This is a genomic window from Streptomyces sp. MAR4 CNX-425, assembly GCF_048656465.1.
Taxonomy (GTDB): domain Bacteria; phylum Actinomycetota; class Actinomycetes; order Streptomycetales; family Streptomycetaceae; genus Streptomyces.
This window is the reverse complement of sequence record NZ_JBMDLF010000012.1, coordinates 111,006-167,624: the sequence shown is the minus strand read 5'-3', so window position 1 is coordinate 167,624 and position 56,619 is coordinate 111,006. Positions and strand designations below refer to the sequence as shown.

Here is a 56,619-nt window from a genome sequence, read left to right as displayed (position 1 = left end):
TCGGGGACGCCCGTGCGGCGCCGCCGGCCCAGGTCGAGCCGGGCGAAGTCGCCGACCTGCGCGACGCCGCCGTCCAGCGGTGCCGCCGCTCCCGGCGGGCCGCCGGCGGCGTCGGGTGCGCTGACGCGCGACTCGCTCATCGCGTCGGTGCTCCTTCGGGGGCGGCGGCGCGGGCGGCGGTGCTCACCGCGCCCGCGGCGTAGGCGGTGAGGCTGCCCTCGCCGAGCGGGCCGACGGCGGCGGCCTCGCGCAGCAGCGTGTCGCCGAGGCCGTGGGCGGCGGCCACCTCGCGGTGCGCGGGCGCGTCCAGCTCGATCCGGAAGCCGTGCTTCAGCAGTCGTACGCGGACGTCGCGGGCGCCCACCCGGTGCTCGTCCAGCGTGGCGCGGACCCGCTCCTCGGCCCGTTCGACCAGGTGCAGCCGGTCCTTCGAGACCGGGACGCCCACCGCGATCCGGGACGCCAGGCACGGCATGCCGGGCTTCTCCGCGACCGGCAGCCCCCACGCCCGCGCGACCGCGCGCACCGCGGCCTTGCCGAGGCCGGCGGCGGCCAGCGGCTCGGCGGCGTCGAGTTCCTTCGCGGCGCGCAGCCCGGGGCGGTGGGCGGCGCGCCGGTCGTCGCGGTGGGTGCCGGTGGCGACGTGCGCGAAGCCGTGCTCCGCGGCGTAGCCGGCGACCCGGCCGAGGACGGTCTGCTTGCAGAAGTAGCAGCGGTCGCCGGCGTTGGCGCGGTAGCCGGCGACGGACAGCTCGTCGGTGTCCAGCACGACGAGTTCGGCGCCGAGGCCGGCGGCCGTGTCGCGGGCGAGGGCGAGCTCGCCGCGGGCCAGGGCGGGCGAGTCGGCGATGACGGCGACGGCCCGGCCGGGGCCGAGGGCGCGTACGGCCGCGGCGAGGACGACCGTGGAATCCACGCCACCGGAGTATGCCACCGCGACGCTGCCGAGTCGTCCGACTTCGTCCAGCAGCGCCGCGGCCGCCGCGGCGGCGTCCGCGGCGCCGGTTTCGGTGGCGGCGGGGCCTGCGTCCGTCATGCCCGCGAGCCCGCCGATCGGCGTCGTACGGCGGCGATCCCGGCCGCGCCGGCGACCACCGCGGCGCCGGCGACCAGCCCGCGCGTACGGGAGCCGCGGCCGCCGGAGCCGACCGCCACCGGCACCCCGGCGCCGAAGTTCGCGACGCCCCGCTGGACCAGGTTGAGCCCGTCCATGCCGGGGAGTTTGTGCACCTTCTCGTCTATCTTGCGCACCGCCGCGGCGCCCGCGTCGTCGCCCAGCAGGTGCCGCAGCACGAAGCGGGTCTCCTCCACCGGCTGAATGGTGGAGCCGACGGGCTGCCAGAAGCGGTCGGTCACCCAGCGGGTCAGCGAGCGGGCCCGGGAGGAGCGCTCCAGGCGGTCCTTGGCCTGGCTGGCGTAGAACGCGAGGTGCCGGGACTCCTGGCGTTGCAGCCGGCCGAGCAGCTTGGTCAGCTCCGGGTGCTGCTCCTTCTCGATCAGGCTGCCGTACGCGGCGTGCGCGGACCACTCGTTGATGGCGCCCCACGTCATGTGCACGGCGACGAAGTCGTCGCCGATGGCGTTGGCCGCGACGGACTGGTAGATCGGCGCGAGCCGGTCCTTGAGCCCCTGTGCCTCGCGCACCTCGCGGATGTGGTCGTAGTCGGCCTTCTGCCCGTGGGCGCGCAGCACGGAGTCGATCGCCTCGCCGTGCCAGAATTCCTCGAAGGCCCACATCGACATGAACGCCGTCACGTCCGGGTCGCGGTGGGACGGGGTGACCAGCACGTCGCGCAGGTAGCAGATCGTGTGGCTCTCCACGTCCGACATGTAGCGCAGACAGCGCAGCGCCTCCTCGGACAGCGGGCGCTCCGCGAACGCGTCGAGGTCCAGGTCGTCGACCTGTACGCGTCCCGCGGTGTTGATGTAGCCCGGTATGTCGAAGGCCATTGCTCTCCCTCCGGCGGTGCGCCGATTACGCCGAGTCCATCACGGCACGAAGGTCTTTATCAACATCTGTTGAGTTAGCTCGGGATTCTAGATCGCCGCGGCTTCGGGACGCCACCGCCCCCACCCCTGACGCAGGGGCGGCCCGTGAGGTTGACTCGGCGCTAGGCGGTCGGCAGCGGCCCGAAGAGGTAGCCGTCGATGGTGCCGCCCACGATCTCGGCCAGCTCCGGCCGCGGCAGGTCCGCGAGTGGTCCGAATCTCACCACGTAGCGCACCAGCGCCGTGCCCACGAGGTGCGAGCCGGCGAGGCCCGCGCGCAGCTCGGCCCGGTCCGGGACCGCGCGGGCGGCGACGCGGGCGACCAGCTCACGGGTGATGAAGTCGCGCAGGACGGCGGCGGCCGGCTGGTACGAGGCGGCCGACAGCAGGATCGCCTGAAAGGGCCACCTGGTCTCGGCGTCGTCCCACAGATCGAAGTAGTACCCGGCGAGCCTGCGGCCCAGCCCGTCGGAGGTGTCCCCGACGATCCGGTCGAGTACGTCGTCGGGGCGCATGACGTCGGCGATGGCGGCCAGGTACAGACCTTCCTTGCTGCCGAAGTACTGGACGAGCAGCGACGGGTCGACGCCCGCCTCGCGCGCGACGGCGCGCAGGCTGCAGGAGCCGTAGCCGCGGGCGAACATGCGCTTCGCGGCGCGGATGATGTCCGCCCTGGTGTCGGGGCGGCCGGGGCGGGGCCCGAGCGGCCGCACCCGAGGGCTCAGCGTTCTCTTCCCGGTCACGTGGTCGCTCACGCTCCAACGCAGAGGTGGACTCTGCCGGTTGCGGACAGGTCTTCGGCGGGGGCGGGCGCCGGGCGGCCGCCCCGATTATCGGCTGATGCCCGGCGAAGTCGCACAACAGGGATTGAACGGCGCATCACCGGCGCGCAGTTGCACCTTGGCATGGACATGGGTGTCGAAGGGCAGGGTGTGGTTACCACTCGGTACACCTCACCCCCAGGGGGTTCCATGAGAACTGCCCGGCCCTTGCGGCTGCTGCTGGGCTTCCTCGTCGCCACCACAGTGGCGCTGCTCGGCACCGCGCCCGCCCAAGCCACCGACAGCGCCGCCACCGCCGCCGAGAGATACGTGGCCCTCGGCGACTCGTACTCCTCCGGCGTGGGCGCCGGTTCGTACGACGGCGACTGCAAGCGGAGCTCCAACGCCTACCCGGTGCTGTGGAAGAACGCGCACGACCCGGCGTCCTTCTCCTTCACCGCCTGCTCCGGCGCCCGCACCGGCGACGTCATCAACAACCAGCTCGGCCCGCTCGACTCCGCGACCACCCTCGTCTCCCTCAGCATCGGCGGCAACGACGCCGGCTTCGCCGACGCCATGATGACCTGCGTGCTCCAGGGCGAGTCGGCCTGCGTCGACCGGATCAACCAGGCGCGCACGTACATCCAGGGCACCCTGCCCGGGCGGCTGGACGCGGCGTACGACGCGATCAGCTCCCGCGCGCCCAACGCGGAGGTCGTCGTGCTCGGCTACCCGCGCATGTACCAGCTCAACGGCGGCTGCTGGTTCGGCATCAGCGAGCGCTCCCGGGCGGCCATCAACGGCGCCGCGGACCTGCTGAGCGACGTCACCGCCAAGCGCGCCGCCGACCACGGCTTCGCGTACGGCGACGTCCGGCCGGCGTTCGCCGGGCACGAGATCTGCTCGGACGACGAATGGCTGCACAGCGTTACCTTCCCCATCGGCGACTCCTACCACCCCACGGCCTCCGGTCAGTCCGGCGGCTACTACCCCGTGTTCAACGCCCTGAGCTGACCGCCCCGGACAGCGCGGACAGCACCTCGCGGGCGGCCGCCACCGCGGCCGCCCGCTCCGCCGCCACCAGCCCCAGCCGGGTGCGCCGGTCCAGCAGGTCGGCCTCGTCGAGGGCGCCCTCGTGGCGTACGGCCCAGGCCAGCTCGGCGCCGGTGACCGGGTGTCCCGGGACGACCGGCGCGGCGAGCGCGGGCTCGGCGGCGGCCAGCGCCTGCACCGCCGGCGCCTCCGTCCCGTAGCGCTGGACCAGCCGGCGCGGCGCGTCCAGCCGGGCCAGTTCGGCGGGCGGCGCGGCGCCGACCAGCGGCAGCCGGGCGGTACGGCACGGGCCCGCGGCGAGCCGCGCGCCGGCCACGGCCGCGTCGACGGCGTCCTCGGCCATCCGCCGGTACGTCGTCAGCTTGCCGCCGACGACGGTGACCACGCCGTCCGGCGAGGTGAGGACCGCGTGCCGGCGGGAGAGGTCGGCGCTGCGGCCGTCGCTCTCCAGCAGCGGGCGCAGCCCGGCGAACGCGCCGACGACGTCCGACCGGCGCACCGGCACGTCGAGCGCGGAGTCCAGCACGTCCAGCAGGAAGCCGACGTCGGTCTCCGGCACCGGCGGCTCGTCCGGCACGTCGCCGTCGACCGGCTCGTCGGTCAGGCCCACGTACACCCGGCCGTCGTCCTGCGGCAGCACCAGCGCGAACCGGGCCGGCGCCCCCGGGATCGGGATGTGCACCCCCGCCCCGCGCGTCTGCCGCCCCATTCCCAGCGCCTCGGCGCGCAGCACCAGGTGCGTGCCGCGCGAGGGGCGCAGCCGCACCCCGGGCACCAGCGAACCGGCCCACACCCCGGTCGCGTTGACCACCGCGCGGGCGCGGATACGCAGCCGCTCCCCCGTCGTCCCGTCGCGGACGACCGCGCCGGAGCCGGTCAGCTCCACCGCCCGGGCCCGGGTGAGCACCCGGGCGCCGTACCCCGCGGCGGTCCGCGCCACGGCCGTCACCAGCCGGGCGTCGTCGGACAGCTGCCCGTCCCAGGAGAGCAGGCCGCCGCGCAGCCCGTAGCGCCTGAGCCCGGGCACGAGCTGGTGGGTCTCCACCGCCGACAGCCGGCGCGGCGCGGGCAGCGCCGCGCGGGAGGTGCGCGCGGCGGCGCGCAGCAGGTCGCCGGAGCGCAGCCCGGCCCAGGCGACGGCGGCCTGGGCGCGGGTGGTCAGCGGGGTGAGGGGGATCACGAACGGCTGGGCGTGGACGAGGTGCGGCGCGATGCGCTCCAGCAGCGCGCCGCGCTCCACCGCGCACTCGTGGGCGATGCCGACCTGGCCGGAGGCCAGGTAGCGCAGTCCGCCGTGGACGAGCTTGCTGCTCCAGCGGGACGTGCCGAACGCGAGGTCGTGGGCGTCGATCGCGGCGACCGAGAGCCCGCGCGCCGCGGCGTCCAGCGCGACCCCGGCGCCGGTGGCGCCGAGCCCGACGACCAGCAGGTCGACCCGCTCGCCGGCGGCCAGCGCGGCCAGCTCGCGGGCGCGGCGGCGGGCGTTGAGGGAGAAGTCCCCGCCGGCGGCGGGGTCGCGGCCGGGGGCTTCCATGCTGTCCGCTTTCCGCACGGTCATGGCGCGAGCATCCTCTCCAGCACCTCCCGCAGTTCGCGCTCGAACGCGGCGGTGCCGAGGTCGGGGTCGTCCTCGTCGGTCATGGTGCGCATCGAGAAGGTGAAGGACTGCACGACGAGCAGCGTGGCCCGCGCCTGCCGCACCGCGTGCCCCTCGCGTACGGAACCGTCGGCGTGGCCCTTGCGCACGTCGTCGGCGATGAGGTCGAGCAGGACGTCCTGGCTGGCGCCGCGGCGGTCGAGCATGTACGGCAGGAGCAGCTCGGGGTCGACGTCGAGGATCTTGCGGAACAGCGGGTGCGCGCGCAGCGCCCGCGAGCCCTCCGTGAGCCCGGCGACCAGCACCTCGCGCGCGTTCGCCGCGCCGTCCGCGGCGGGGAGGGCGCCGCGCGCGACGTCGATCCACTCGCGCGTCATCAGGTCGCCCACCAGCGACTGCACGTCGGGCCAGCGGCGGTAGAGCGTCATCCGCGACACGCCGGCGCGGCGGGCCACGTCGGTGAGCGTGGTGCGGCGCACGCCCACGGCCAGGACGCAGTCGCGCAGCGCGTCCAGCGCGACGTCGTCCAGCGAGGGCTTGTGACGTTTCGACTTCACCTGTCACAGTGTAACGAGTATGGCGGCGGAGGAAAGCCCTCCGGCCGAGGTCGTACGCCCGTACGGGAGGACCGCGTTGGAGATGCTGTGGAACGGGTGGGGCGACCCCGGGCAGGCGGCGCCGCTCCCCGGCTCCGTCCGCGACCTGCTGCGCGACCTTCTGGGGGTGCGGCCGGCCGACACGCCGCCGGCGGCCCTGACGGACCTCGACGTGCCCGCGCCGCGCCTGGACGCGGAGGCCCTCGACGCGCTCGCGCGCGCGGCGGGCGGCGCCGCGCACGTCCTGACCGGCGCGGCGGACCGGGTGCGGCACACCCGCGGCAAGTCCACCCCCGACCTGCTGCGCATCCGCGCCGGCGAGGTCGCGGACGCGCCGGACGCGGTGGTGCTGCCCGGCGGGCACGACGAGGTGCTGGCGGTGCTGCGGGTGTGCGCAAAGCGGCGGGTGGCGGTGGTGCCGTTCGGCGGCGGCACGTCGGTGACCGGCGGGCTCGCGCCGTCCGCGCACGGGGCGGGCTTCGCCGGCGTGGTGGCGCTCGACCTGCGCCGCCTGGACCGGCTCACGGCCCTCGACGAGGTCGCGCGCACCGCCGTCCTCGACGCCGGGCTGCGCGCGCCGGAGGCCGAACGGTTGCTCGGCGAGCGCGGGTTCACCCTCGGCCACTTCCCGCAGTCCTTCGAGTGGGCGACGATCGGCGGCTTCGCCGCGACCCGCGGCAGCGGCCAGGCGTCCGCGGGCTACGGGCGGTTCGACGAGATGGTCGTCGGGCTGACCGTGGCGACGCCGGAGGGCACGCTGCGGCTGGGCCGGGCGCCGCGCTCGGCGGCCGGGCCGGACCTGCGGCAGCTGGTGCTGGGCTCGGAGGGCGCGTTCGGGGTGATCACCTCGGTGACCGTACGGGTGCGGCCGCGGCCGCGGGTGCGGGAGTACGAGGGCTGGCGCTTCGGCTCCTTCGACGCGGGCGCGGCGGCGCTGCGCGCGCTGGCGCAGGACGGGCCGCTGCCGACGGTGCTGCGGCTGTCCGACGAGACGGAGACGGTGGTGGGCCTGGCCCGCCCCGAGGACATCGGCGCGGCGGAAGCGGCGCCGCCGGCCGGGTGCCTGGTCGTCGCCGGGTACGAGGGCGCGGCGGGCGAGGCGGCGGACCGCCGGGCCGCGGCGCACGTGGTCCTGCGGGCGGCCGGCGGCGAGCCGCTGGGCGCCGAGCCGGGCGAGGCGTGGGCGGAGGGCCGCTACCGGGCCCCGTACCTGCGCGACGCGCTGCTGGACGCCGGGGCCTTCGCGGAGACGCTGGAGACCGCCGGCTTCTGGCCGGCGCTGCCGCGGCTGTACGAGGCGGTGCGCGCGGCGCTGACGGAGGCGCTGACCGCGGCGGGGACGCCGCCGCTGGTGATGTGCCACATCTCGCACGTGTACGAGACGGGCGCCTCGCTGTACTTCACGGTGGTTGCCGCCCGGGGCGACGACCCGCTGGGCGCGTGGGAGCGGGCCAAGCGGGCGGCGGGCGACGCGATCCTGGAGTGCGGCGGCACGATCAGCCACCACCACGGCGTCGGCACCGACCACCGGCCCTGGTACGCGCGCGAGATCGGCTCGCTGGGCGTGGCCGCGCTGCGCGCGGTGAAGGCGTCGCTGGACCCGGCGGGCGTCCTCAACCCGGGCGTGCTGCTGCCGCGGGCGGACGAGTGAGGGCGGCTCCGCTCCGCACCCGACCCGCACACCGCCCGCACGCCGAACCGGAGCCCGCCATGCGCCGCTTCACCGCCATCGTCAACCCCGCCGCCGGCCGGGCCGCCGGGGCCGCGGCGCTCATCCCGCTGGCCCGGGCGCTGCGCGGCGCCGGGGCGCAGGTGGAGGCGGAGTACAGCCGCGGCTTCGCGCACGCCGCCGCGCTCGCCGGGCGGGCCGCCGCGTCGGGCCGCACGGTGCTCGCGGTGGGCGGCGACGGCATGGCCGGCACGGTGGCCGGCGCCCTCGCGGGTACGGACGCGGTGTGCGGGCTGGTGCCCGGCGCGGTCGGGCAGGGCGCCGTCGCGCGGGCGCTGGGGCTGCCGCGGGCGTCCGAGGAACTGGCGGAGCTGCTGCTGGGCGGCGAGCCGCGGCCGGTGGACGTGCTGCGGGTGACGGGCCCCGAGGAGCCGGCCGCCTGGGCGCTCGGCGCGGTGTGGGCCGGCGCGGGCGCGGCCCGCACGGCGCCGGGACGGGCGCTGGCGTCGCGGCGGTCGGCGCTGTTCCGTATCACCGTGGACGACGCTGTTCACGAGAGGCGCGGCCACACCGCCGTCGTCGCCAACGCCCCCTGCCTCGACGGCGGTTCCGCCGGGGACTCCGCCGCCGGGGTCCGGCTCGACGACGGCGCGCTGGACGTCGTCGTGCTCGGCGGCGGCCCGGGGCGGCGGACGCGGACGCGCGGCGAGGCCCTGCGCGGGCGGCGGGTGCGGGTGGAGGCCGACCGGCCGCTGGCGTACGCGGCCGACGGCATCCCGGCGCCCGCCCTGCCGCTGACGGCGGAGGTGCTGCCGGCGGCGCTCCGCCTGCTGCGCTGACGGGCGGACGCCGGGCAGGCGCCGGGCCCCCGGCGCCGTGCGGTGCCGGGGGCCCGGGTCGTACGCCGTGCCTGGGGTGCGGGGCCGTGGGCCGCGCCGGTTACGGGATGGTCGCCCCGTACTCGTCGAGGGCCGCGACCACCGGCTCGAAGAACGTCTCGCCGCCGCTGGTGCAGTCGCCGCTGCCGCCCGAGGTCAGGCCGATCGCGTCGCTGCCCGCGAAGAGCGCGCCGCCGCTGTCGCCGGGCTCGGCGCAGACGTCGGTCTGGATCAGGCCGTCGACGGTGCCCTCGGGGTACGTCACCGACACGTCGAGCGCGACGACGGTGCCGTCGTGCAGCTGCGTCGTGCTGCCGCTGCGCTGCACGGTCTCGCCGACCGTGGCCTCACGCGCGCCGGTGATCTCCTGGGTGGTGCCGTCGTAGAGGTCGACCTCGCTCGGGTGCTCGGTGTCGGCGACGTACTTGACCAGCGCCCGGTCGTTGCCCGGGAAGGTCGCGCCCTCGGCCTCGCCGACGACGGGGCCGCCCGAGGTCTCGGACCAGGAGGTGCCGCCGAGTTCGACGCAGTGGCCGGCGGTCAGGAAGTACGGCTCCCCGCCCTTGGTCACGTTGAAGCCGAGCGAGCAGCGCGAGCCGCCGGTGTAGATGGCCTGGCCGCCGGCGATGTACGGCTGGAACCTGCCCTCGCTGCGCTTGAGCACCGCCTTGCCGTCCTGCGCCGCGACCTCCTTCTTCAGCGCGGCCAGTTCGGCGCCCTCGACCGTGCTGTCGGCGGTGACGACGACCTGGTTGGTGACCGGGTCGAGCGCCCGCGAGGTGCCGGCGGTGGCGCCCTGGGTCAGGTCCGCCTTGGCGGCCTGGAGCTGCTTGGTGGTGTGGTCGACGGTGCGGGCGCGGGCGCCCGCCGCCTCGGCCTGCTCGGCGGCCTCGTCGCTGACGACGTTGACGACGAGTTCCCTGGCCTCGGCGTCGTAGTACGCCCCGGCCGCCCCGCCGTCGAGGTCCTGGACGAGGGTGCCGGCGAGCTCGCTCGCGGCGGCCGACGAGAGGGTGTCGGCGACGGGCTCGCTCGTGCTGGCGTTGGCGGTCGCGAGCGTCAGGCTGCCGGCGATCAGCGCGGCGGCGCCGACGCCGGCGATGGCGTACCGGCTTTTGGATATGGCTCGATACTTCAACGTGCTGCCTCCTATGGGGGGTTGGATCCGCCCGGCGAGGGGGGATTCTGGAGGATTTGGTTGGACATGCGCATGCCAAGCGGCGAACAGATTTGTCACCGCTGGACAACTCGCCGAGTATGACCAACCCGTGAGTAACACACAAGGCCACGCCCCTTGTGTCCCGGATCACTTGAGGCCGGGTGCGCCCGCACGCGGCCGGCCGCCGCGGCCCGCGGGCCGCTTCGCGGCGCCGACCCGGGGCGGCGCGCGGCGCCCTCCCGCACGCCCCCGCGCCCCCCGAAGCCCCGGAGGCGACGGCCGGAGACAGCGCCCGAGTGGGCGCGCCCCCGGGCCGGGCCTGGGCACGCGCCCCCTCGCCCGCGCCCTGCGCGGTGTGCAAGCCTCGTGGTCATGAGGAAGCTGGTGGCAGGGGTGGACGGCTCGGAAGCGAGCCTCGCGGCGCTCGACTGGGCGGTGGCCGAGGCGGTACGGCACGGCGTCGGCGTGCGGATCGTGTACGCGCCGCTGTGGGAGCCGTACGAGCGCACGTGGCCGGAGTTCGGCACCGCCCGGCCGCGCGGCCGGAGCGTGGCGGAGCACATCCTGGTGACCGCCGGCGAACGGGCCCGCGAGCGGGGCCCGGAGGTGCCGGTGGAGGCCGAACCGCTGTCCGGCGACCCGGTGCCGGCGCTGCTGCGCGAGGCGGACGAGGGCACGGTGCTCGTCGTCGGCGACCGCGGGCGCGGCGGGCACGACGCCCTGCCGCTGGGGTCGGTGGCGCTCACGGTGGCGGCCCGGGCGGCCTGCCCGGTCGTGGTGGTACGGGGCGGGGCGCCGGCGCGACGCGGCGAGTTCGGCCGGATCGTGCTCGGCACCGGGCACGACGGGGCGGAGCCGGCGGCGGTGGACTTCGCGTTCCGCGAGGCGCGGGCGCGCGGCTGCGCGGTGACGGCGGTGCACTCCTGGCGCTCGCCGGAGCGGGGGGTGGCGACGCACGCGCACACCCTGGGCGGGGCGCCGGACCCGCGGATGCGGGAGGCGGAGTGGGCGCTGGACCGGGCGGTACGCGCGGCGGCGCAGCGCCGTCCGGACGTACCCCTGGAGCGGCAGACGCCGGAGGGCCTGGCGCGCGACACGCTGCTGGCGGCGGCGGCCGCGGCGGACCTCGTCGTCCTGGGCGCCCGCCGCACGCCGGCCGCGGACGCGACGGCCGCGGCGGGGGCGACGGGCATCCAGCTGGGCCCGGCCAGCCACGGGGTCCTGCACCTGGCGCCGTGCCCGGTGGCGGTGGTCCGGGAGGGCTAGCACCCGGCTCCGGCGGCAGGACGCCGTCGCGTACGGGGCGTTGTCGGACCCGCTCCGCAGGGTGGCCGCACGGGGATCACCACCGCGCAGCGCCGTGCCCGGCTCGCGCACCGGCAGTTGCCCGTCGCCTCCGCGCGCGCCACCCGGCCCGAGGAGGTGGCGGAGGCGCTCGTGGGGCTGACGCTGGGCCGGGCCCGCGCCGCGCCGGCGGAGGCCGGGGCGGTGGAGGTGCCGCTCGACGAGGGCGTCGGGTACGCGCTGCCCGGCGACCCCGGCGCGGAGGGCCGGCTGGCGGCGCACGGTCTCGTGGTCGGCTTCCCGGCGCCACCGGCCAGGGAGCTGGCCGCCTGACCGCCTGACCGCGGCTCCGCACCCCCCTTTCACCTACGCATTTGCAGGTAAAGGAACAGCAATGTCCGTTTTACCTACCAGCGCCCGTTTTCACGTGTGACCTCCCGCATATGGGCTGCGTCACATACGAAGCGGCGTCGTACGCCGCCCCCGACACCGGGCCGCCCCGCGCCTCAGCGGAGCGGCAGCACCCGCGGCTTGTCGCACTATGTGGGGTAGTAACTGGGCTGTGTGCATTCCGGGTTTATGTCCGTTAAAACTTCCCGGGTCGCTCGGTACCGCAATTTACCGACGGCCGTCCCCACGCATGGCTCACGGAAAGAGACCCGCTCACATGTCTGCTCCCGCCCTCCGGCGCCCCGCCCTCTCCACCCGCCGACGACTGCTGGCCGCCGGCGGCTGGGCCGCCGCGGCCGCGGCCGTCGGCGTCGCGGTGGCCCCGCAGGCCGCCGCCGCGCCCCAGGCGCCCACCGCCCCCGCCGCCGCCCCGGCCGCGGTGGCGACGACGGGCACGACCCTGAACGAGTGGATCAACGAGGCCCTCGTCGTCATGGAGGCCAACGGCATCCCCGGCACGTACGACGGCATCTACCGCAACATCATGCGCGAGTCCAGCGGCAACCCGAACGCCATCAACAACTGGGACTCCAACGCCGCGGCCGGCATTCCCTCGCAGGGCCTGCTGCAGGTGATCCCGCCCACCTTCGCCGCCTACCACGTGGCCGGCACCTCGACGACCATCACCGACCCGGTCGCCAACATCGTCGCCGCGTGCAACTACGCCGCCGACCGCTACGGCTCGATCGACAACGTCTACGGCGCCTACTGAGCCCGCCCGCACCCCGGGACCCCGCCGTCCGGCACTCTCTCCCCCCGCCGGACGCCGGGGTCCCGGCCTTGCCCGCCCCGTCACGGCCCCTGCCGGAATTCACCCTTCCGGTAATCCAGGGCCCCGGCGCGGGGGTCCCGCCGCAGGTCAGAAGGGACGCCGGCCCCGGTCCGGGACCGGCGCGCGGCGGCGGGCACCCCTGTGGATGGCTTAGCGTTGGCCCGTGCACAACCGGGAGTCGACGCAGGTGACGCGGTGCTGGACGGTGGCGGCCGCGCTGGCCGCCGTCGTCTCCGGCGCCGTCGGCGCCTGGGCGTACGCCCGCGCCGGCGCCTCCACCGCCGACCTCCTCCGCGACCTCGCCGTCGGCTGGGCCTACGCGGGCGCCGGGCTGGCCGCCCGGTGGCGGCGCCCGGCGAACGCGACCGGGGCGCTGCTGACCGCCGTGGGCGTCACCTGGTTCCTCGGCAACCTCCAGGGCTCCGCCGTGCCCGCGCTCTTCGCCCTGGGCGCCTGGGGCGAGGGCCTGAACGTCGCCGTCCTCGCCCACCTCGTCCTCGTCTACCCCGACGGCCGCACCGACTCCCCCGCCGCCGGCCGGCTCATCCGCCTGTCGTACGGGCTGGTGGCCGGCGGCGGCCTGCTGCGCACCCTGGCCTTCGACCCCGCGGCCCGACCCGACGGCTCGTACCTCACCTGCCGCGACTGCGGCCCCAACCCGCTGTTCGTCCCCGCGCTCGGCGACCTCTTCCCCGCCTTCGACGCGGGCTACCGGGCGGCCGGCTGGGCCGTCTCCCTCGCCGTCGTGACGATCGTCGTACGGCGCTGGCGGCGCGCCTCCGTCGCCCGCCGCCGCGCCCTGCTGCCCGCCTGGCTCGCGGTCCTCGTCGCCACGTCCTTCCTGCTGTGGGACGTGCTGGTGGTCCTCGTGCCCGCGGGCCAGCCCGTCGAGGGGGCCGTGGGCGCGCTGTCCGACGTGGCGCAGACCGCCGTGCCGCTGGCCTTCCTCACCGGCCTGCTGCGCATGCGGCTCCAGCGCGCGGAGGTCGGCGGCCTGGTCATGGAGGTCGGCGGCGACGCCGACCCGGGGCGGCTGCGCGAGGCGCTGGTGCCGGTCCTCGGCGACCCGGGGCTGCGGCTCGGGGTGTGGCGGCCCGAGGCGGGCGCGTACGTGGACGCGGCGGGCGAGCCGGTCGAGGAGGCGGCGGCGGGCAGCACCCGGATCGACGCGGCCGGCGGCGCCCCGCTGGCGCTGCTGCGCCACGACCCGGCGGTGGCGCAGGACGCGGAGCTGCTGGGCTCGGCGGTCGCCGCGCTGCGCCTGGCGCTGGAGAACGTCTGGCTCCAGGCGGAGGCGCGGGCGGCGGGCGCCCGCGTCGTCCAGGCCGCGGACAGCGAGCGGCGGCGGCTGGAGCGGGATCTGCACGACGGGGCGCAGGCCCGGCTGGTCTTCGCGCTGATGACGCTGCGCCGGGTGGAGAAGGGCCTGGCCGGCCACCCCGACGAGGAGCTGCGCCGGTCCGTCGGCGAGGTGGAGCACAGCCTGCGGCTGGCGGTCGAGGAGCTGCGCGGGCTCGCGCACGGCATCCACCCGGCGGTGCTGACCCGCGAGGGGCTGGCGTCCGCGTTGCGGGAGCTGGCCGGGCGGGCGGAGCTGCCGGTGGTGGTGGCCGCGGAGGACCGGCGGTTCGCGCCGCACGTCGAGGCCACCGCGTACTTCACGGTCACCGAGGCGCTGGCGAACTCCGCCAAGCACGCCCGCGCCCGGGCCGTCAGCGTCAGCGCCCGCCACCGCGACGGCCGGCTGGTCGTCGAGGCCGTGGACGACGGCGTGGGCGGGGCCCGGCACGACCACCGCGGCGGCGGGCTGCGCGGGCTGGCCGACCGGGTCGCGGCGGTGGGCGGGGTGCTCACGGTGCACAGCCCGCCGGGCGGGGGCACGCGGGTGGTGGCGGAGCTGCCGTGCGAGTGATCGTGGCGGAGGACTCCGCCCTGCTGCGGGAGGGCATCGTCCGGCTGCTGGGCGACGCGGGCGTCGAGGTCCCCGCGCAGTGCGGCGACGCCGGCCCGCTGCCCGCCCTGGTCGAGCGGCACCGCCCGGACGCCGTCCTGCTCGACATCCGCATGCCGCCGACGCACACCGACGAGGGGCTGCGCGCCGCGGCCGCCATCCGCGCGGGGTACCCGGGCACGGGCGTGCTGCTGCTCTCCCAGTACGTCGAGACCGGCACCGTCGTCCGCGCCCTCAGCGAGGATCCGCGCGGCTTCGGCTACCTGCTCAAGGAGCGGGTGGCGGACGCGGGCGAGCTGGCCGGCGCGCTCGCCCGGGTGGCCGCCGGGGAGAGCGTCGTGGACCCGCGGGTGGTGACGGACCTGATGCGGTCGCGGCGGGCGGCGGAGCCGCTGGCCGGGCTGACGGCGCGGGAGCGGGACGTGCTGGCGCTGATGGCGGAGGGGCGGTCGAACGAGGCCATCGCGCGCGACCTGGTGGTCGGCGGGAAGACCGTCGAGACGCACGTGCGGAACATCTTCGCCAAGCTGGGCCTGGAGTCGGACGTCTCGGGGCACCGGCGGGTGCTGGCCGTGCTCGCGCACCTGCGCGGCTGACCCGCGCCCCCCGGTACCGGCAGCCGCTCCGCGTCGATCCCCCCGCGCGCGCCCCGTTGTCCCCCGTGCAACCCACGCGCCCGTCGCGGAGCGGAGCCGGTGATCACCACCGTAGCCGGGCGCGCACCGCCCCGCCTCAGGGCTGGCCCTGAACTCCGCGGCGCGCCGCCGCCCAGCGGGCCCGGCGTGGGCGGGTCGGCCGGCCGTCCCCCGGTACACCCTAGTTTGCTCTTTCCAAAGACAAAGTCGCGCCAATTCTGGTCGTAGGCATTGGCGTTGCGTCGAAAGAGGTCTAATCTCCAACCGGTCGCCGTCACATGTCGGGAGTGTGCGCGGCGGGGGGACGTGAAGCCGCGCAACGAGCCACAGCGCGTGGGCCGATCAAGGACGGCGCGAACGGGCCGACCACCCAGGAGCGTGTCCAGCCGCCTTGTCGTCCAAGCCCCTGGGAGGGGAAATGCTACGAAGACTGGCCCTGTTCGCCGCCGGCGCGGTCGGTGCCGCGCTGCTGGTCGCGCCCGGCGCGACCGCGGCGCCGCCGGACGGCGGGGACCGGCCGCCGCCGGACTCCGCCTTCGAGAAGATCACGCTCAACGACCGCCCCGGCGAGCCGCTCGACCTCGCCGTCCTGCCCGACGAGCGGGTCCTGCACGTCACCCGCGCCGGCCAGGTGTGGCTCAACGACCCGGACACCGGCGTGAACAAGCTCGCCGCCGAGCTCGACGTGTACCAGCACGACGAGGAGGGGCTGCAGAACGTCGCCGTCGACCCCGGCTTCCGCCACAACAAGTGGGTCTACCTCTACTACTCGCCGCCGCTGGACACCCCGGTCGACGACCCCGACACCCCCGTCAACGAGGGCGACGCGCCCTTCGAGGGCACGCAGGCGGACTGGGACCGCTACAAGGGCCACCTCCAGCTGTCCCGCTACAAGCTCCGGGGCGACACCCTCGACCTCGACAGCGAGCAGAAGATCCTCCAGGTCCCGGTCGACCGGGGCATCTGCTGTCACGTCGGCGGCGACATCGACTTCGACTCCCAGGGCAACCTCTACCTGACCACCGGTGACGACACCAACCCGTTCGAGTCCGACGGCTACACGCCGATCGACGAACGGGACGGCCGCAACCCGGCGTTCGACGCCCAGCGGACCTCCGCCAACACCGACGACCTGCGCGGCAAGGTGCTGCGCATCAAGGTCCGCGGCGACGGCTCGTACGGGATACCCCGGGGCAACCTCTTCGAGCGCGGCGCAGCGGACGCGCGGCCGGAGATCTACGCCATGGGCCTGCGCAACCCGTACCGGATGGAGATCGACCCGCACACCGACGACGTGTACGTCGCCGACTACTCCCCCGACGCCCGCCAGGCCAGCGACACCCGCGGCCCGGCCGGCCACGGCAAGTGGCTGGTCCTCGACGAGCCCGGGAACTACGGCTGGCCGTACTGCGCCACCGCGGAACTGCCGTACCACGACCACGACTTCGCCACCGGCGAGTCCGGCGCGGCCTTCGACTGCGCCGAGCCGGTGAACACCTCGCCGCACAACACCGGCCGCACCGAGCTGCCGCCGGTGGAGCAGCCGGAGGTCTGGTACTCCTACGGCCAGTCCGCCGAGTTCCCGGGCCTGGGCACCGGCGGCATCGCCCCGATGGCAGGCCCGGCGTACGACCACGACTGGCTGACCACGCTGTTCAACCGCGACGTGGCCTGGCCCCGGTACTACGACGGGACGCCGCTGTTCGCCGAGTGGTCCCGCGACTACATCAGGGAGTTCCGGCTCGACCGCTCCGGCGCCGTGGAAGCGGTCAACCCGGTCGCCCAGGGGGTCGCCGAGCCTCCCGTCGACAACCCCATGGACATGGAGTTCGGCCCGGACGGCGCCCTGTACGTCCTGGAGTACGGCGACGGCTACTTCTCGGAGAACCCGGACGCGCAGCTCTCCCGCATCGACTACATCGGCCGCACCGGCAACCACGCGCCGCGGGTGGAGCTGGCCGCCTCGCCGGTCAAGGGCCTCGCGCCGCTGACGGTCGAGTTCTCCGCCGACGGCACCGCCGACCCCGACGGGGACCGGGTGCGCTACGCCTGGGACTTCGACGGCGACGGCAGGACCGACTCCACCGAGATGAACACCTCGCACACGTACGAGGAGGACGGCACCTTCAAGGCGTCCCTGAAGGTCACCGACCGCAAGGGCCGCTCCGCGTACCGGGACGTCGACGTCACCGTCGGCGACCAGGCGCCCGAGGTGACGCTGGTCAAGCCGGCCGACGGCCAGGAGTTCCACTTCGGCGACGCGGTGGAGTTCGAGGTCACCGTGGCCGACGAGGCCGAGGTGGACTGCGCCAGGGTCCAGGTGCACTACATCGTCGGCCACGACACGCACGGCCACCCGCAGAGCACCACCACGGGCTGCACCGGCACCGTCCAGACCGAGCCCATCTCGGGCCACGACCCCTCCGAGGGCGACATCACCGGCGTGTTCGTCGCCGAGTACACCGACCCGGGCGGCCTTGTCGGCAGCGACCGGGCCGTCATGAAGGCCGCCGGCTGAGCCTCCGGCACGGCGCGGGGTGGCGTGCGCGCGCGTACGCCACCCCGCGGTTCCCGCCACGTCCACACCGACTACGCAGGAGAGACACCGCATGAGCAAGCCCAGCCTGCACCGCCGTGGATTCCTCCGGGCCGCCGCCGGCACGGCGGCCGGCGCCGCCGTCGCCGCGGGCGCCGGGGCCCTCGCCGCCCCCGCCGCCGCCCACGGGCACGGCCGCGGCGGCCTGATCCCCCGGGGCCGCATCGGCCTCCAGCTCTACAGCGTCCGCGACCAGATCCAGCAGCGCGGCTTCACCCCGGTGCTGACGGAGCTGGCCGCGATCGGCTACAAGCACATCGAGTTCGCCGGCTACAGCTCGCCGGCGGAGCCGGACATGACCGTCCCGAAGCTGCGTACGCTCCTCGACGACCTCGGCCTGCGGGCCGGCGGCGCCCACGTCGGGCTCAACGCGCTGCTCAACGCGGACACCCGCGAGCGGGAGTTCGAGAACGCCGTCGCGCTCGGCATGGACTACGTCGGCACCGCCAGCGACTTCCCCGGCCGCACGGCGGCGGAGATCCAGGCCGGCGCCGACCGCTTCAACGAGTCCGGGGAGGCGGCCCGCCGCCACGGGCTGAAGATCTACCAGCACAACCACACCAACGAGTTCGGCCCGGTCGCCGACCGGCCCGGCGTGCGCCGCCACGACCTGTTCCTCGACAGCACCGACCCCCGGTACGTCTTCCTGGAGCTGGACATCCTCTGGGCGTTCGGCGCCTCGCTGCGCTTCCGCGACGAGCTCGGCGAGTTCGACCCGCTGGACTACGTCAACGCCGCCCCGGGGCGCTACATCGCCTTCCACGTCAAGGACGGCGTGCGGGACCCGGAGCTGACGAACCAGTACCGCGACGTCGTCTTCGGCCGGGGTGAGCTGGACTTCCGCCGGTTCTTCAGCGGGCTGCGGGCGCCCGGGCTGCCGCTGTACCTCTGGGAGCAGGACCGCGGCCCGCAGGAGCCGCAGGGCTCCATCTGGGCGGCCGAGGCGAGCTACGACGCGATGGCGGCCCTGCGCGGCCGGGACTGCTGAACGGGTCCGCAACAGCGCGCGCTCCGGTGCCCCGGCCCGCCCCCGCGGCGGCCGGGGCACCGGGCGTGCGCGGCCCTCGGCGGACCGGCCGTGGGCACCTCCCCCGCAACCGAGTCGAGGAGGTGCCCGGCGGCCGGTCCGCCGCGGGTGGTCAGGCGGCGTCGCTGCGTCCGCCGGCCGCGCCGGCGACATCGCAGGACCAGGCGGGCTCGGTCCCGGTGCGCCGGCAGAGCAGCAGGTACAGCGGGATCGGCGGGGTGTACGGAACCCCGTCGGCCGGGCGGTGCACCAGCCGGGGCACGGCGGCCGCCCCGCCCGGACCCGCCGCCGCGAGGGAGACCGCGGCCCCCGGGGCGTAGTCGACGGCCGGCGGCCAGAACAGGCCGAGGTCGGAGCCGCCCGGCACGATCCACCACCACCGGCCGCCGTAGGCGAAGACGCAGCCGACGCGGGGCAGCCGGGCCGTCACGTCGTATCCGAGGCGCTCCGGCACGCCCACGGCGTCGCAGCCGAGCGCGGCGGCGCCCGCGCCCGGTACGGCCAGCCGGAGCCGGCCGCCGGGCCCGGTGCGCCTCATCCGGCCGCCCGTTCGACGACCGCCCGGCCGGCCACCGCGTCGGCCCCCGATGTCTCCGGCGCACCGGCCGTCCGGGTGCTCGGTGCGGCGGCCCCCCCGGCCGCCGGCACCTCGCGCCGCAGCTGCGCCCAGACCACCAGGCCCGGGCCGGGACGGGCGTCGTACGCCCCCCAGCTGCTGCTCACCGCGGTGACGAGCAGGAGCCCCCGACCCTGCTCGTCCGCGCACGACCGCTGCACCCGCAGGCTTCCCGGCTCGGCACCCTGGTCGGTGACGGCCAGCCGCAGGCTGTCGGCGCTGCAGCGCAGCTCGCACCCTATGCGCCGACTCCCCGTATGCAGCAGTGCGTTGGTCACCAGCTCCGAGAGGACGAGGGTGGCGCTGTCGCCCACCTCGTCCTCCACCCCCCAGCGGAGCAGCTGTTCGCGGGCCAGCCGGCGGGCGACCGCAACGGCCTCCGCCCGACCGGGCACCTCGAACCTGCTCCGCGCCGCATCCGCCCCCGAACGGGCCCCCGGCACGCCGGGGTCCTGTGTCACGACCCCCGAACGATGCAGCTGTGTGGACTGGCTCACGTCCCAAACTATGGTCCCGCCGCGGCCACTTGGCAACCCCCACTCTGAATTTTTCAGAGTTGCCCCTGCACTGTGTGCAGAAAGCTCTGCTCGTGGCACACTGCTTGAGGCATTCGGACAGGGAGGTATGGCGTGAGCGAACCGCGGTCCGCGCCGACCGTGGGGCAGGTCGTTCTCGGCAAACGACTGCAGGAGCTGCGCGAGCACGCCGGGCTGAAGCGGGAGGAAGCGGCCCGGGTCCTGCGCGTCGCGCCGGCCACGGTCCGCCGGATGGAGACCGCCGAGGTCACGCTCAAGGTCCCCTACGTGCAGCTGCTGCTGCAGACGTACGGCATCGGCCAGGAAGAGGTCGACGCCTTCGTCGCGCTCACCGAGGAGGCCAACGAGCCCGGCTGGTGGCAGCGCTTCCACGACATCCTCCCCGACTGGTTCAGCATGTACGTGAGCCTGGAGGGCGCGGCGTCGCTCATCAGGTCGTACGAGCCGCACTTCGTGCCCGGCCTGATGCAGACCGAGGACTACGCGCGGCACGTGCTGAAGATCGGCTCCCTGGGCCGGGTGGGGCCCGCGGAGATCGAGCGGCACGTCGCGCTGCGCATGGAGCGCCAGGAGCTGCTCACCCGCGAGAACGCGCCGCGGTTCTGGGCGATCGTGGACGAGACGGTGCTGCGCCGCCCGGTGGGCGACGGCGCGGTCATGCGCGCGCAGGTCGACCGGCTCCTCGACGTCGCCGCGCTGCCCAACGTCACGTTGCAGATGGCCGAGTTCCGCACCGGGCACCACCCGGGCACGTACAGCCCCTTCGTCCTCTTCCGGTTCGCCGTTCCGGAGCTGCCGGACATGATCTACACCGAGTACCTCACCGGCGCCGTCTACCTCGACGGCCGGCAGGAGGTGGCCTCACACCTCGCCGCCCTGGACCACATGGCGGCCCAGGCGGCGACGGCGAAACGCACGAAGGAGATCCTCCGGGACTTCCGCAAGGAGCTGTGAATGAAACGCATCTACAACGGCATGCCCGCCGCGGACCTCGGCGCCGAAGGCTGGCGCAAGCCGTGGAGCGGCGGCAACGGCGGCAACTGCGTCGAGGCCATGAGGCTGCGCGACGGCCGGATAGCGGTACGGCACTCCGCCGACCCGGACGGCCCCGCCCTGATCTACACCCCGGGCGAGATGGACGCCTTCATCGAGGGCGCCAAGGCCGGCGACGCCGACTTCCTGCTCTCCCGGAGCCCGGAATGACCCACCCCGGCGCACCTGCCGCGCACCCGCGGCGGCGGCGCCACCCGGTCCACTCGCCGGTCGCGACGGACGGCGAGCCCGACCCGGCGAACGGGGGTGTGGCCCGCGCCCGTTGACGGGGGCCACCGGCCGGGAGCACAGAGAGGGAGGGGACGCCCGGGGGGCGTCCCCTCCCTCCACGCGTGCCCTGCCGTCCACGCGCGCGGGCGCGGGCGCGCGATGGAATTCCAGAAATCATGAACCGTGGGTGCACGAAACGCTGCCTTCCGCGACGCAAGGGCGTACGGTATGCCCCCGATGGCCCTCATCAGCCACTCGGGGAGGCCTGCGATGAGCGTGTCACCACCCCCGTCCAGCGGCGCTGCCGGCGCCGGACGGGCGGTCCGGGTCGGGGTGCTGCTGCCCAGAATGCCCGAGGAGCCCGCCTCCTGGCTGGCGGAGTGCGCGGCGTACGACTCCGCCGGCGCGGACGCGCTGTGGCTGGACGGCGGTCCGGACCCGGCGCACGACGTCCTGGCGCTCGCCGCCGCCCTGGCCGGCGCCACCGACCGGGCGAGGCTCGTCGTCGCCCTGCCCGACAGCGTGCCGCAGGCCGCGTGGCTGGCCCGGGCGCTGGCCACCGTGGTGCTGCTGAGCGAGCGCCGGCTGGCACTGGCGGCCGACTCCCGGCGGTGCGCGGAACTCGTCGCCGTCGCCCCCTCGGTGCCCGCCTTCCGCCGGCTGGCGCCCGCGGGGCCGGGGTACGAGGAGCCGGACGGCGGGCGCTGGACCCCGGCGGCGGCGCCGGCCGGGCCGGATGCCTGGCGGGCCGCGCTGGCCGGGGCCGCGCAGCGCGGGGTGCGCGGTCTCGTCGTACCGGCGGGGCCGCCGCTGCTGGAGGCGCTGCGCCGCGGCGGCGGTGTCGAACGTCACAGGCGCCCCATCCGTCCCACGCGTGCGCGCGTAGCCACGGAGCGTCAGAGTAGGCGTGGATCCTCGTGATCCTCTTGTGATCTGCCGTTCGATCTCCTAGTGTCCGAGACGTTCGCAGACGCGAGCACCGCGCTCCGGTACGCCGAATCCTGCCCGTCGGAGCCCGGAACCGTCGTCCCCACAGCCGTTCGGGCAGGAGCGGGGGAACCACTTCTCCGTCGGCCGGAGACACGGTGGCAACCGCACCGGACTCCCCGACTCGGGGTGAAGCCGCATCGCACGACGCGGCCGGGCAACTCCAGCCCGAACCCGACAGCTCACTTCGCAGGCGTCGGAGAAAGAGCGAGCCACCATGGCCGGAACCGGCACCCGGCGCGCGCCCAAGTCGCGCTCCAGCCGCCGCTATGCCGCCGCCGCGGGCGTGGGCATAGCCCTGCCCGTCGCCGGCGGAGTCGCGGCGACCGCCGCGCACGCCTACACGGTCGAGAAGGGCGACACCCTCTCGGAGATCGCCGAGGACAACGGATTCGGGGCCGACTGGCAGCGGCTCTACGAGGCCAACAAGGCGGCGGTCGGCGACAACCCGCACCTGATCCTCCCGGGCCAGGAACTCGACCTCGACGGGAAGAAGCAGGCCGCCGACAAGCCGACCGAGGCCGACCGGACCGCCGCCGAGACCGAGAAGAAGCAGCGGTACGTCACGCACACCGTCGGCGCGAACGACACGCTGTCCAAGATCGCCGCGAAGTACGACGTGCCCGGCGGCTGGCAGCGCGTCTACGTCGACAACGAGAAGGCGATCGGCGACAACCCGGCCGCGCTGACGGTCGGCACCGAGCTGCGCGTCGACACCGAGGGCGGCGAGGTCGACCGGTCGATCGACCCGAACGGCTCGTCCTCCGCCGGGAGTTCGGGCGGCTCCGGCGGCGCCACCGAGGCGTCGCAGGCGAGCGTGCCGACCACCGAGTCCGGCATCCAGGCCGCGGCCCGGGAGATCGTGCCCGCCGACCAGTTCACCTGCTTCAGCAACATCGTGGAGCGGGAGAGCGGCTGGGACCACACCGCGACGAACCCCAGCTCCGGCGCCTACGGCCTGATGCAGGCCCTGCCGGGCTCGAAGATGGCCTCGCACGGCGACGACTGGCAGACCAACCCGGTCACCCAGCTGGAGTGGGGCCTGGACTACATGAACGACCGCTACGGCAGCCCGTGCGGCGCCTGGGAGTTCTGGCAGGCCAACAACTGGTACTGACCCCCCGGGCCGGACGGCCCGCCGGAGTGCCGAAGCCGCCCCGTCGCGCGGATGCGTCCGCGCGGCGGGGCGCACGCGTGGGTACGGGACCGCGGAACCGCCCCGCGCCGGCCGCCCGTCAGCCCGCCGCCGGGCCCGGCTCCTGCTCCGGCGCCGCGGTCAGCTCGGCGAGGTCGTGCGCCGCCTGCGCGAGCAGCCCGCGCATCGCCGTCTCGGCGGCGTCCGGGTCCTCGGCCCGTACCGCGTCGAGCACCGCGCGGTGGCTCGGCACCGGGTCCCCGGGATGGTGCCCGGGGCCGTGCACCAGCCGGTCGCGGGCGGCCAGGCCGGTGGCGATGACCAGGTCCATGCGCTCCAGCAGCTCGTTGTGCGAGGCGGCCAGCAGCGCGCGGTGGAACGCCAGGTCCGCCGCGACGGCCGCGGCGGAGGCGGCGGCCCCGTCCCGCGCCTCGGCCATCGCCGCGAGCGCCGCGTCCAGCGCCGCCAGGTCCGCGGCGGTGCGCCGCACCGCCGCCAGCCGCACGGCCGCCGGCTCGACGATGCCGCGCACCTCGTCCAGGTCCCGCAGCAGCGGCGAGGCGGCCCGCGCGGCGGCACCGTCGCCCTGCTCCCGCCCGGCGGTCTCGAAGCGCCAGCGCAGCACGTCGGCGTCGAGGAGGTTCCAGTCGGAGCGCGGCCGGACGAACGTGCCGCGCTTCTGCCGGGCGTCCACCATGCCCTTGGCGGCCAGCACCTTCAGCGACTCGCGCAGCGCGGTGAGGCTGACGCCCAGCTCGGCCTGCACGGCGGCGAGGTCGAGGGTGGCGCCCTCGGCTATCTCGCCGCTGAGGACGCGGTGCGCGAGGGCCTCCACCGTCTGGCCGTGCACTCCGCGGCGGGCGTAACCCGACATGGCCGCTTGCTCCTCCCTGTGTCGCTGCTCCGGCGCGCCCCGGCGGGCCCCCGCCCGTTCCGCCTTCAGGCCGATGACTTTACGACGCTCCAGCCGCCGTCCACGACCAGGCTGGCGCCGGTGACGTAGGACGCCTCGGGCGAGGCGAGGAAGGCGACCGCGGCGGCCACCTCCTCCGGCGCGCCCAGCCGGCCGGCGGCGGTCTGCGCCGCGCTGGCCCGGCGGTCCTCCTCGGGGACGCGGTCCCACAGCCGGGTGAGCACGGGGCCGGGCAGCACGGTGTTCACCCGTACCGACGGGCCGTACTCGACGGCGAGTTGGCCGCCGAGCGACAGCAGCCCGCCCTTGGCGGCGGCGTACGCGGGATGGCCCGGGATGCCGTGCGTGGCGTGCACGGACGAGACCAGCACCACGGCTCCGGGGGCGTCCGGCTGCGCGCGCAGGCCGGGCAGGCAGGCGCGGAAGCCGAGGAACGCGGCCGTGAGGCCGACGTCGACCTGGCGCCGCCAGGAGCCGGGCGAGGTCTCGTGCGCGGGGGCGACGTCGACGGCGACGGCGTTGGAGACCAGGACGCCGACGGGCCCGAACGCGCCGGCCGCGGCCGTGATCCGCGCCCAGCCCTCCTCCCCCGCCACGTCCGCGGTGACCGCGGCGGCGGTGCCGCCCGCGGCGGTGATCTCCGCGGCGACGGCCTCGGCCCGGTCGCCGTCGATGTCGGCGACGACGACGGCGCCGCCCTCGGCGGCGAGCCGCCGGGCGACGGCCGCGCCGATGCCGGCGGCGGCGCCGGTGACGACGGCGGTCCGGCCGGCGTAGCGGCCGAGTTGCGGGGGTCCGGCTGCTGTCACGAGTTCACGCTCCGGGTATTGACGGATCTGCCACGGCGCTTCTACGTTGCCCGCACGTTAATTCGTAAATTACGAAATCAGCAAGAGGGGCGGAGGAAGCACACGTGAGGCGCATCCACTTCGGCGGCGACTACAACCCCGAGCACTGGCCGGAGGAGGTCAGGGCCGAGGACATCCGGCTGATGAAGGAGGCCGGAGTCTCCATGGTGACAGCCGGGATCTTCTCCTGGGCGCTGGTCGAACCGCGCCCGGGAGAGTACGACTTCGACTGGTTCGGCCGCGTGCTGGACGACCTGCACGCCGCCGGCGTGCGCGTCTGCCTGGCGACCATGACCGCCTCCCCGCCGCCCTGGCTCTCCGAGCGGCACCCGGAGATCCTGCCCCAGGGCCCCGACGGCGTCCGCAAGTGGCCCGGCTCCCGGCAGCACTACTGCCCCTCCAGCCCGGTCTACCGGGAGCACGCCGTCCGCCTGGTCACCGAACTCGCCACCCGCTACGGCACCCACCCCGCCCTGGACAGCTGGCACATCGGCAACGAGTACGGCTGCTCCAACCCGCGCTGCTACTGCGACGTCTCCGCCGCCGACTTCCGCCGCTGGCTCCAGGAGCGCTACGGCACCGTCGAGGCGCTCAACACCGCCTGGGCCACCACCTTCTGGTCGCAGCGCTACGACACCTTCGCCCAGGTCCTCCCGCCGCGCACCACCCCCACCCACCCCAACCCGGCCCAGGAGCTGGACTTCGCCCGCTTCTGCGACGACGCCCTGCTGCAGTGCTACCTCGCCGAGAAGGAGGCGCTGCGCCGCATCACCCCCGACGTGCCCGTCACCACCAACCACCTGCCGCTGCACAAGGCCGTCGACGCGTTCTCCTGGGCCGCGCACGAGGACGTCACCGCGCTGGACTTCTACCAGGACCCGTACGACCCGGAGACCCACCTCACCGCGGGCCTGGCCTTCGACCTGACCCGCTCCGCGGGCGGCGGGCAGCCGTGGATGCTGATGGAGCAGGCGCCCAGCGCGGTCAACTGGCGGCGCCGCAACAGCCCCAAGCCGTTCGGGTCGATGCGGCTGTGGAGCTGGCAGGCGGTCGCGCAGGGCGCGGACGCGGTGCTGTACTTCCAGTGGCGCGCGACCCCGGGCGGCGCCGAGAAGTTCCACTCGGCGATGGTGCCGCACGCCGGCACCGACACCCGGATCTTCCGCGAGGTGCGCGAGCTGGGCCGGGAGCTGGGCGCCGTCCCGCAGCTCGCCGGCTCGCGCGCGCGGCCGGACGTGGCCCTGCTCGCCGACTGGAACAGCTGGTGGGCGCTGGAGCAGGGCTCGCACCCGTCGGCGGACCTGGACTTCACCGAGACGCTGCGCCGGCACTACAAGCCGCTGTTCGAGGCGGGCGTGCCGTGCGACGTCGTGCCGCCGGACCGCGACCTGTCGGCTTACCGGCTGGTGGTCGTGCCGAACCTGTACCTGATGAGCGAGGAGACGGGCAGGCGGCTGACCGCGTACGTACGCGCCGGGGGGCACCTGCTCGTCTCGTACTTCACCGGCATCTCCGACGACTGCGACCGGGTCCACACCGGCGGCTACCCGGCGCCGCTGCGCGAGGTCCTGGGGCTGCGCGTGGAGGAGTTCTGGCCGCTGGCCGAGGACCAGAGCCTGCCGCTGACCGGCGCGCTCACCGGCACCGGCGACCTGTGGTCGGAGTCGGTCGACCTCGAAGGCGCCACCGCCGTCGCCGCGTTCGGCGCCGGCGAGCTGGCCGGGCGGCCCGCCGTCACCCGGCACGGGTACGGGGACGGGGTCGCCTGGTACGCGGGCACCCGGCTCGCGCCGGAGGCGATGCGCACCCTGGTGGACCGGGTGCGCGCCGGGGCCGGGGTGGCGCCCGTGCTGCCGGGGCTGCCGGCCGGCGTGCAGGCCACCGTGCGCGAGGGCGCGGACGGGGCGGACGAGCGCTTCCTGTTCCTGCTCAACCACGGCGCCAGCGCCGCAACGGTCACCCTGCCCGAGCCGATGCGCGCGCTCGTCGGCGACGGTGCCGACGCCGCGGCCGCCCCGGTCACCGCGGTCGAGCTGCCCGCCCGCGGCGTCGTCGTCCTGGTCCCCTGAGCCGCCTGCCGCTACCGAGAAGACGCACTGACGAGGAGGTCGGATGCCCACCCGAAGAGAGGTCCTGGCCTGGGGCGCCGCGGCGGCCGCCGCGGGTGCCCTGGCGGGCTGCGGCGAGGAGGTCGGCGCGGCCCGGCAGACCCGGGCGACCAAGCGGAAGCCGGGCCAGAAGGTCACGCTGAGGTTCTGGACCTGGGTGCCGCTGCAGAAGGCCGTGGCGCTGTGGAACAAGCGGAACCCGGAGATCCAGGTCGACGTGCAGACGGTGCCCGCCAACACCTCCGGCGGCTACCAGAAGATGCACGCCTCCCTCACCGCCGGTGACCCGCCCGACCTGGCGCAGGTGGAGTACTACGCGCTGCCCGAGTTCATGCTCGTCAACGGCCTGACGGACCTGAGCGAGTACGGCGCCGACGAGCTGAAGGGCCGCTACGTCGACTGGCAGTGGCAGCAGGGCGTCTTCGCCGGCCGGACGTACGCCATCCCGCAGGCGTCCGGGCCGATGGGGCTCTTCTACCGCCAGGACCTCTTCGAGCGGTGGGACATCGACGTCCCGGCGACCTGGGACGAGTACCGGGCCGCGGCCCTGAAGATCAGAAAGCGCGGCGGCGGCTCCGTGATCACCGCCTTCCCGCCCGCCAACGCCCAGTGGTTCGCCTCCTTCCCCTGGCAGCGCGGCGCCCACTGGGTGAGCACCGACGGCGACACCTGGGTGGTCGACCTCACCAGCCCCGAGTCCCTGGAGGTCGCCGACTTCTGGGACGGGATGCTCTCCGACGGGCTGGTGTGGCCCACCCAGGACTCGCAGTCCGCGTTCTTCAAGGGGCTGCAGACCGGCCGGATCGCCACCTGGCCGGGCGCCCAGTGGTACGACGCCCTCATCCGCGGCAACGCGCCGCGCACCGAGGGCCGGTGGCGGGTCGCCGAGCTGCCGCAGTGGGAGCGCGGCGCGCACGCCTCGTCCAACTGGGGCGGCTCGGCCACCGCGATCCTCCAGGGCAGCAGGCACCCGGTGGAGGCGCTGGAGTTCGCGCACTGGCTCAACACCGACCCCGAGGCGATCGACCTGCTGATCGCCGCCGGCTACGGCTGGCCGGCGGCGAGGATCGAGCTGGCGGACTCCGCGCTCGGCAAGCCCGACCCGTTCTTCGGCGGCCAGCGCTACAACGAGGTCTTCCAGCTGTCCGACAGCAACGTCGACACCTCCTGGCGCTTCGCGCCCACCACGACCCAGTCGTACGCCCACATCCAGGACGCCTTCGGCCGCGTGCTCGCCGGCAGCGGCTCGCTCGGCGAGGCCCTCAGGGACGCCGAGGGCAAGTTCGTGGACGACCTGAAGGCCAAGGGACTCAAGGCGAGGAGCGCGAGATGAGCACCTCCGCGAAGCCCCGCGGCGGGCGGCGCAGCCGCCCCGACCGCAAGGCGTGGGCGTTCCTCGGCCCGTTCCTCGCGCTGTACCTGTTCGCGATGGTGGTGCCGATCTTCTACGCCCTCTACCAGAGCATGCTGAAGGTCGAGCGCAGCGGCCCCCTGGGCCTGGGCGAGCCGTCCGTCGGCTTCGCCGGCTTCGAGAACTACTCCCTGGCCCTGCAACAGGAGACGTTCGTCGAGGGCTTCGGCCGGGTGCTGCTCTTCGGCGTCGTGCAGGTGCCGGTGATGCTGCTGCTGGCGCTGGTCCTCGCGCTGCTGCTGGACCAGGTCTCCGACCGCTGGGCGGGGCTGCTGCGGGCCACGTACTTCCTGCCGTACGGCATCCCCGGGGTGATCGCCACCATCCTGTGGGGCTTCCTGTACGTGCCCGGGGTCAGCCCGGTCAACGACGTGCTCGGCGACCTCGGCTTCCAGCCGGACTTCCTCGGCTACGACAGCGTGCTGTGGTCGATCGCGAACATCGTGATCTGGGAGTTCGCCGGCTACAACATGCTGATCATCATCGCCCAGCTGAAGTCGGTGCCGCAGGAGCTGTACGAGGCCGCGAAGATCGACGGTGCCGGGCCCTGGCAGACGGCGCTGCGCATCAAGATCCCGCTGGTGCGGCCGGCTCTGGTGCTCACCACCGTGTTCTCCATCATCGGCACGATGCAGCTCTTCGCCGAGCCGCTGGTGCTGAAGAAGGTCGCCCCGGCCGTCACCACCGACTACACCCCCAACCTCAGCGCGTACTTCGACGCCTTCGCGAACGCCAACCTGTACCTGGCCGCGGCCAAGTCGGTGATCCTGGCCGTCGTCGCCATGGTGCTGTCGTTCGGATTCCTCAGCCTCGTCACCCGCAAGCAAAGGAGCGAGCGGTGAGCGCCACCGGCACGACCACCACCGAGGCCGCCCCGGCGGCCGGGTCCCGCCCCGCCCCGCCACCGCGCCGGCGGCGCCGGGTACCGGGCCCGGGCCGTATCCTGCTCGTCGCCGTGCTGACGGCGGCCGCGCTGTACTTCCTGCTGCCGGTCTACTGGCTGGTGGTGGCGGCCACCAAGTCGAACGACAGCCTCTACGGCTCCTTCGGGCTGTGGTTCGACGACCCGCGGCTGTGGGACAACCTCGGCGACGTCTTCAGCTACGACGGGCACGTCTATCTGCGCTGGGCGCTGAACTCCCTGCTGTACGCGGGCGTCGGCGCGGTGGTGGCGACGCTGCTGTCCGCCGCGGCCGGCTTCGCGCTCGCCAAGTACCGCTTCGCGGGCCGGGAGGCGGTCTTCAAGTTCGTCCTGGCGGGCGTGCTGCTGCCGTCGACGGCGCTAGCGCTGCCGCTCTACCTGATGTTCAGCAAGCTGGAGCTCACCAACACCTACTGGGGCGTGCTGATCCCCAGCGTCGTCAGCCCGTTCGGCGTCTACCTCTGCCGGATCTACGCCGAGGCGGCGGTGCCCGACTCGCTGCTGGAGGCGGCGCGGGTGGACGGCGCGGGCGAGGGGCGGATCTTCTTCTCGCTGGTCCTGCGGATCATGACGCCGGCGCTGGTGACCGTCTTCCTCTTCCAGTTCGTGCACATCTGGAACAACTACTTCCTCCCGCTGGTGATGCTCTCCGACGACCGGAAGTACCCGATCACCCTCGGGCTGGTCACCTGGCAGCAGGCCGCGGACCGGGTGCCCGAACTCACGCAGTACACCGTCGGCGGGGCCTTCGTCTCCGTCATCCCCCTGGCCGTCGCGATGCTCGTCCTCCAGCGCTTCTGGCGGACCGGGCTGACCGAGGGCAGCGTCAAGGAGTGAGCAGTTGAAGATCACCCGGGTCGAGACCTTCGCCGTGCCGCCGCGCTGGCTGTTCTGCCGGATCGAGACGGACGACGGTCTCGTGGGCTGGGGCGAGCCCGTCGTGGAGGGCCGGGCGGCGACCGTCCGCACGGCCGTCCACGAACTCGCCGAGCAGTTCCTCGTCGGCGCCGACCCGCTGCGCGTCGAGGACCACTGGCAGCTGATGACCAAGGGTTCCTTCTACCGCGGCGGGCCGGTGCTCTCCTCCGCCGTCGCGGGGCTCGACCAGGCGTTGTGGGACATCGCCGGCAAGGCGTACGGCGCGCCCGTGCACCGGCTGCTCGGCGGGCCGGTGCGCGAGCGCGCCCGCGCGTACTGCTGGGTCGGCGGCGACGAGCCGGGCGAGGTGCGCGACCAGGTCGCCGCGCAGGTGGAGGCCGGCTTCACCGCGGTGAAGATGAACGGCTCCGGGCGGATGGACCGGCTGCCGAACGTCGCCGGCCTGCGCCGGGTCGCCGCCCGGGCGGAGGCCGCCCGCGACGCGCTGGGGCCGGAAGGGGACTTCGCCGTCGACTTCCACGGGCGGTTCTCGGCGGCCGGCGCGATCCGGGCGATGGGGGTGCTGGAGCCGTACGCGCCGATGTTCGTGGAGGAGCCGGTGCTGCCCGAGCACACGCACCTGCTGGAGCGGGTCACCGGCGCGACGTCGCTGCCGGTGGCCACCGGCGAGCGGCTGTACTCGCGCGGCGAGGTGCTGCCGGCGCTGCGGGCGGGCGTCGCGGTGCTGCAACCGGACCTCTCCCACGCCGGCGGCATCTCGGAGACCCGGCGGATCGCCTCGCTGGCGGAGACGTTCGACGTGGCGATCGCCCCGCACTGCCCGCTGGGGCCGCTCGCGCTGGCGGCGAGCCTGCAACTCGCCTTCTGCACGCCGAACTTCCTCATCCAGGAGCAGTCGATCGGCATCCACTACCACGCCGGCGCGGAGCTGCTCGACTACGTCGCCGACCCGGAGGTCTTCCGCTTCCACGCCGGGCACCTGCTGCGCCCGACCGGCCCGGGGCTGGGCGTGGAGATCGACGAGCGGGCGGTACGGGCCGCGGACGGCACCGCGGACAGCTGGCACAACCCGGTGTGGCGGCACCCGGACGGGTCGTTCGCGGAGTGGTGAGGGCCGTCCCGTAGCCGGCGGGCGGCGCCGGTTCAGCGCCGGGTCGCCGCCACCGCGCCGGCCGTCACCAGCACCGCGACGGCGACGCCGAACGCGGTGGTGCCCGCCGTCAGCCCCACCCCGTCGCTGAGGTACCCCGCGGCCACCGGCAGCGCGCCGGCCATCAGGTAACCGCCCGAGGTGAGCGCCGCGTTGGCCTCGGCGAGCCGGGCCGAGGGCACCCGCGCGCTGAGCGTGCTCAGGCCGCCGAGCTGCGAGCTGCCCTGGCCGAGGCCGGCGAGGACGGCGGCGGCGAGCAGCAGCGGCACGGAGGTGGCGGCGGTGCCCAGCACCAGGGCGGCCATCGAGGCGGTGGTGAGCGCGGCGCCGAGCCGGAAGAGGGTGCGTACGGGAAGGCCGCGGACGGCGAACTGGACGCCGGTGGCCGCCGCGAAGAGCAGGAAGATCATGCCGCCGGCGAGCGCGCGGTTGCCGGTGTGCAGCAGCTCGGCCAGCAGGGACGGGCCGAGGGAGAGCACGAAGCCGGTGGCGGTCATGGCGGGGGCGAAGACGGCCAGGCTGAGCAGCAGGGTGCGGCGGTGCTCGCGGGGCACGGACGGGACGCGCAGGGCGCGGCCGGCCCCGCGGGGTTGCGCGCCGGGCCGGCGCAGCGGCATCCGCAGCACCACCGGCAGCGCGGTGAGCAGCAGCCCGGCCTGCACCGCGAAGACCAGCACGGTCGGGTGCGGCAGCGCCTCCGACAGCACCCCGGCCAGCAGCGGCCCGAGGGCGGCGCCGCCGACCATGGCGGCGGAGGCGACGAGGCCGCCGAGCTGCTTCTCGCCGGCCGGCGCCAGGTCGGCCACCGCGGCCATGCCGGCCGCGAGGAACGCGCCCACGGCGAACCCGCTGAGCACCCGGGCCACGCCCAGCACGGCGACGGAGTGCGCGGTGGCGAAGAGCGCGGCGGCGACCAGGGCCAGCGCGAGGCCCGGCAGCAGCACGGGCTTGCGCCCGTAGCGGTCGGCGAGGGTGCCCGCGAAGGTGAGGGCCGCCAGCAGCCCGGCTATGTAGCCGGCGTAGATCAGCGTGATGGTGGCGGCGGAGAAGCCGAGCCGGTCCTGCCACAGCACGTAGAGCGGCGCGGGCTCGTTGGAGAGCGCCAGGGCGACGACGACGGGCCAGGCGGCCAGCCACATCCACCGGCGCGACCCCGGCGGCGGCTCGGCGGCCCCGGGGGTGGCGGCGGTGCGGTCCGGCCGGCGGGTGTGTGCCGTCATGCGCGCTCCAGACAGGTGAACCGACACTGTACGAGGTCTCTCGTACAGCCACTAGTACGAGTAGATTCGTACAGCATCTCTGCAGTACGATGCAACTCGTACAAGGAAGGAGTCCGCCGATGCCCCCGACCACCGCCTCCGCCGCTCCCGCGGTGGACGCGACCACCGGCTTCCGCAGCTTCACCGAGCCCGCGGACCTGCCCGCGCCGCTGCCCGAGCCGACGCGCGCCGAGCTGCGGCTCGAAACGGTGCTGGCCGCGCTCAGCGACCCGCTGCGGCTGCACGTGGTGCGCAAGCTGCTGCTGGAGGCGGAGCGCATCGACCACCCGTGCGGCTGGTTCGGCATCGACCGCCCCAAGTCCTCGCTCACGCACCACTTCCGCACGCTGCGCGAGGCCGGGCTCATCCGCCAGCGGCAGTACGGGCTCTCCCGCGGCAACCAGCTGCGGGTGGCCGACCTCGAAGCCCGCTTCCCCGGGCTGCTGGCCCTGGTCGCCGGCTGGCGCCCCCCGCCCGGCTGACGGCACCCGGCGGCCGGGCGGCGGCGGGGCGGGCATTGTGCCACCTCGGGCCCGCCGGCCGGCCGAATCCCGCGGACTCGCCCGCCGCCCGCCCCGGCACCTTTACGGTCGTCGGTTGTGCGACACCAGCCGGCCACCGACCTCCGGGGGACCACGATGAGGAACCGCAGCGCCGGTGAACTGCCCGCCGAGGCCACCAGCTTCGTCGGCCGCCGGGAGGAGCTCGCGCTGCTCGACACCTGTCTGCGGCAGGCCCGCCTGGTCACGCTCACCGGGCCCGGCGGGGTGGGCAAGACCCGTACCGCCGTGCGCGGCGCGCACCGGCTGCGCTCCCGCTTCCCCGACGGGGTCGCCCTCGTCCCACTGTCCGCCCTGGCCGACCCGCGGCTGCTGCCCAACACCGTCGCCGCCGCGCTCGACCTGCCGGAGCAGACCGCCCTGCCGGCGCAGGACGCGCTCGCCGCGTACCTCAAGGACAAGACGGCGCTGCTGATCCTCGACACCTGCGAGCACCTGGTCGACGCCTGCGCCGTGCTCGCCGAGGAGCTGCTGCGCGCCGCGCCGCAGCTGCACGTGGTGGCCACCAGCCGGCAGCCGCTGGACGTCGCGGGCGAGCACATCCTGCCGGTCCCGCCGCTGGATGTCGCGGACTCCGGACCCGCCGAGGACGCGCTGCGGCTGTTCACCGACCGGGCCGCCGCCGCGGTGCCCGGATTCACCGTCGACGACGACAACCGCGCCGACGTCCTCGCGCTCTGCCGCCGCCTCGACGGCATCCCGCTCGCCATCGAACTGGCCGTCAGCCGGCTGCGGGTGCTCTCCCCCGAGGAGATGCTGAACCGGCTCGACCACCGCTTCCAGCTGCTCACCGGCGGCCGGCGCACCGCCGTGCCCCGGCACCAGACGCTCCGTACCACGATCGGCTGGAGCTACGAGCTGTCCACCGGGCCCGAGCGGCTGCTGTGGTCCCGGCTCGCGGTCTGCGCCGGGGAGTTCAGCCTGGAGGTCGCCGAGGCCGTCGGCGCGGAGGCGGGCGGGGCCGGGGACGCGCTGCCCGCCGGGGACGTGCTCGACGCGCTGATCGGGCTGGTCGAGAAGTCCGTGGTGCTGCGGGTGGAGTCCGAGGACGGCACCCGCTACCGGATGCTCGACACCATCCGGGAGTTCGGCCTGGAACAGCTCGGCCCGGGCGCCGAGGAGGAGCGGACCCGGCGCCGGCACCGCGACCACTTCCTGCGCCGGGCCCGGCTGTTCGAGGCCGGGTGGACCGGCGACCGGCAGGTGGAGCTGCTGCGGCAGATGGTGCGTGACCAGGCCGACGTACGGGTCGCGCTGGAGTTCTGCCTCGCCGACCCCGACGACGCCTCCGCGGGCCTGCGGATGGCCACGCTGCTGTGGGGCTACTGGCACTGCGCCGGGCTGCTCACCGAGGGCCGCTACTGGCTGCGCCGCGCCCTCGACCGCTGCCCGGAGGACCGCCCGGAGCGCGTCAAGGCCCTCTGGCTGACCTGCTGGTTCATGGATCTGCAGGGCGAGCGCGGGGACACGTACGCGCTGCTGGACGAGGCCGAGGCCGTCGCGCTGCGCATCGACGACCGCACGGGGCTCGCCTGGGCCCGCGCCTTCCGCCACCACACCCGCTACTTCCGCGGCCGGACCGACGGCGTCGCCGAGGGCTTCGAGGCGGCCCGGCGGGAGCTGGCCGCGCAGGGCGACACGACCGGGCTGCTGATGAGCGGCTTCTTCGTGGGCTTCTTCCACGTCCTCAACGGCGGTACGGGCGAGGGCATCGCTCTCTGCGAGGACTCGCTGCGGCGCAACGCGGACACCCCCGCCGAGCTGTGGTCGCGCGGGTGGGCGCTGTGGGTCAAGAGCATCGGCCTGTGGCTGAAGGGCGACCACCCGGAGAGCATCGAGTGCGCCCGGCAGGGCATCCGCGCCAAGGCCCAGCTGCACGAGCTGATGGGCATCGCGCACTTCCTGGAGGGCTTCGCCTGGCGCGCCGCGGAGCTGCGGCACTTCGAGCGGGTCGCCGTCCTCCAGGGCGCGGCGGACGCGCTGTGGCGGCGGGCGGTCAAGGAGCCCCGGTTCGGCATCCCCGTCCTGCACGACCTGCACGGCGGCGCCGCCGACGCGGCCCGCGAGGCGCTGGGCAACGACGGCTACGACACCGCGTTCGCCGAGGGTGGCCGGTTACCCGTCGACGGCGCCGTGGAGCTGGCGCTCGCCGACGAGGCGGCGCCGGCCGCGCCCGCGGTCCCGGCCCAGCCGCCGGGCCCGGGCGACGGGCTCACGCCGCGGCAGCGGCAGGTGGCGGGGCTGGTCGCGCGCGGGCTGACGAACCGGGAGATCGCCGAGAAGCTGGTGATCTCCAAGCGCACGGTCGACGCGCACGTGGAGCACATCCTGGCCAAGTTCGGCTTCACCTCGCGCTCCCAGATCCCCGCCGCCCTGGCCGGGCCGGTGCCGACGCGGCCGGACTGAGGCGGGAGGCCGCGGGCCGCGAGGCCGGGGGCCGCGGGGCCGGGGGGCACGGTCACAGGGCGTCGGGGTCGGCGCGCTCCAGCGCGGGCCGCGGGCCGGGCGCCACCTCGTGCAGCAGGTAGTCCGCGGCGACGGTGTCCGTGACCAGGCTGGTGACCAGGCCCGAGCGCAGCACCGCCACGATGGCCTCGCGCTTGCGCGCCCCGCCGGCGATGGCGACCACCTCGGGGATCCGGCGCAGCCGGTCGGCCTCGACGGTGATGCACCGCTCCCCCAGGTCGCGGCCGATGCGGCGGCCCTCGGCGTCGAAGAGGTGGGCGGACATCTCGGCGGCGGCGCCCAGCGAGGCGTAGTGCTCGCGCTCCTCGGCGGAGAGCATGTCGTGGACGGTGGAGATGCCCTCCTCCCAGGAGCCGATGGAGACGGCGGCGACGGTCACCTTGTCGAAGTACTCGAAGGCGCGGGCCACGCCGGTCTGGCTGCGCAGCGCGGTGGCGGTGGCGGCGTCGGGCAGCAGCATGGGCGCGTAGATGGGGTGGGCCTCGCCGCCGGCGACCTCCGCCGCGCGGCGCACCGCCTCCACGGAGCCGCGCTCGGCGGTGCCGGCGTCGTAGACGCCGGTGAGCTGGACGACGGTGGCCGGGGGCAGTCGGTGCAGCGCCTGCGCCATGTTGATCGTGGACCGGCCCCAGGCCAGCCCCAGCACGTCGCCCTCGGTGACCAGCTCGGCGAGCAGGTCGGCGGCGACGCTGCCGAGGTTTTCCGGGTCGCGGGTGTCGGGCACGGCGTCGGCCGGCGCCTCCACGACGACGGCGTGGCGCAGGCCGAAGCGGGCACGCAGGGCGTCGGAGCGCTCGGCGTCGAGTTCGGCGGGGACGCGGATCTCGATCCGTACGAGGTCGCGTTCGAGCGCGGTCTCCAGCACCCGGGCGACCTTGAAGCGGCTGACGCCGAACTCGTCGGCGATCTGGATCTTGGACTTGCCCTCAAGGTAGAAACGGCGAGCCATCGCCGCCGCCTGTACCAGCTCCGCGGGTCCCATCCGCGCAGCCGTCCGGCCCGTCGACACCGCGATCTCCTTTGCGTTCCCCGGCGGCGCTGCTCGGCGCCGCTTGTGGTCCATACTTTCACGATCCGGGCCCGGAGGCGCCGGCTCCGGGTGGCCGGCGGCCGCGGGCCGGGTGGTGCGTGGTGCGGTCGTGGGTCGTGGGTGGCGCGGTGGTACGCGGACGGCTAGCGGCAGCCGGCCGCCCAGGCCGCCCCCTCACTGGCCGCCGCCGCCTGCGCGCGCAGCGCCCGCACCGCGGCGGCCGGGTCCTCGGCCCCGTACACCGCGGAGCCCGCGACGAACACGTCCGCGCCCGCCTCGGCGCACCGCTCGATGGTCTCCGCGGACACCCCGCCGTCGACCTGCAACCACAGCTCCAGGCCGTGCTTGGAGATCAGCTCCCGGGTGCGGCGCACCTTCGGCAGCATGATGTCCAGGAACGCCTGGCCGCCGAAGCCCGGCTCGACGGTCATGACCAGCAGCATGTCGAGCTCGGGCAGCAGGTCCTCGTACGGCTCGACCGGCGTGGCCGGCTTGAGCGCCATCGCGGCGCGCGCGCCCTTCGCGCGCAGCTCGCGCGCCAGCCGCACCGGCGCGGCGGCGGCCTCGGCGTGGAAGGTGACGGAGCCGGCGCCCGCGTCCACGAACGCGGGGGCCCAGCGGTCCGGCTCGTCGATCATCAGGTGGCAGTCCAGCGGGGTGTCGGTGGCCCGGCGCAGCGACTCGACGACCGGGACGCCGAGGGTCAGGTTGGGCACGAAGTGGTTGTCCATGACGTCGACGTGGAGCCAGTCGGCACCGGAGACGGCCTCCGCCTCGTCGGCGAGCCGGGCGAAGTCGGCGGACAGGATGCTGGGGCTGATCTGGACGGCCATGCCCCCAGCCTGCCATGTCCGCGCCGGGGGAACGGCCGCGGTACCCGGCTTCCCCCTGCCGTTCACCGCGGCGGGGGCGGATTGTCGGTCCCGCGTGGCATGCCCGTATGCACGGGCAGGGCGCGGTGGACGCGGAGGGGACCGGGTGCGGTGGCCGGGCGCGATGGCCCGCCGCCCCGCGGGCGCCCCGGAGCAGGCCCGCGCGGAGGCGGCCGCGCGGACGTGGCAGGGTCGCCCCGCCCCGGGTCAGCCGGTGCGGCGCAGCAGCGCGAGGTACATGGCGTCGGTGCCGTGGCGGTGCGGCCAGAGCTGGACGTCCGGGCCGTCGCCGAGGTCCGGTACGCCGGGCAGCAGCGGCCGGGCGTCGAGCAGCTCGGCGGCGGGGGCGCCGGCCGCCTTCAGCGCGTCGTCGACGACCGCGCGGGTCTCGGCGGGGTGCGGCGAGCAGGTCACGTAGCCGACGACGCCCCCGGGGCGTACCGCCGTGAGGGCGCCGCCCAGCAGCGCCCGCTGCAACGGCGCGAAGCCGTCCAGGTCCTCGGGGCGGCGCCGCCACCGGGCCTCGGGTCGGCGGCGCAGCGCGCCCAGGCCCGTACAGGGGACGTCGACGAGGACGCGGTCGAAGCCGCCGGGCCGCCAGGCCGGGCGGGTGCCGTCGGCGACGACGACCTGGTACGGGCCGGGGTTGCCGGCGAGCGCGCGGGCGACCAGCCGGGCCCGGTGCGGCTGTTTCTCGGCCGCCACCAGCGCCGCCCCGCGCTCCGCGGCCAGCGCGGCGAGCAGCGCCGCCTTGCCGCCCGGCCCGGCGCAGCCGTCGAGCCAGCGGGTGTCGGGCCCGTCCAGCGGCGCGTTCGCCAGCGCCAGCGCGACGAGCTGGCTGCCCTCGTCCTGCACGCCGGCCCGGCCGTCGCGCACCGCGTCGAGCGTTCCCGGGTCGCCGCCCTCGGTGAGCCGCACGGCGTACGGGGACCAGCGCCCCGGCAGCGTGTCCGGGCCGCCCAGCTCGGCGGGCGCCGCCCGGCCCGGGCGGGCGACGAGGGTGACCTCGGGCCGTTCGTTGTCGGCGGCGAGCAGCTCCTCCATCCCGGCCCGGCCGCCGCCGAGCGCGTCCCACAGCGCGGAGACGATCCAGCGGGGGTGGGAGTGGACGACCGCCAGGTGCTCCTCGGGGTCGTCGTCGTACGGCGGCGCCACCTCGGCGAGCCAGCCTTCCAGGTCGCGGGCGGCGATCCGGCGCAGCACCGCGTTGACGAACCGGGCCCGGCCGTCGCCCAGCACCACCCGGGCCAGCTCCACGGACGCCGACACCGCGGCGTGCGAGGGGATGCGGGTGCCGAGGAGCTGGTGGGCGCCGAGGCTGAGGACGTCGAGCACCTCGGGGTCGACCTCGCGCAGCGGCCGGTCGACGCACTCGGCGATGATCCGGTCGTACGTGCCCTGGCGGCGCAGCGTGCCGTAGACCAGCTCGGTGGCCAGCGCCGCGTCCCGGGCGTCGAACCCGTCCCGCTGCCGGGCCTGCCGGAGCATGGGGGGCAGCACGAGGTTGGCGTAGGCGTCGCGCTCGTCGACCGCGCGGAGCGCGTCGTAGGCGAGGATCCGTACGGGGTCCTTCTGCGGCCTGCGGTAGGGCTTGGCGGGCCGGCGACGGCGCGGCTGGTCGCTCACGTGAAATGTGCTCCGGGGCTGGCTGTTGCGTACACCGGAAGCCTACGCCCCGGACGGCTCCGGCCCGTCGCCGAGGCGTTCGCCGGAGGCGATGCGCACGCCGCGCGCCCAGTCCGCCGCGGCCATCGGCCGCTTGCCCTGGGCCTGCACCCACCCCAGCTCGACGGCGTACGAGCCGGTGCCGACGTGGACCGCGGACTTCGTCACCTCCAGCTCGCCGGGCGCCAGGCCGTCGTGCCCGGGGCGCGGCGTCACCGAGCGGACCTTCAGCCGCTCGCCGCGGAACGTCGTCCACGCGCCGGGCGCGGGCGTACAGCCGCGCACCACCCGGTCCACGCGCAGCGCGGGCGCGGTGAAGTCCAGCCGCGCGTCCTCGACCTGGATCTTCGGCGCCGACGAGACGCCCTCGGCGGGCTGCGGCACGGCCTTGAGGCCGCCGTCCTCGATGCCGTCCATCGTGGCGGCGAGCAGCCCGGCGCCGGCCATGGCCAGCCGGGTCAGCAGGTCGCCGCTGGTGTCGGTGGGGCGCACCTGCTCGGTGACGACGCCGAACACCGGCCCGGAGTCGAGCCCTTCGTCGATACGGAACGTGGTCGCGCCGGTGACCTCGTCGCCGGCGAGGATCGCGTGCTGCACGGGGGCGGCGCCGCGCCAGGCGGGCAGCAGCGAGAAGTGCAGGTTGACCCAGCCGTGGACGGGGATGTCGAGCGCGGGCCGGGGCAGCAGGGCGCCGTACGCGACGACGGGGCAGCAGTCGGGGCCGAGGGCGCGCAGCCGCTCCAGGAACTCCGGCTCCTTGGGCCGGGCGGGCTTCAGCACCTCGACGCCGGCCTCCTCTGCCCGCTGCGCGACCGGGCTCGCCACCAGGTGCCGGCCCCGGCCGGCGGGCGCGTCGGGCCGGGTGACGACGGCGACGACCTCGTGCCGGTCCGACGCCAGCAGGGCGTCGAGGGCGGGCACGGCGACTTCGGGCGTACCGGCGAAAACGAGCCTCATGGGTGGCGCGGGTCCTCTCGGGTGCGGGTGCAGCGGCGGGGCGGTGGGGGCGGGGTGGGACGCGGGTGGCGGGCGCGGAGCCGCGGTCGCGTGCGGTGGGACGCGGTCGGGTGTGCAGGGGTGCGGCAATTCTAGGACCGCGGTCGGCGCGGCGGCGGGGCGGGCACGGACGGAACGCCCGGGTCCGATACGCCCGGGGCGTGCGTGCGGCGGCACGCTCCCGGGTGCGGAGCGCGCGCCCCCGACCCGTGACCGCCGCCCCGGGTGTCGCGTTGCTCAGTCAGGAAAGTGAAAAGTGACCGAAACGGGCCGCTTCGGCGGCCCGATCCGAACGACGCCGGTTCGAGAGGCTTCCCCATGGCCGACCACGCAAGCCACGACGCCCAGGCGCGGGCGAGCCTGCAACTCCTGGTGCGGGACATCGAAAGGGTGCGCAGGCAGGTCGACGCGCTGCGCACCCTCACCGCCCAGCTGGGCAACGTCTACCGCCCGCGGCGGACGGGCCCGTCCGCGGGCTTCGTCGTGTACGGGCGGGCCCCGGCGCCCACGGTGCGGCTCGCCCAGGAGTTGCGGGACAGCGTCGAGACGCTGGTGACCGCGGCGGTCGAGTTCGACCGCTCGCTCGGCTTCTCCTGGGACGCGGTGGGCTCGGCGCTGGGCGTCACCAAGCAGGCGGTGCACCGCCGGTACGGCACGCGCCGGGCGCAGCAGCCGGGCCGCGACGCCGGCGCCGCGGAGGCCGGCGCGCCGGTGGGCGGCGAGGGCCGGCTGCCCGCGGGCACGCTGCCGGTGGTCCCGGCGGCCCGCCCGGCCCCGGGCACGGGTGCGCCGGCCCAGCCGGCGCCGGACGCGGTGGCGGCCACGCGGTCCTGACGGAGCGGTCCCCCGGGCCCGGCTCGCCGCGGCACACGCTCCGGCAGCGCCCCGTCCACGTCCTTCGGGCGATCACCGCCCCCTGACCGCATCGACGACACCACCGCCGGGACAAGCCCGGGCTAGCCGTTGCGGACGACTCGCCACCTGTTGTCGGCGGTGCCGTTGTCCGCGTCCTGGACGGCGAACGCGCCGACGGCGGTGGAGTGGTTCTGGATACCGAGCAGCTTTCCGCTGTTCCCGTTGCGGATCTCGTACGTGCCGTCTCCCTGGTCGGCCATCGTCCACCGGTGGTCGGCAGTGCCGTTGTCCGCCCACTGCAGGACGGCCGCACCATCCTGCGTGGACATGTCCTGGACGCCGAGCACCTTGCCGCTGTGGGCGTTGCGGAACCGGACCGCATCGCCGTCGGGGATCATCTCCCAGTCGTGGTCCGCCGTGCCCGAGTCGTGCCACTGCAGGGCGCGCCCGCCGTCGGCGGTGGACATGTCCTGGATGCCGAGCACGAGGGCGCTGGCGGCGTTGACGAGCCGGACGGTGTCTGTGCCGCCCTGGCCGTCCGCGTTCCAGTAGACGGTGTAGTTGTGGCCGTGCGCGTCGTAGAAGGGGCCCAGATTGACGGTGGCGCCGTCGGCCGTGGCGGTGAAGGCGAGCGAGTCGCTGCCGGTCCTGGTGATCGAGGCGGTGTCCAGCGACGGCAGCGAGCCGAGTGAGGTGTTGCCGTAGTCGCCGGACAGCACCACCGGGCCGTAGGTGACGGCGGCGACGTCCGGGGCGTCGTTGGCAGCGCGCATGACGACGCGCATGGGCAGGCGGACGCTGACGGTGTCGCCGGAGGACCAGGAGCGGGTCAGGGCGGCGTAGCTGCCGGGCGTGGTGGCGATGTCCTGCACCACGCCGTTGACGCTGATGGTCGCCCCGGTGGTCCAGGACGGGATGCGCACGCGCATCGTCCACGTCCCGTCGGCGTCTCCGCTGATCCGCAGGGTGGTGGTGTCACCGACAGGAAACGACGTGGTCTGGGTGACCGTGATCCCGCGCTGCGACCAGTCGAGCACCGAGGGCACGAACAGGTTCACGATCAGCGTGGTGTCACTGTGGAAGTAGACGGAGTCCATCAGCCTGGTGTGCATCTCCAGACCCGTGCCCTGACAGCACCAGAAGCTTTGGTAGTCGGTGCTCCAGGTGCCCCCGCCCCACGCCGGGCCCACGCCGCGTCGACCGCCGGGGTTGAGCGGGGTGAAGTAGGTGATGTGGCCGTGGTCGTCGGCCGGGTTCTGCTGGCCGATCATCTGGTTCAGCCATGCCCGCTCGTAGTAGTCGAACAGTTCGGCCCGGCCGGGATCCAGCGTGAACAGCTCCCGGGTGAGCGTGAGCATGTTGTACGTGTTGCAGCTCTCGCAGGTGTCCCGGTTGAGGTAGCCGGCGATGGCGTCCGGCGGGCGGAAGTGCTCCGCCTGGCTGTTGCCGCCGATGACGTAGGTGTGCGCGCCCACGCAGATGTCCCAGGCGTTGACGGCTATGTCCCGGTAGCGGGTGGTGCCGGTGGCCTGGTACTCCCGGGCGGCGCCGATCCACTTGGGGACCTGGGTGTTGGCGTGCAGCCCGTTGAGCCGGTCCTGGTTGGCGGCCAGGGGGTCGAACACCGCGGCGTGGTCGAACCGGCGGGCGACGGTGAGCCAGCGGGCGTCGCCGGTCTGCTGGGAGATGTCGGTCAGCACGGCGTTCATGCCGCCGAACTCGGTCCCCAGCACGGCCTGCATCTGCTGCCCGCTCAGCCGGCCGGTGCGCCAGTCGACCCACCCCGCGAGGTTCAGCAGCACGTCCCGGGCCTGTGCGCTGCCCAGCAGGCGCCACACGTCCAGCAGACCGGCCAGCGTCTTGTGGATGACGTAGTACGGCACGTTGCCGTTGGACAGGGTCCGGTCCTCCAGCGCGGTGAAGTCGGACTCGGGGAAGCCGCACACGTACCCGGCGTTGAACCCGGCGGCGCCGTTGTTGGCCTGGCACCGGGCCAGCTCCGCGACCATGTACCGGGCCTTGTCCCGGCAGGTCGTGTCCCCGGTCACCGCGTACGCCTGGGCCCAGCCCGTGAGGAAGTGTCCCTGCATGTGGCTGCGGAACGGGAACGTCGGCGCGTCCCAGCCGCCGTTGGCGGCGGCGCCGTTGGTGGACAGCCGGTGGTTGGCCCGGAAGTTGTACAGCAGCCGGTCGACATCGACGAACCGCAGGTAGTTCAGCGTGCGGTTCTGGTTGTCGAGCCACCGGCTCGCGGTCAGCCGCACCTGCCCTAAGCCGAAGGGGGACGCGGAGACCGCGGCGCGGGCCCGGGCCCCGGCGCTCGCAGCCCGGGCGGTGGGGCTGCCGAGGGCGGGGCCGGCCGCGGAGCCGACGGCCGCGGCGCCGGCGGCCTGCAGGAGCCGGCGTCTGCTGACGGAGGGGGACATGTTCCGTCCTTTCCGTGGGGGGAGGAAGCGGATACGTCCGTTCGATATTTCGAACCTTGTTCTTGCAGTCGAACGGACTGTATGGCCGCCCGGAAGGGGTGTCAATGGCATGCACGCGCCCAGCCAAGAGCTCCGGTACCGGCACCCGCACCGCCGCCCCGGCTCGGGGCCCGGCGTGGAGGGCGGCTCAGCCGATGTCCGGCGGGTCGATGCGGACCCGCAGCGGCGGGCCCGTACGGCGGGCCATCCGGGCCGCCTGCGCCGCCTTCAGGGCCGCCGCGAGCGCCGACCCGTGCCCCGGCGGTACGCGCAGCAGCACCCGCTCCCAGGAGCCCCCGGGCGCCGCCGCGCCCCGCGGGCCCGCCGCCGGGTCCGGCGCGGGCACCGGGCCCAGCACCTCCGTCGACGGCGGCAGCTCGGCGGCGCCCACGAACGGCGTCACCGCCTCCGGCGGGCCCCAGACCGCCGCCATCCGGGAGACCGGCGGGAAGCCCAGCTCCGCGCGCTCCCCCAGCTCCGTGCCGGCGAAGCCGGCCGGGTCCCAGCGCACCAGGGCCTGCACCGGCCGCTGCGCCGGGTCGGCGACGACCGCCGCGACCCCGCCGTCCGCGGCGCCGCGGACCAGCGCGGCGGCGGTCAGCCAGCGCCGCAGCGCCTCCTCCCCGGCGCGCAGGTCCGGCCGGTTCAGCAGTGCCCAGCCGTCGAGCAGCAGCGCCGCGGCGTACCCCCCCTCCGCGACGGGCTCGGCGCCCGGCGTGCTGACCACCAGCGCCGGGGCGTCCGGCACCCGCGCCAGCACATGGTCCCGGCCGGACGTGCGCACCGGCACCGACGGGAACGCCCGGCCCAGCTCCTCCGCCGTCCGCCGGGCCCCGACGACCTGCGCGCGCAGCCGGGTGCCGCCGCACTCGGGGCACCGCCAGGCGTCCTCCCGCGCCGCGCACCAGCCGCACTCCAGCGCCGCCCCGCGCCCCTCGCCCACCAGCGGCCCGGCGCAGCGCGCGCAGCGCGCCGGCGCGCGGCAGCGGGCGCAGGCCAGCCGGGGCGCGTACCCCCGGCGGGGCACCTGCACCAGCACCGGGCCCGCGCGCAGCCCCTCCCGCGCCACCTGCCACGCGAGCGTGGGCAGCCGGGCGGCGCGGGCCGCCGCGTCGCGCGCCTGCTCGCTGTCGCCGACGGTACGGACCAGGGGGGCGGCGGCCCGTACCGTCTCCCGCGGGGCGGCGACGGCCTGGGCCCAGCCGCTCTCGACGTAGCGGGCGGCCTCGACGCTGCGGGCGTGGCCGCCGACGAGGAGCGCCGTGTGCTCCCGGGCGGCACGCAGGGCCAGGACCTCGCGGGCGTGCGGCTGCGGGGCGCGGTCGTCGGCGTGGCCGCTGTCGGCGTCGTCCCAGATCGCGGCGAGCCCCAGGTTCCGTACGGGGGCGAAGGCGGCGGCCCGGGTGCCGACGACGCCGCGGACGGCGCCGCGGCTGACGGCGAGCCAGCGGCGGTAGCGGGCCTCGGGCCCGGCGTCGGCGGTGAGCAGCACGTGCCGGCCGCGGCCGACGAGGGCGGTCAGCGCCTCGTCGACGCGGGCGGCGGCGCGGCCGTCGGGCAGCACGGCGAGCGCGCCGCGGCCGGAGGCGAGGGCCGCGGCCAGCGCGCGGGCCAGCTCGTCGGGCCAGCCGGGGCCGGGCAGCGCCGTCCACACCGCCCGCGGGCCGCCGCCGTCGGCCAGCGCGGCGAGCAGCCCGGGCCCGTTCCCGTAGCGCGCCCAGCCGCCGGGCTCCGGCGCGGGGGGCGGCGGGAGCGGGTCGGGCGAGGGCTTCTTCTCGGCACGGGCCATGCGCGGCGGCAGGGCGAGCTGGACGACGTCGGCGAGCGCGCCGGCGTACCGGTCGGCGACGGCCTGGCACAGGCCCAGGAGCTGCGCCCCGAGGACCGGCTCCGGGGAGAGGACCTGGGCGATCGGCGCGAGGGTGCCGGGGAAGTCGCTGCCGGCGCGGCGCTCGACGACGTACCCGTTGATCAGCCCGCCGCCCTCGCGCCGCCCCTCCCGCTCGCCGGCGCCGAAGCGGACGCGCACCCGCACGCCGGGGCGCGCCTCGGCGTCCATGGCGGCGGGCACGGCGTAGTCGAAGAGGCGGTCGAGGTGGAGCAGGCCCTTGTCGACGAGGACGCGCGCGACGGGCAGCTCCTCGGCCAGCGGGGCGCCGCGCCAGGTGCGCGGGCGGGCGCGCGGGCCCCTGGCCCGGCGCACGGTCTCCCGGATGAGGGCGAGCTGCTCCGCCCCCTCGGGCTCCGCCTCCCGGGCGTCGTCGCTGGTCACCTCTCCGTCCTACCAGACGGCGGGGACATCCCGCCCGGACGGCCTCCGGCCCCGGCCTGGGGCCGGGGCCGGGGGGCTGTCCTGCGGATCATCGCCCTGCGACGCGCGGCAGGGCCACCGCGGCGGGCGCGGGAAGCGCGCTCAGCTGCCGGCGGCCTTGCGCAGCGCGTCGACGCGGTCGGTGCGCTCCCAGGTGAAGTCGTCCAGCGGGCGGCCGAAGTGGCCGTACGCGGCGGTCTGGGAGTAGATCGGGCGCAGCAGGTCCAGATCGCGGATGAGCGCCGCGGGGCGGAGGTCGAAGGTCTCCGAGATGGCGGTCTCGATCTTCTCGACGTCGACGGTGGCGGTGCCGAAGGTCTCGACGAAGAGACCGACCGGCTCGGCCTTGCCGATCGCGTACGCCACCTGCACCTCGCAGCGGGTGGCGAGGCCGGCGGCCACGACGTTCTTGGCGACCCAGCGCATCGCGTACGCGGCGGAGCGGTCGACCTTGGAGGGGTCCTTGCCGGAGAAGGCGCCGCCGCCGTGCCGGGCCATGCCGCCGTAGGTGTCGATGATGATCTTCCGCCCGGTGAGCCCGGCGTCGCCCATGGGGCCGCCGATCTCGAACCGGCCGGTGGGGTTGACCAGCAGCCGGTAGCCCTCGGTGTCCAGCTTGATGCCGTCGTCGAGGAGGGCCTTCAGCTCCGGCTCGACGACGAACTCGCGGATGTCGGGCGTGAGCAGCGAGTCGAGGTCGATGTCGGAGGCGTGCTGCGAGGAGACGACGACGGTGTCCAGCCGGACCGCCTTGTCGCCGTTGTACTCGATGGTGACCTGCGTCTTGCCGTCGGGGCGCAGGTAGGGGATGGTCCCGTTCTTGCGGACCTCGCTGAGCCGGGCGGACAGCCGGTGCGCCAGGTGGATGGGCAGCGGCATCAGCTCGGGGGTCTCGTCGCACGCGTAGCCGAACATCAGGCCCTGGTCGCCGGCGCCCTGGAGGTCGAGGTCGTCGCCGCCGGAGCCCTCGACGCGGCTCTCGTACGCCGTGTCGACGCCCTGGGCGATGTCCGGCGACTGGGCGCCGATGGAGACGGAGACGCCGCAGGAGGCGCCGTCGAAGCCCTTCTTCGACGAGTCGTAGCCGATCTCCAGGATCTTGTTGCGCACGAGGGTCGCGATGTCCGCGTAGGCGGTGGTGGTCACCTCGCCGGCCACGTGCACCTGGCCGGTGGTGATCAGTGTCTCGACGGCGACCCGGGAGTGCGGGTCCTCGGTGAGCAGGGCGTCGAGGACGGCATCGCTGATCTGGTCAGCGATCTTGTCTGGGTGACCCTCGGTGACGGATTCCGAGGTGAAAAGACGGCGGGACACATCGCTCCCCACGGTTGCAGCGGCTGCTGGCTGATCTGGGCGGACCCGCGTCCCGGTGCTCCCGGGACGGGCCCGCGGGCTATTTTATCCGGCAGCAGCGCCTGCGGGACAACCCGTCTCGGTCCGTGGATGCCCGTTGACCTGGGGAACCGCACGAAAACCCGGCCGAATTCCATCGCAAAGCAGCAAGAAACTGTCCGGAGTGTCGCCGGGGATCACTCAGTCGAGGGATTCCGCTACGAGATCCCACACCACGTCGGCCAGCGCCTCCTTCGGCCCGTACGGCACGGCCACCTCCCGCCCGCCGGCGGTGAGCACCACCGCCTCGTTGCCGTCCGAGCCGAACGCCTTGGCCTCCCCCACCTCGTTGACGACGAGCAGGTCGCAGCCCTTGCGGGCGAGCTTGGCGCGGCCGTTGGCGAGGACGTCGTCGGTCTCGGCGGCGAAGCCGACGACGACCTGCCCGGGGCGCGGCCGGTCGGCGGAGATCCCGGCGAGGATGTCGGGGTTCCGGGTGAGGGCGATCGGTTCCGGATCGTGGCCGTCCCGCTTCTTGATCTTGCCGGTGGCGTACGTCACCGGCCGGAAGTCGGCGACGGCGGCGGCCATGACGACGGCGTCGGCGTCGGCCGCGGCCTTCACCACGGCGTCCCGCAGCTCCACGGTGGTGCCGACGCGGACGACGTCCACGCCCGCGGGGTCGGGCAGCGCGGTGTTCGCGGCGAGCAGGGTGACCCGGGCGCCGCGGGCGGCGGCGGTACGGGCCAGGGCGTAGCCCTGCCGGCCGGAGGAGCGGTTGCCCAGGAAGCGCACCGGGTCGAGCGGCTCGCGGGTGCCGCCGGCGCTGACGACGACGTGCCGGCCGGCGAGGTCGGGGCCGAGGCCGCCGGCGCCGCGGGCGAGGGCGCGGCGGCAGACCTCGAAGATCTCCGCCGGCTCCGGCAGCCGGCCCTTGCCGGTGTCGGTGCCGGTGAGCCGGCCGACGGCGGGCTCGATGACGACGGCGCCGCGGGCCCGCAGCGTGGCGACGTTCGCCTGCGTGGCGGGGTGCTCCCACATCTCGGTGTGCATGGCCGGCGCGAAGACGACCGGGCAGGAGGCGGTGAGCAGGGTGTTCGTCAGCAGGTCGTCGGCGAGGCCGTGGGCGGCCTTCGCGAGCAGGTCGGCGGTGGCGGGGGCGACGACCACCAGGTCGGCCCGGCGGCCGATCCGCACGTGCGGGACCTCCTGCACGTCCGCCCAGGTCTCGGTGGCGGCGGGGCGGCCGGAGAGCGCCGCCCAGGTGGCCTCGCCGACGAAGTGCAGCGCGGCGGCGGTGGGCACGGCCCGTACCGCGTGGCCGGACTCGGTGAACAGCCGCAGCAGCTCGCACGCCTTGTACGCCGCGATGCCGCCGCTGACGCCGAGCACGACCTCGGCCGGTGCCGTCGCGTCCTCCACCATGTCCCGCTCCCCACCGCTCGTCTTGCGCTTCCCCCCCATGACACACCACGGGCCCGGCAGCCGCGCTGCCGGGCCCGGTGGGAGAGGAGATTACTGCGCGGGGCCCTCGGTGGCCTCGGAGGTCAGCAGACCCGCGTTGATCTCGCGGAGCGCGATCGACAGCGGCTTCTCGTGCACATGCGTGTCCACCAGCGGGCCGACGTACTCCAGCAGGCCCTCGCCCAGCTGCGAGTAGTACGCGTTGATCTGCCGCGCGCGCTTTGCCGCGTAGATCACGAGGCTGTACTTGGAGTCGGTCGCCTCCAGCAGCTCGTCGATCGGCGGGTTGATGATGCCCTCGGGCGCGGTGATGGGAGAGGACAACCTATCCAGCCTTCCAGTGAAACTTCACGAATCAAACCTGCATCAAGGCTAGCAGCTCGGCGGAGACGTCCTCGACCGAGGTGTTGACCAGGGTCGCGTCGAACTCCTCCTCGGCCGCCAGCTCCGTACGCGCCGCCGCCAGCCGGCGCTCGATGACCTCCGGCGGCTCCGTGCCGCGCCCGGTCAGCCGGCGGACCAGCTCGTCCCAGCCGGGCGGGGCGAGGAAGACCAGCAGCGCCTCCGGCATGCTCTCCCGGACGAGCCGCGCCCCCTGGAGGTCGATCTCCAGCAGCACGGGCTCGCCGGCGTCGAGCCGCTCCAGCACGGGCCCGCGCAGGGTGCCGTACCGGTTGCCGGCGAACTCGGCCCACTCCAGCAGCTCGCCGTTGGCGACGAGCTTGTCGAACTCGTCGTCGCTGACGAAGAAGTACTGGACGCCGTGCTGCTCGCCGGGGCGCGGCCTCCGGGTCGTCGCGGACACCGAGAGCCACACCTCGGGATGGACCTTGCGCAGATGCGCGACGACCGTGCTCTTGCCGACCCCGGAGGGGCCGGAGAGCACGGTCAGCCGCGGACGATCTGCCGGCGGGACGGGGGCCGCCCCCCGGGAGACAGCTGTACTCATGCAGCGATTATCCCGGTTTCCGGGAGTGCCGCAGAACGTCAGGAACCGGTGCTGCCGAACTCACGCTCCAGCGACGCGATCTGGTTGGAGCCCAGACCGCGCACCCGACGGCTCTCGGAGATGCCGAGGCGCTCCATGATCTGCTTGGCGCGCACCTTGCCCACGCCGGGCATGGACTCAAGCAGGGCGGAGACCTTCATCTTGCCGATGACGTCGTTCTCCTGGCCCTGCTTGATGACGTCGTGCAGGGAAGCGCCGGAGTGCTTCAGCCGATTCTTGACCTCGGCGCGCTCCCGGCGAGCCGCTGCGGCCTTCTCGAGCGCGGCTGCGCGCTGTTCAGGGGTAAGGGGCGGAAGAGCCACGCCTACGTCACCTCGGATGTCGAACTAATCGGATATGGAACGGTGTGGAACCTAGTGGCCCCGCACCTGCGGAGCAACGAGCAACGCGCTGGTGCCCGCGCTCTGATGACGGAGACTAGCGGCCGAGAACGCGCCAGTCAGCGAGAACAGATGAAAAGTCCTGGTCAGACTCAAGTTCCGCGGCAAGTTCTGGGTATATCACCCGGTTTATGAGGATACGTTTCGTACGTCATCGGCCAGCTGTTCGGCCGCCGCCCGCAGCCTCGCGATATCCGGTCCGTGCGCCAGCACCGAGCGGCTTGCGCTGGGCAGCACGTGGGGCAGCGCGGGGCCGAAGACCCGCGGGAGGTCGGCGGGCGCGGCGCCCTGGGCGCCGATGCCGGGGGCGAGCAGGGGCCCGTTCACGGCCAGCTCCGCGCCCGCCTCGGCGAGGGTGGCGCCGACGACGGCGCCGACGGAGCCCAGGGGCGCGGCGCCGCGGTTCTCGGCGGCGATGTGGTCCAGGACGGTCTGCGCGACGGTACGCGCGCCGTGCGCGCCGTCCGTCCCGCGTACGGCGGCGCGCTGCACCTCGGCGCCCTCCGGGTTGGAGGTGAGGGTGACGACGAACACGCCGGCGCCGGCGGTGTGGGCGGCGTCCAGCGCCGGGCGCAGGGACTCGAAGCCGAGGTAGGGCGTGACGGTCAGCGCGTCGGAGCGCAGCGGGGCGTCCTTGTCGAGGTACGCGGCGGCGTAGCCGGCCATCGTCGAGCCGATGTCGCCGCGCTTGGCGTCCATCAGCACCAGCGCCCCGGCGGCCCGCGCCACCGTGACCGCCTTCTCCAGGACCGCGACGCCGCGGGAGCCGAAGCGCTCGAAGAACGCGGACTGCGGCTTGAGCACGGCGACCCGGTCGGCCAGCGCCTCGACGGCGGTCATGGTGAACCGCTCCAGGCCCGCCGGGTCGTCCGGCAGCCCCCAGCGGGCCAGCAGCGCGGCGTGCGGGTCGATGCCGACGCACAGCGGGCCGCGGTCGTCCATCGCGCGGCGCAGCCGGCGGCCGAAGGGCTCGGGGGGTTCCGGGGGCAGGGTGCTCATGGGGCCGCCTTCCTGGCGTCGGCGCCGACGGCGTCGGCGAGGGTGGCGTACGGGGAGGCGGCCAGCAGCTCCGCGAGGCCGCGGTGGATCCGGCGGGGCCACAGCGGGCCGTCGTAGACGAAGCCGCTGTAGCCCTGGACGAGGGTGGCGCCGGCGAGGACGCGCTCCCAGGCGTGCTCGGCGGTCTCGATGCCGCCGGCGCCGACCAGCACGACGCCGTTGTCGCCGGGCGCCCCCACGCGCGCGTAGAGGCGCCGCAGCACGTCGAGGGAGCGGCCGCGCAGCGGCGCCCCGGACAGCCCGCCGGGGCCGATGGACGCGACGCGGGCGGCGGCGGTGGCCAGGCCGTCGCGGGCGACGGTGGTGTTGGTGGCGATGATGCCGTCGAGGCCGAGGTCCAGGGCCAGGTCGGCGACCGCGTCGACGTCCTCGTCGGCGAGGTCGGGGGCGATCTTGACCAGCAGCGGTACGCGCGCGGGCGCGCCCGGCCGGGCGGCGTCGCCCGCGACGCTGTCGGCGGCGGCGCGCACCGCTTCGAGCAGGGGGCGCAGCCGGCCGACGGCCTGGAGGTCGCGGAGCCCGGGGGTGTTGGGCGAGGAGACGTTGACGACGAGGTAGTCGGCGTGGCCGGCGAGCCGCTCGGTGGCGGTGACGTAGTCCCGGATCTCACCCGATTCGGGGACGTCCTTGTTCTTGCCGATGTTGACGCCGACGACGGCGTTCGGCCGGTACGGGGTCCGCCTACCGTACCGGCGGCGGGCGAGCCGGGCGCCGACGGCGGCGGAGCCGTCGTTGTTGAAGCCCATCCGGTTGACCAGCGCCCGGTCCGGGATCAGCCGGAACAACCGGGTCGGCTCGTTGCCGGCCTGGGGGCGGGCGGTGACGGTGCCGACCTCGACGAAGTCGAAGCCGAGCATCGTCAGCCCGTCGACGCCGACCGCGTTCTTGTCGAAGCCGGCGGCGAGCCCGAAGGGGCCGGGGAAGTCGATGCCGAGCGCGCGGACGCGCAGCTCGGGGTGGCGGGGCGCGGCGGTCAGGCGCACCGCGCTGCGCACGCCGGGCGCGGCGGCGGCGCCGCGGATGGCCGCGAACGCCAGGCCGTGGGCCCGTTCGGGGTCCATCCGGGCGAAGACGCTGTGGAAGAGGAAGGGGTACATGGGGGCCTTCGGCTGCTTCGGGGGCCCGTCCCCGCCGGCGGCTCGGTCGCCGGCCGGCGGGGGCGCGGGCTGCGGGTGGACGCGGGGTCGGGTGATCGGGGCCGCCGCTATCGGGCGCGGGCCGCCGTGAGGTGCTCGGCGTGCTCCTGCAGCGAGCGCACCCCCACCTCGCCGCGGCTCAGCGCCTCGATGCCCTGGACGGCGGCGGCCAGCGCCTGCACCGTCGTCAGGCACGGCACCCCGCGGGCGACGGCCGCGGTGCGGATGTCGTAGCCGTCGAGCCGGCCGCCCGTGCCGTACGGGGTGTTGACGATGAGGTCGACCCCGCCGTCGTGGATCAGCTGCACGATGGTCCGCTCGCCGTTCGGCCCCGGGCCCTCCGACTGCTTGCGCACGACGGTGGCGGCGATGCCGTTGCGCCGGAGCACCTCGGCGGTGCCGGAGGTGGCCAGCAGCTCGAAGCCGTGCTGGACCAGCTCGCGGGCCGGGAAGACCATCGAGCGCTTGTCGCGGTTGGCGACCGAGACGAACGCCCGCCCGCGGGTGGGCAGGGCGCCGTACGCGGCGGCCTGCGACTTGGCGTACGCCGTGCCGAAGACGGCGTCGATGCCCATGACCTCGCCGGTGGAGCGCATCTCCGGGCCGAGCACGGTGTCGACGCCGCGGCCGCGGATGTCGCGGAAGCGCGTCCACGGCAGCACGGCCTCCTTCACCGAGATCGGCGCGTCCAGCGGCAGCGTGCCGCCGTCGCCGGCGGCCGGCAGCATGCCCTCGGCGCGCAGCTCGGCGACGGTGGCGCCGAGCGAGATGCGGGCGGCGGCCTTGGCCAGCGGCACGGCGGTGGCCTTGGAGGTGAACGGGACGGTGCGGGAGGCGCGCGGGTTGGCCTCCAGCACGTAGAGGATGTCCCCGGCCAGCGCGAACTGGATGTTGATCAGCCCGCGTACGCCCACGCCGCGGGCGATGGCCTCGGTGGAGGCGCGCAGCCGCTTGACGTCGTGCCCGCCGAGGGTGATGGGGGGCAGCGCGCACGCGGAGTCGCCGGAGTGGATGCCGGCCTCCTCGATGTGCTCCATGACGCCGCCGAGGTACAGCTCACGGCCGTCGTAGAGCGCGTCGACGTCGATCTCGATGGTGTCGTCGAGGAACCGGTCGACGAGCACGGGGTGTTCGGAGATGAGGCCGGCGTGCCGCTCCAGGTACGCGGCCAGCGACGGCTCGTCGTAGACGATCTCCATGCCGCGCCCGCCGAGGACGTACGACGGGCGCACCATCACCGGGTAGCCGATGCCGGCGGCGATCCGCTTGGCCTCGGCGAAGGAGAACGCGGTCCCGTACTTCGGCGCCGGCAGCCCCGCCTCGGCGAGCACGCGGCCGAACGCGCCGCGGTCCTCGGCGGCGTGGATCGCCTCCGGCGGCGTGCCGACGATGGGCACGCCGTTGTCCTTGAGCGCCTGCGCGAGGCCCAGCGGGGTCTGCCCGCCGAGCTGGACGAGGACGCCGGCGACCGGGCCCGCCTGGGTCTCGGCGTGCACGACCTCCAGCACGTCCTCCAGCGTCAGCGGCTCGAAGTACAGCCGGTCGGAGGTGTCGTAGTCGGTGGAGACGGTCTCCGGGTTGCAGTTGACCATCACGGTCTCGTAGCCGGCCGCGCCGAGGGCGAAGGAGGCGTGGACGCAGGAGTAGTCGAACTCGATGCCCTGGCCGATGCGGTTGGGTCCGGAGCCGAGGATGATCACGGCGGGCCGCTCGCGCGGGGTGACCTCGGTCTCCTCGTCGTACGAGGAGTAGAGGTACGGGGTACGGGCCGCGAACTCGGCGGCGCAGGTGTCGACCGTCTTGTACACCGGGCGTACGCCCAGCGCGTGCCGCACCTCGCGCACCACGTCCTCGCGCAGCCCGCGCACGCCGGCGATCTGGGCGTCGGAGAAGCCGTGCCGCTTGGCGTACGCCAGGAGCCCGGGGTCGAGGTGGTCCGCGGCGGCCAGCTCGTCGGCGATCTCCTTGATGAAGAAGAGCTGGTCGACGAACCAGGGGTCGATCCGCGTCGCCTCGTGCACCTCCTCCGGCGTGGCCCCGGCCCGGACGGCCGCCATCACCGTGTTCAGCCGGCCGTCGGTGGGCACGGCCGCCGCCGCCAGCAGCGCGGCCTTCTCGTCCGGGCCCGGCGGCGGGCCGGCGAAGTCGAAGGGCGCGCCCTTCTTCTCGACCGAGCGCAGCGCCTTGTTCAGGGCCTCGGTGAAGTTGCGGCCGATGGCCATGGCCTCGCCCACGGACTTCATGGTGGTGGTGAGCGTCGCGTCGGCGGCCGGGAACTTCTCGAAGGCGAACCGGGGCACCTTGACCACCACGTAGTCGAGCGTGGGCTCGAAGGACGCGGGGGTCTCACGGGTGATGTCGTTGGGGATCTCGTCCAGGGTGTAGCCCACGGCGAGCTTCGCGGCGATCTTGGCGATCGGGAAGCCGGTGGCCTTGGAGGCGAGCGCGGAGGAGCGGGAGACGCGCGGGTTCATCTCGATGACGACGACCCGGCCGTCGGCCGGGTCGACGGCGAACTGGATGTTGCAGCCGCCGGTGTCGACGCCGACCTCGCGGATGACGGCGATGCCGATGTCGCGCAGGATCTGGTACTCACGGTCGGTGAGCGTCATGGCCGGGGCGACGGTCACGGAGTCGCCCGTGTGCACGCCCATGGGGTCGAGGTTCTCGATGGAGCAGACGACCACGACGTTGTCGTGCTTGTCGCGCATCAGCTCCAGCTCGTACTCCTTCCACCCGAGGATCGACTCCTCCAGCAGCACCTCGCTGGTCGGTGAGAGCGCGAGCCCCTGGCCGGCGATGCGGCGCAGCTCCTCCTCGTCGTGCGCGAAGCCGGAGCCGGCGCCGCCCATGGTGAAGGAAGGGCGGACGACCACGGGGTAGCCGCCGAGGCCGTCGACGCCCGCCAGCACCTCGGTCATGGAGTGGCAGATCACCGAGCGGGCGGACTCGCCGTGGCCGGTCTTGCGGCGCACCTCCGCGACGACGTCCTTGAACTGGTCGCGGTCCTCGCCCTTCTGGATGGCCTCGACGTTGGCGCCGATCAGCTCCACGCCGTACTTCTCCAGCACCCCCGCGTCGTGCAGCGAGACCGCGGTGTTGAGGGCGGTCTGGCCGCCGAGGGTGGGCAGCAGGGCGTCGGGGCGCTCGCGCGCGATGATCTTCTCGACGAACTCGGGGGTGATCGGCTCGACGTACGTGGCGTCGGCGATCTCCGGGTCGGTCATGATCGTCGCCGGGTTGGAGTTGACGAGGACGACGCGCAGGCCCTCGTCCTTGAGCACGCGGCACGCCTGGGTGCCGGAGTAGTCGAACTCGGCGGCCTGGCCGATGACGATCGGGCCCGAGCCGATGACCAGGACGGACCGGATATCGGTGCGCTTAGGCACGCTGGGCTCCCTGTGCTGTCTGTGCGTTCCGTGCGGCGGCGTGATCCGCCATCAGCTCGACAAAGCGGTCGAAGAGGTACGCCGCGTCGTGCGGCCCGGCGGCCGCCTCCGGGTGGTACTGGACGGAGAACGCCGGCCGGTCCAGCAGCCGGATGCCCTCGACGACCCGGTCGTTGAGGCACACGTGGCTGACCTCGGCGCGCCCGTACGGGGTGTCGGCGACGGCGTCGAGGGGCGCGTCGACGGCGAAGCCGTGGTTGTGCGCGGTGACCTCGACACGGCCGGTGGTGCGGTCCTGGACGGGCTGGTTGATGCCGCGGTGGCCGTACTTCAGCTTGTACGTGCCGAAGCCGAGGGCGCGGCCGAGGAGCTGGTTGCCGAAGCAGATGCCGAACAGCGGCGTGCCGCGCTCCAGCACCGCGCGGACCACGGTGAGGTCCGCGGCGGCCGGGTCGCCGGGGCCGTTGGAGAGGAACACGCCGTCGGGCCGGACGGCGTACACCTCCTCGGCCGTGGCGGTGGCCGGCAGCACGTGCACCTCGACGCCGCGCTCGGCCAGGCGCCGCGGCGTCATGCCCTTGATGCCGAGGTCGAGGGCGGCGACGGTGAAGCGCTTCGCGCCGGCCGCGGGGACGACGTACGGCTCGTCGGTGGCGACCTCGGGGGCGAGGTCGGCGCCGGTCATCTGCTCCTGCGCCCGCACCCGGGCGAGCATCCGGTCCGGGTCGGCGACCCGGTCGCCGGAGAAGATGCCGACGCGCATGGCGCCGCGCTCGCGCAGGTGGCGGGTGAGCGCGCGGGTGTCGACGCCGGAGATGCCGACGACGCCCTGGCGGCGCAGCTCGTCGTCGAGGGAGCGGGTGGCGCGCCAGTTGGAGGGGAGGCGGGCGGGGTCGCGGACGACGTAGCCGGAGACCCAGATGCGGGCGGACTCGGCGTCCTCGTCGTTGACGCCGGTGTTGCCGACGTGCGGGGCGGTCATGACGACGACCTGGCGGTGGTATGAGGGGTCGGTGAGGGTCTCCTGGTAGCCGGTCATGCCGGTGGAGAACACGGCTTCGCCGAAGGTCTCCCCCGTCGCGCCGTAGGCGCGGCCGCGGAAGCTGCGGCCGTCCTCAAGGACGAGTACGGCGGAGGGCGGGTGAATCTTCGGATATCGCGTCATGGAGCTGCCTCCCGGCTGCTA

The 56,619-nt window shown here is 75.1% G+C and carries 49 protein-coding genes and 1 riboswitch (1 of these 50 cut by a window edge); of the genes, 22 read left to right on the top strand and 27 right to left on the bottom strand.

The genetic code is table 11. The features are described 5' to 3' along the window. The 4 genes from larB to ACHZ99_RS28735 all read right to left on the bottom strand — a co-directional run. Nucleotides 1-140: the 5' portion of a nickel pincer cofactor biosynthesis protein LarB gene (gene larB, locus ACHZ99_RS28750; RefSeq protein ID WP_420307706.1), read on the bottom strand. It extends 610 nt beyond the left edge of the window; only the first 140 of its 750 coding nucleotides appear in the window; the start codon lies at nt 138-140; its stop codon lies off the left edge, out of view. Further along, complete coding sequence (locus tag ACHZ99_RS28745; RefSeq protein WP_420307705.1) at nt 137-1,036, bottom strand: TIGR00268 family protein; 900 nt, start codon at nt 1,034-1,036, stop codon at nt 137-139. Before ACHZ99_RS28745 ends, larB begins: the two co-directional genes overlap by 4 nt. Beyond that, the gene (locus ACHZ99_RS28740) at nt 1,033-1,950 is read right to left on the bottom strand and encodes a ferritin-like domain-containing protein (RefSeq protein ID WP_420307704.1); all 918 of its coding nucleotides are present in this window, start codon (nt 1,948-1,950) and stop codon (nt 1,033-1,035) included. The genes ACHZ99_RS28745 and ACHZ99_RS28740 overlap by 4 nt, the downstream gene beginning before the upstream one ends. Nucleotides 1,951-2,111: 161 nt before the next feature. After that, nucleotides 2,112-2,732, bottom strand: coding sequence for a TetR family transcriptional regulator (locus ACHZ99_RS28735; protein WP_420307703.1), 621 nt, complete (start codon nt 2,730-2,732; stop codon nt 2,112-2,114). Nucleotides 2,733-2,960: 228 nt separating this feature from the next. On the opposite strand from ACHZ99_RS28735, the gene ACHZ99_RS28730 reads away from it, so the two are divergent. After that, nucleotides 2,961-3,764, top strand: coding sequence for an SGNH/GDSL hydrolase family protein (locus ACHZ99_RS28730; RefSeq protein WP_420307702.1), 804 nt, complete (start codon nt 2,961-2,963; stop codon nt 3,762-3,764). Here the strand turns inward: ACHZ99_RS28730 and ACHZ99_RS28725 are convergent. Together ACHZ99_RS28725 and ACHZ99_RS28720 are read right to left on the bottom strand one after the other, a co-directional pair. Continuing rightward, nucleotides 3,748-5,337 (bottom strand): glycerol-3-phosphate dehydrogenase/oxidase, encoded by a 1,590-nt coding sequence (locus ACHZ99_RS28725; protein ID WP_420307781.1) that lies wholly within the window; start codon nt 5,335-5,337, stop codon nt 3,748-3,750. The two genes, ACHZ99_RS28730 and ACHZ99_RS28725, sit on opposite strands and share 17 nt — an antisense overlap. A 20-nt stretch (nt 5,338-5,357) precedes the next feature. Next, entirely contained in the window at nt 5,358-5,957 is a 600-nt protein-coding gene (locus tag ACHZ99_RS28720) for a TetR/AcrR family transcriptional regulator (protein ID WP_420307701.1), read from the bottom strand. A 19-nt stretch (nt 5,958-5,976) separates the two neighbouring features. Between ACHZ99_RS28720 and ACHZ99_RS28715 the strand changes: the two genes are divergently transcribed. After that, nucleotides 5,977-7,647 (top strand): FAD-binding oxidoreductase, encoded by a 1,671-nt coding sequence (locus tag ACHZ99_RS28715; protein WP_420307700.1) that lies wholly within the window; start codon nt 5,977-5,979, stop codon nt 7,645-7,647. A gap of 59 nt (nt 7,648-7,706) precedes the next feature. Then, nucleotides 7,707-8,504 carry a diacylglycerol/lipid kinase family protein gene (locus tag ACHZ99_RS28710; protein WP_420307698.1) on the top strand — a complete coding sequence of 266 codons (798 nt, stop codon included), beginning with the start codon at nt 7,707-7,709 and terminating at the stop codon, nt 8,502-8,504. Nucleotides 8,505-8,604: 100 nt separating this feature from the next. Here ACHZ99_RS28710 and ACHZ99_RS28705 read toward each other — a convergent pair whose 3' ends face one another. Beyond that, nucleotides 8,605-9,681 carry a S1 family peptidase gene (locus ACHZ99_RS28705; RefSeq protein WP_420307696.1) on the bottom strand — a complete coding sequence of 359 codons (1,077 nt, stop codon included), beginning with the start codon at nt 9,679-9,681 and terminating at the stop codon, nt 8,605-8,607. A gap of 393 nt (nt 9,682-10,074) precedes the next feature. Here ACHZ99_RS28705 and ACHZ99_RS28700 point away from each other — a divergent pair, with 393 nt between their 5' ends. From ACHZ99_RS28700 to ACHZ99_RS28670, 7 genes are all read left to right on the top strand, one after another. Then, complete coding sequence (locus tag ACHZ99_RS28700) at nt 10,075-10,968, top strand: universal stress protein (protein WP_420307695.1); 894 nt, start codon at nt 10,075-10,077, stop codon at nt 10,966-10,968. 117 nt (nt 10,969-11,085) lie between these two features. Continuing rightward, nucleotides 11,086-11,319 (top strand): hypothetical protein, encoded by a 234-nt coding sequence (locus ACHZ99_RS28695; RefSeq protein ID WP_420307694.1) that lies wholly within the window; start codon nt 11,086-11,088, stop codon nt 11,317-11,319. Nucleotides 11,320-11,653: 334 nt separating this feature from the next. Continuing rightward, entirely contained in the window at nt 11,654-12,148 is a 495-nt protein-coding gene (locus tag ACHZ99_RS28690; RefSeq protein ID WP_420307692.1) for a transglycosylase SLT domain-containing protein, read from the top strand. 223 nt (nt 12,149-12,371) lie between these two features. Continuing rightward, nucleotides 12,372-14,120: a sensor histidine kinase gene (locus tag ACHZ99_RS28685; RefSeq protein ID WP_420307691.1), complete on the top strand. Its 1,749-nt coding sequence runs from the start codon at nt 12,372-12,374 to the stop codon at nt 14,118-14,120. After that, complete coding sequence (locus tag ACHZ99_RS28680) at nt 14,117-14,755, top strand: LuxR C-terminal-related transcriptional regulator (protein WP_420307780.1); 639 nt, start codon at nt 14,117-14,119, stop codon at nt 14,753-14,755. Before ACHZ99_RS28685 ends, ACHZ99_RS28680 begins: the two co-directional genes overlap by 4 nt. A gap of 457 nt (nt 14,756-15,212) precedes the next feature. Continuing rightward, nucleotides 15,213-17,312 carry a PQQ-dependent sugar dehydrogenase gene (locus ACHZ99_RS28675; RefSeq protein ID WP_420307690.1) on the top strand — a complete coding sequence of 700 codons (2,100 nt, stop codon included), beginning with the start codon at nt 15,213-15,215 and terminating at the stop codon, nt 17,310-17,312. Nucleotides 17,313-17,403: 91 nt separating this feature from the next. After that, nucleotides 17,404-18,378, top strand: coding sequence for a sugar phosphate isomerase/epimerase family protein (locus ACHZ99_RS28670; protein WP_420307689.1), 975 nt, complete (start codon nt 17,404-17,406; stop codon nt 18,376-18,378). A 151-nt stretch (nt 18,379-18,529) separates the two neighbouring features. Here the strand turns inward: ACHZ99_RS28670 and ACHZ99_RS28665 are convergent, their stop codons facing one another. Next, on the bottom strand, nt 18,530-18,955 hold the full coding sequence (locus tag ACHZ99_RS28665; protein WP_420307688.1) for a hypothetical protein: 426 nt from the start codon (nt 18,953-18,955) through the stop codon (nt 18,530-18,532). Continuing rightward, the gene (locus tag ACHZ99_RS28660) at nt 18,952-19,530 is read right to left on the bottom strand and encodes an ATP-binding protein (protein WP_420307687.1); all 579 of its coding nucleotides are present in this window, start codon (nt 19,528-19,530) and stop codon (nt 18,952-18,954) included. Before ACHZ99_RS28660 ends, ACHZ99_RS28665 begins: the two co-directional genes overlap by 4 nt. 132 nt (nt 19,531-19,662) lie before the next feature. Here ACHZ99_RS28660 and ACHZ99_RS28655 point away from each other — a divergent pair, with 132 nt between their 5' ends. From ACHZ99_RS28655 to ACHZ99_RS28640, 4 genes are all read left to right on the top strand, one after another. Next, nucleotides 19,663-20,523, top strand: coding sequence for a helix-turn-helix domain-containing protein (locus ACHZ99_RS28655; protein ID WP_420307686.1), 861 nt, complete (start codon nt 19,663-19,665; stop codon nt 20,521-20,523). Next, nucleotides 20,524-20,772 carry a DUF397 domain-containing protein gene (locus ACHZ99_RS28650; protein ID WP_420307684.1) on the top strand — a complete coding sequence of 83 codons (249 nt, stop codon included), beginning with the start codon at nt 20,524-20,526 and terminating at the stop codon, nt 20,770-20,772. A 330-nt stretch (nt 20,773-21,102) separates the two neighbouring features. After that, a complete protein-coding gene (locus ACHZ99_RS28645; protein WP_420307683.1) occupies nt 21,103-21,753 on the top strand; it encodes a hypothetical protein in 651 nt (216 codons plus the stop codon). A gap of 103 nt (nt 21,754-21,856) precedes the next feature. Then, nucleotides 21,857-22,030, top strand: a riboswitch (cyclic di-AMP (ydaO/yuaA leader). Between the two features lie 6 nt (nt 22,031-22,036). Continuing rightward, entirely contained in the window at nt 22,037-22,936 is a 900-nt protein-coding gene (locus tag ACHZ99_RS28640; RefSeq protein WP_420307682.1) for a LysM peptidoglycan-binding domain-containing protein, read from the top strand. Between the two features lie 118 nt (nt 22,937-23,054). Here ACHZ99_RS28640 and ACHZ99_RS28635 read toward each other — a convergent pair whose 3' ends face one another. Beyond that, the gene (locus tag ACHZ99_RS28635; protein WP_420307681.1) at nt 23,055-23,828 is read right to left on the bottom strand and encodes a FadR/GntR family transcriptional regulator; all 774 of its coding nucleotides are present in this window, start codon (nt 23,826-23,828) and stop codon (nt 23,055-23,057) included. A gap of 65 nt (nt 23,829-23,893) precedes the next feature. Next, nucleotides 23,894-24,676, bottom strand: a complete 783-nt coding sequence (locus ACHZ99_RS28630) for an SDR family NAD(P)-dependent oxidoreductase (protein WP_420307680.1) — start codon at nt 24,674-24,676, stop codon at nt 23,894-23,896. A gap of 104 nt (nt 24,677-24,780) precedes the next feature. On the opposite strand from ACHZ99_RS28630, the gene ACHZ99_RS28625 reads away from it, so the two are divergent. The 5 genes from ACHZ99_RS28625 to dgoD are packed head-to-tail and all read left to right on the top strand — an operon-like array spanning nt 24,781 to nt 31,146. Further along, a complete protein-coding gene (locus ACHZ99_RS28625; protein WP_420307679.1) occupies nt 24,781-26,784 on the top strand; it encodes a beta-galactosidase in 2,004 nt (667 codons plus the stop codon). 43 nt (nt 26,785-26,827) lie between these two features. Continuing rightward, nucleotides 26,828-28,156, top strand: a complete 1,329-nt coding sequence (locus ACHZ99_RS28620; RefSeq protein ID WP_420307678.1) for an ABC transporter substrate-binding protein — start codon at nt 26,828-26,830, stop codon at nt 28,154-28,156. Then, nucleotides 28,153-29,076, top strand: a complete 924-nt coding sequence (locus tag ACHZ99_RS28615) for a carbohydrate ABC transporter permease (RefSeq protein WP_420307677.1) — start codon at nt 28,153-28,155, stop codon at nt 29,074-29,076. Before ACHZ99_RS28620 ends, ACHZ99_RS28615 begins: the two co-directional genes overlap by 4 nt. Beyond that, entirely contained in the window at nt 29,073-29,993 is a 921-nt protein-coding gene (locus ACHZ99_RS28610) for a carbohydrate ABC transporter permease (protein ID WP_420307676.1), read from the top strand. Before ACHZ99_RS28615 ends, ACHZ99_RS28610 begins: the two co-directional genes overlap by 4 nt. 4 nt (nt 29,994-29,997) lie before the next feature. Beyond that, complete coding sequence (dgoD, locus tag ACHZ99_RS28605) at nt 29,998-31,146, top strand: galactonate dehydratase (protein WP_420307675.1); 1,149 nt, start codon at nt 29,998-30,000, stop codon at nt 31,144-31,146. Nucleotides 31,147-31,178: 32 nt separating this feature from the next. Here dgoD and ACHZ99_RS28600 read toward each other — a convergent pair whose 3' ends face one another. Continuing rightward, nucleotides 31,179-32,405 carry an MFS transporter gene (locus ACHZ99_RS28600; RefSeq protein WP_420307674.1) on the bottom strand — a complete coding sequence of 409 codons (1,227 nt, stop codon included), beginning with the start codon at nt 32,403-32,405 and terminating at the stop codon, nt 31,179-31,181. 119 nt (nt 32,406-32,524) lie between these two features. Between ACHZ99_RS28600 and ACHZ99_RS28595 the strand changes: the two genes are divergently transcribed. Both ACHZ99_RS28595 and ACHZ99_RS28590 read left to right on the top strand, forming a co-directional pair. Then, complete coding sequence (locus ACHZ99_RS28595; protein WP_420307673.1) at nt 32,525-32,926, top strand: ArsR family transcriptional regulator; 402 nt, start codon at nt 32,525-32,527, stop codon at nt 32,924-32,926. Nucleotides 32,927-33,082: 156 nt separating this feature from the next. Next, nucleotides 33,083-35,410, top strand: coding sequence for an ATP-binding protein (locus ACHZ99_RS28590; protein ID WP_420307672.1), 2,328 nt, complete (start codon nt 33,083-33,085; stop codon nt 35,408-35,410). 52 nt (nt 35,411-35,462) lie between these two features. Here the strand turns inward: ACHZ99_RS28590 and ACHZ99_RS28585 are convergent, their stop codons facing one another. The 4 genes from ACHZ99_RS28585 to fmt form a co-directional block, all read right to left on the bottom strand. Then, the gene (locus tag ACHZ99_RS28585; protein WP_420307778.1) at nt 35,463-36,452 is read right to left on the bottom strand and encodes a sugar-binding transcriptional regulator; all 990 of its coding nucleotides are present in this window, start codon (nt 36,450-36,452) and stop codon (nt 35,463-35,465) included. Nucleotides 36,453-36,643: 191 nt separating this feature from the next. Continuing rightward, entirely contained in the window at nt 36,644-37,333 is a 690-nt protein-coding gene (rpe, locus tag ACHZ99_RS28580; RefSeq protein ID WP_420307671.1) for a ribulose-phosphate 3-epimerase, read from the bottom strand. A 246-nt stretch (nt 37,334-37,579) separates the two neighbouring features. Continuing rightward, complete coding sequence (locus tag ACHZ99_RS28575; RefSeq protein ID WP_420307670.1) at nt 37,580-38,998, bottom strand: RsmB/NOP family class I SAM-dependent RNA methyltransferase; 1,419 nt, start codon at nt 38,996-38,998, stop codon at nt 37,580-37,582. A gap of 42 nt (nt 38,999-39,040) precedes the next feature. Continuing rightward, nucleotides 39,041-39,994 (bottom strand): methionyl-tRNA formyltransferase, encoded by a 954-nt coding sequence (gene fmt, locus ACHZ99_RS28570; RefSeq protein WP_420307669.1) that lies wholly within the window; start codon nt 39,992-39,994, stop codon nt 39,041-39,043. Nucleotides 39,995-40,351: 357 nt separating this feature from the next. On the opposite strand from fmt, the gene ACHZ99_RS28565 reads away from it, so the two are divergent. Next, a complete protein-coding gene (locus ACHZ99_RS28565; protein WP_420307668.1) occupies nt 40,352-40,867 on the top strand; it encodes a hypothetical protein in 516 nt (171 codons plus the stop codon). A 122-nt stretch (nt 40,868-40,989) separates the two neighbouring features. Here ACHZ99_RS28565 and ACHZ99_RS28560 read toward each other — a convergent pair whose 3' ends face one another. From ACHZ99_RS28560 to carA, 11 genes are all read right to left on the bottom strand, one after another. Then, entirely contained in the window at nt 40,990-43,314 is a 2,325-nt protein-coding gene (locus ACHZ99_RS28560) for a beta-L-arabinofuranosidase domain-containing protein (RefSeq protein ID WP_420307667.1), read from the bottom strand. A gap of 187 nt (nt 43,315-43,501) precedes the next feature. After that, the gene (locus tag ACHZ99_RS28555; RefSeq protein ID WP_420307666.1) at nt 43,502-45,625 is read right to left on the bottom strand and encodes a primosomal protein N'; all 2,124 of its coding nucleotides are present in this window, start codon (nt 45,623-45,625) and stop codon (nt 43,502-43,504) included. Nucleotides 45,626-45,766: 141 nt separating this feature from the next. After that, nucleotides 45,767-46,978, bottom strand: a complete 1,212-nt coding sequence (gene metK / locus ACHZ99_RS28550; RefSeq protein ID WP_420307665.1) for a methionine adenosyltransferase — start codon at nt 46,976-46,978, stop codon at nt 45,767-45,769. Nucleotides 46,979-47,197: 219 nt separating this feature from the next. Further along, nucleotides 47,198-48,421 carry a bifunctional phosphopantothenoylcysteine decarboxylase/phosphopantothenate--cysteine ligase CoaBC gene (gene coaBC, locus ACHZ99_RS28545; RefSeq protein WP_420307664.1) on the bottom strand — a complete coding sequence of 408 codons (1,224 nt, stop codon included), beginning with the start codon at nt 48,419-48,421 and terminating at the stop codon, nt 47,198-47,200. Nucleotides 48,422-48,511: 90 nt separating this feature from the next. Beyond that, nucleotides 48,512-48,784, bottom strand: coding sequence for a DNA-directed RNA polymerase subunit omega (gene rpoZ / locus ACHZ99_RS28540; RefSeq protein WP_018836705.1), 273 nt, complete (start codon nt 48,782-48,784; stop codon nt 48,512-48,514). 31 nt (nt 48,785-48,815) lie between these two features. Further along, nucleotides 48,816-49,409 (bottom strand): guanylate kinase, encoded by a 594-nt coding sequence (gmk, locus tag ACHZ99_RS28535; protein ID WP_420307663.1) that lies wholly within the window; start codon nt 49,407-49,409, stop codon nt 48,816-48,818. 38 nt (nt 49,410-49,447) lie between these two features. Further along, entirely contained in the window at nt 49,448-49,771 is a 324-nt protein-coding gene (locus ACHZ99_RS28530) for an integration host factor (RefSeq protein ID WP_018836707.1), read from the bottom strand. 207 nt (nt 49,772-49,978) lie between these two features. Next, nucleotides 49,979-50,848: an orotidine-5'-phosphate decarboxylase gene (pyrF, locus tag ACHZ99_RS28525; RefSeq protein ID WP_420307662.1), complete on the bottom strand. Its 870-nt coding sequence runs from the start codon at nt 50,846-50,848 to the stop codon at nt 49,979-49,981. Continuing rightward, nucleotides 50,845-52,005 carry a quinone-dependent dihydroorotate dehydrogenase gene (locus tag ACHZ99_RS28520; RefSeq protein WP_420307661.1) on the bottom strand — a complete coding sequence of 387 codons (1,161 nt, stop codon included), beginning with the start codon at nt 52,003-52,005 and terminating at the stop codon, nt 50,845-50,847. Before ACHZ99_RS28520 ends, pyrF begins: the two co-directional genes overlap by 4 nt. A gap of 107 nt (nt 52,006-52,112) precedes the next feature. After that, on the bottom strand, nt 52,113-55,433 hold the full coding sequence (gene carB / locus ACHZ99_RS28515) for a carbamoyl-phosphate synthase large subunit (protein WP_420307660.1): 3,321 nt from the start codon (nt 55,431-55,433) through the stop codon (nt 52,113-52,115). Then, the gene (gene carA / locus ACHZ99_RS28510) at nt 55,426-56,598 is read right to left on the bottom strand and encodes a glutamine-hydrolyzing carbamoyl-phosphate synthase small subunit (protein ID WP_420307659.1); all 1,173 of its coding nucleotides are present in this window, start codon (nt 56,596-56,598) and stop codon (nt 55,426-55,428) included. The genes carB and carA overlap by 8 nt, the downstream gene beginning before the upstream one ends. Nucleotides 56,599-56,619 lie beyond the last annotated feature (21 nt).

Coding starts and splice junctions, on each gene's coding strand:
- ACHZ99_RS28745 (WP_420307705.1), bottom strand. CDS start 1,036: ATGACGGACGCAGGCCCCGCCGCCACCGAAACCGGCGCCGCGGACGCC.
- ACHZ99_RS28740 (WP_420307704.1), bottom strand. CDS start 1,950: ATGGCCTTCGACATACCGGGCTACATCAACACCGCGGGACGCGTACAG.
- ACHZ99_RS28730 (WP_420307702.1), top strand. CDS start 2,961: ATGAGAACTGCCCGGCCCTTGCGGCTGCTGCTGGGCTTCCTCGTCGCC.
- ACHZ99_RS28725 (WP_420307781.1), bottom strand. CDS start 5,337: ATGGAAGCCCCCGGCCGCGACCCCGCCGCCGGCGGGGACTTCTCCCTC.
- ACHZ99_RS28715 (WP_420307700.1), top strand. CDS start 5,977: ATGGCGGCGGAGGAAAGCCCTCCGGCCGAGGTCGTACGCCCGTACGGG.
- ACHZ99_RS28710 (WP_420307698.1), top strand. CDS start 7,707: ATGCGCCGCTTCACCGCCATCGTCAACCCCGCCGCCGGCCGGGCCGCC.
- ACHZ99_RS28700 (WP_420307695.1), top strand. CDS start 10,075: ATGAGGAAGCTGGTGGCAGGGGTGGACGGCTCGGAAGCGAGCCTCGCG.
- ACHZ99_RS28690 (WP_420307692.1), top strand. CDS start 11,654: ATGTCTGCTCCCGCCCTCCGGCGCCCCGCCCTCTCCACCCGCCGACGA.
- ACHZ99_RS28675 (WP_420307690.1), top strand. CDS start 15,213: ATGCTACGAAGACTGGCCCTGTTCGCCGCCGGCGCGGTCGGTGCCGCG.
- ACHZ99_RS28670 (WP_420307689.1), top strand. CDS start 17,404: ATGAGCAAGCCCAGCCTGCACCGCCGTGGATTCCTCCGGGCCGCCGCC.
- ACHZ99_RS28665 (WP_420307688.1), bottom strand. CDS start 18,955: ATGAGGCGCACCGGGCCCGGCGGCCGGCTCCGGCTGGCCGTACCGGGC.
- ACHZ99_RS28650 (WP_420307684.1), top strand. CDS start 20,524: ATGAAACGCATCTACAACGGCATGCCCGCCGCGGACCTCGGCGCCGAA.
- ACHZ99_RS28645 (WP_420307683.1), top strand. CDS start 21,103: ATGAGCGTGTCACCACCCCCGTCCAGCGGCGCTGCCGGCGCCGGACGG.
- ACHZ99_RS28640 (WP_420307682.1), top strand. CDS start 22,037: ATGGCCGGAACCGGCACCCGGCGCGCGCCCAAGTCGCGCTCCAGCCGC.
- ACHZ99_RS28635 (WP_420307681.1), bottom strand. CDS start 23,828: ATGTCGGGTTACGCCCGCCGCGGAGTGCACGGCCAGACGGTGGAGGCC.
- ACHZ99_RS28620 (WP_420307678.1), top strand. CDS start 26,828: ATGCCCACCCGAAGAGAGGTCCTGGCCTGGGGCGCCGCGGCGGCCGCC.
- ACHZ99_RS28615 (WP_420307677.1), top strand. CDS start 28,153: ATGAGCACCTCCGCGAAGCCCCGCGGCGGGCGGCGCAGCCGCCCCGAC.
- ACHZ99_RS28600 (WP_420307674.1), bottom strand. CDS start 32,405: ATGACGGCACACACCCGCCGGCCGGACCGCACCGCCGCCACCCCCGGG.
- ACHZ99_RS28595 (WP_420307673.1), top strand. CDS start 32,525: ATGCCCCCGACCACCGCCTCCGCCGCTCCCGCGGTGGACGCGACCACC.
- ACHZ99_RS28590 (WP_420307672.1), top strand. CDS start 33,083: ATGAGGAACCGCAGCGCCGGTGAACTGCCCGCCGAGGCCACCAGCTTC.
- ACHZ99_RS28585 (WP_420307778.1), bottom strand. CDS start 36,452: ATGGGACCCGCGGAGCTGGTACAGGCGGCGGCGATGGCTCGCCGTTTC.
- rpe (WP_420307671.1), bottom strand. CDS start 37,333: ATGGCCGTCCAGATCAGCCCCAGCATCCTGTCCGCCGACTTCGCCCGG.
- fmt (WP_420307669.1), bottom strand. CDS start 39,994: ATGAGGCTCGTTTTCGCCGGTACGCCCGAAGTCGCCGTGCCCGCCCTC.
- ACHZ99_RS28565 (WP_420307668.1), top strand. CDS start 40,352: ATGGCCGACCACGCAAGCCACGACGCCCAGGCGCGGGCGAGCCTGCAA.
- ACHZ99_RS28560 (WP_420307667.1), bottom strand. CDS start 43,314: ATGTCCCCCTCCGTCAGCAGACGCCGGCTCCTGCAGGCCGCCGGCGCC.
- coaBC (WP_420307664.1), bottom strand. CDS start 48,421: ATGGTGGAGGACGCGACGGCACCGGCCGAGGTCGTGCTCGGCGTCAGC.
- gmk (WP_420307663.1), bottom strand. CDS start 49,409: ATGAGTACAGCTGTCTCCCGGGGGGCGGCCCCCGTCCCGCCGGCAGAT.
- pyrF (WP_420307662.1), bottom strand. CDS start 50,848: ATGAGCACCCTGCCCCCGGAACCCCCCGAGCCCTTCGGCCGCCGGCTG.
- ACHZ99_RS28520 (WP_420307661.1), bottom strand. CDS start 52,005: ATGTACCCCTTCCTCTTCCACAGCGTCTTCGCCCGGATGGACCCCGAA.
- carA (WP_420307659.1), bottom strand. CDS start 56,598: ATGACGCGATATCCGAAGATTCACCCGCCCTCCGCCGTACTCGTCCTT.